This window comes from Alkalibacillus filiformis (assembly GCF_030814115.1).
In the GTDB taxonomy this organism is placed as follows: Bacteria; Bacillota; Bacilli; order Bacillales; family Alkalibacillaceae; genus Alkalibacillus; species Alkalibacillus filiformis.
This window is the reverse complement of record NZ_JAUSUP010000005.1, coordinates 1-57,671: the sequence shown is the minus strand read 5'-3', so window position 1 is coordinate 57,671 and position 57,671 is coordinate 1. Positions and strand designations below refer to the sequence as shown.

General features: G+C 36.9%; 53 protein-coding genes and 1 riboswitch (1 of these 54 running past the window's edge). Of the genes, 17 read left to right on the top strand and 36 right to left on the bottom strand.

Features of this window, described 5'->3' with window-relative positions; all coding sequences use genetic code 11:
- From trpB to J2R98_RS14530, 4 genes are all read left to right on the top strand, one after another.
- Positions 1-778, top strand: partial view of a tryptophan synthase subunit beta gene (gene trpB, locus J2R98_RS09380; protein ID WP_307068337.1) — the 3' portion only. 413 nt of this gene lie to the left of the window's left edge; 778 of the gene's 1,191 nt are visible here — the last part of the coding sequence; the start codon falls outside the window, past its left edge; its stop codon occupies positions 776-778.
- A gap of 15 nt (positions 779-793) precedes the next feature.
- Positions 794-1,585: a tryptophan synthase subunit alpha gene (trpA, locus tag J2R98_RS09375; protein ID WP_307068335.1), complete on the top strand. Its 792-nt coding sequence runs from the start codon at positions 794-796 to the stop codon at positions 1,583-1,585.
- 18 nt (positions 1,586-1,603) lie between these two features.
- The gene (locus tag J2R98_RS09370; protein ID WP_307068333.1) at positions 1,604-2,344 is read left to right on the top strand and encodes a sulfite exporter TauE/SafE family protein; all 741 of its coding nucleotides are present in this window, start codon (positions 1,604-1,606) and stop codon (positions 2,342-2,344) included.
- 292 nt (positions 2,345-2,636) lie between these two features.
- Entirely contained in the window at positions 2,637-2,720 is an 84-nt protein-coding gene (locus J2R98_RS14530) for a putative holin-like toxin (protein ID WP_370871972.1), read from the top strand.
- Between the two features lie 628 nt (positions 2,721-3,348).
- Here the strand turns inward: J2R98_RS14530 and J2R98_RS09365 are convergent.
- Positions 3,349-3,582 (bottom strand): hypothetical protein, encoded by a 234-nt coding sequence (locus tag J2R98_RS09365; protein ID WP_307068331.1) that lies wholly within the window; start codon positions 3,580-3,582, stop codon positions 3,349-3,351.
- A gap of 252 nt (positions 3,583-3,834) precedes the next feature.
- Here J2R98_RS09365 and J2R98_RS09360 point away from each other — a divergent pair, with 252 nt between their 5' ends.
- Positions 3,835-4,767 carry an ATP-grasp domain-containing protein gene (locus J2R98_RS09360; protein ID WP_307068329.1) on the top strand — a complete coding sequence of 311 codons (933 nt, stop codon included), beginning with the start codon at positions 3,835-3,837 and terminating at the stop codon, positions 4,765-4,767.
- Positions 4,768-4,799: 32 nt separating this feature from the next.
- On the opposite strand, the gene J2R98_RS09355 is transcribed toward J2R98_RS09360, so the two are convergent.
- From J2R98_RS09355 to J2R98_RS09340, 4 genes are all read right to left on the bottom strand, one after another.
- Positions 4,800-6,086 carry an alpha/beta hydrolase gene (locus tag J2R98_RS09355; RefSeq protein ID WP_307068327.1) on the bottom strand — a complete coding sequence of 429 codons (1,287 nt, stop codon included), beginning with the start codon at positions 6,084-6,086 and terminating at the stop codon, positions 4,800-4,802.
- A 34-nt stretch (positions 6,087-6,120) separates the two neighbouring features.
- Positions 6,121-6,612 carry a DUF456 domain-containing protein gene (locus J2R98_RS09350; protein ID WP_307068326.1) on the bottom strand — a complete coding sequence of 164 codons (492 nt, stop codon included), beginning with the start codon at positions 6,610-6,612 and terminating at the stop codon, positions 6,121-6,123.
- A gap of 14 nt (positions 6,613-6,626) precedes the next feature.
- Positions 6,627-7,172 carry a Rossmann-fold NAD(P)-binding domain-containing protein gene (locus J2R98_RS09345; RefSeq protein ID WP_307068324.1) on the bottom strand — a complete coding sequence of 182 codons (546 nt, stop codon included), beginning with the start codon at positions 7,170-7,172 and terminating at the stop codon, positions 6,627-6,629.
- A gap of 604 nt (positions 7,173-7,776) precedes the next feature.
- On the bottom strand, positions 7,777-8,433 hold the full coding sequence (locus J2R98_RS09340) for a DUF3889 domain-containing protein (protein ID WP_307068322.1): 657 nt from the start codon (positions 8,431-8,433) through the stop codon (positions 7,777-7,779).
- 209 nt (positions 8,434-8,642) lie between these two features.
- Between J2R98_RS09340 and htpX the strand changes: the two genes are divergently transcribed.
- Positions 8,643-9,545, top strand: a complete 903-nt coding sequence (htpX, locus tag J2R98_RS09335; RefSeq protein WP_146816435.1) for a protease HtpX — start codon at positions 8,643-8,645, stop codon at positions 9,543-9,545.
- A 34-nt stretch (positions 9,546-9,579) separates the two neighbouring features.
- Here htpX and J2R98_RS09330 read toward each other — a convergent pair whose 3' ends face one another.
- The 10 genes from J2R98_RS09330 to pcp form a co-directional block, all read right to left on the bottom strand.
- Positions 9,580-11,004 carry a hypothetical protein gene (locus tag J2R98_RS09330; RefSeq protein ID WP_307068551.1) on the bottom strand — a complete coding sequence of 475 codons (1,425 nt, stop codon included), beginning with the start codon at positions 11,002-11,004 and terminating at the stop codon, positions 9,580-9,582.
- Positions 11,005-11,232: 228 nt separating this feature from the next.
- Positions 11,233-11,799: an NADPH-dependent FMN reductase gene (locus J2R98_RS09325; protein ID WP_307068320.1), complete on the bottom strand. Its 567-nt coding sequence runs from the start codon at positions 11,797-11,799 to the stop codon at positions 11,233-11,235.
- Between the two features lie 87 nt (positions 11,800-11,886).
- The gene (locus J2R98_RS09320) at positions 11,887-12,372 is read right to left on the bottom strand and encodes a hypothetical protein (protein WP_307068319.1); all 486 of its coding nucleotides are present in this window, start codon (positions 12,370-12,372) and stop codon (positions 11,887-11,889) included.
- Between the two features lie 72 nt (positions 12,373-12,444).
- The gene (locus J2R98_RS09315) at positions 12,445-12,615 is read right to left on the bottom strand and encodes a hypothetical protein (RefSeq protein WP_307068317.1); all 171 of its coding nucleotides are present in this window, start codon (positions 12,613-12,615) and stop codon (positions 12,445-12,447) included.
- A 51-nt stretch (positions 12,616-12,666) separates the two neighbouring features.
- Positions 12,667-13,161, bottom strand: a complete 495-nt coding sequence (locus J2R98_RS09310) for a YwgA family protein (RefSeq protein ID WP_307068314.1) — start codon at positions 13,159-13,161, stop codon at positions 12,667-12,669.
- Between the two features lie 12 nt (positions 13,162-13,173).
- Positions 13,174-14,472, bottom strand: a complete 1,299-nt coding sequence (locus J2R98_RS09305) for an HD domain-containing protein (RefSeq protein WP_307068312.1) — start codon at positions 14,470-14,472, stop codon at positions 13,174-13,176.
- Between the two features lie 97 nt (positions 14,473-14,569).
- The gene (locus tag J2R98_RS09300) at positions 14,570-15,475 is read right to left on the bottom strand and encodes a 5-oxoprolinase subunit C family protein (RefSeq protein ID WP_307068310.1); all 906 of its coding nucleotides are present in this window, start codon (positions 15,473-15,475) and stop codon (positions 14,570-14,572) included.
- 33 nt (positions 15,476-15,508) lie between these two features.
- Complete coding sequence (locus J2R98_RS09295; protein WP_307068308.1) at positions 15,509-16,267, bottom strand: LamB/YcsF family protein; 759 nt, start codon at positions 16,265-16,267, stop codon at positions 15,509-15,511.
- Positions 16,257-16,988 carry a 5-oxoprolinase subunit PxpB gene (pxpB, locus tag J2R98_RS09290; protein ID WP_307068306.1) on the bottom strand — a complete coding sequence of 244 codons (732 nt, stop codon included), beginning with the start codon at positions 16,986-16,988 and terminating at the stop codon, positions 16,257-16,259. The genes J2R98_RS09295 and pxpB overlap by 11 nt, the downstream gene beginning before the upstream one ends.
- Positions 16,989-17,603, bottom strand: a complete 615-nt coding sequence (gene pcp / locus J2R98_RS09285; RefSeq protein ID WP_307068304.1) for a pyroglutamyl-peptidase I — start codon at positions 17,601-17,603, stop codon at positions 16,989-16,991.
- 145 nt (positions 17,604-17,748) lie between these two features.
- Between pcp and J2R98_RS09280 the strand changes: the two genes are divergently transcribed.
- The 5 genes from J2R98_RS09280 (at position 17,749) to J2R98_RS09260 (ending at position 21,715) form a co-directional block, all read left to right on the top strand.
- A complete protein-coding gene (locus tag J2R98_RS09280) occupies positions 17,749-18,582 on the top strand; it encodes a lipoate--protein ligase family protein (protein ID WP_307068302.1) in 834 nt (277 codons plus the stop codon).
- 80 nt (positions 18,583-18,662) lie between these two features.
- On the top strand, positions 18,663-19,406 hold the full coding sequence (gene hemQ, locus J2R98_RS09275) for a hydrogen peroxide-dependent heme synthase (protein WP_307068300.1): 744 nt from the start codon (positions 18,663-18,665) through the stop codon (positions 19,404-19,406).
- Positions 19,407-19,612: 206 nt separating this feature from the next.
- Positions 19,613-20,035: a cell wall hydrolase gene (locus J2R98_RS09270; protein ID WP_307068297.1), complete on the top strand. Its 423-nt coding sequence runs from the start codon at positions 19,613-19,615 to the stop codon at positions 20,033-20,035.
- A gap of 49 nt (positions 20,036-20,084) precedes the next feature.
- Positions 20,085-20,903 carry a spore coat protein GerQ gene (gene gerQ, locus J2R98_RS14560; protein WP_442319955.1) on the top strand — a complete coding sequence of 273 codons (819 nt, stop codon included), beginning with the start codon at positions 20,085-20,087 and terminating at the stop codon, positions 20,901-20,903.
- A gap of 296 nt (positions 20,904-21,199) precedes the next feature.
- On the top strand, positions 21,200-21,715 hold the full coding sequence (locus J2R98_RS09260) for a sigma-70 family RNA polymerase sigma factor (RefSeq protein WP_307068295.1): 516 nt from the start codon (positions 21,200-21,202) through the stop codon (positions 21,713-21,715).
- Positions 21,716-22,129: 414 nt separating this feature from the next.
- Here J2R98_RS09260 and J2R98_RS09255 read toward each other — a convergent pair whose 3' ends face one another.
- The 3 genes from J2R98_RS09255 to J2R98_RS09245 all read right to left on the bottom strand — a co-directional run bounded on the left by J2R98_RS09255 (position 22,130) and on the right by J2R98_RS09245 (position 26,718).
- Positions 22,130-22,297 carry a hypothetical protein gene (locus J2R98_RS09255; RefSeq protein WP_307068291.1) on the bottom strand — a complete coding sequence of 56 codons (168 nt, stop codon included), beginning with the start codon at positions 22,295-22,297 and terminating at the stop codon, positions 22,130-22,132.
- A 152-nt stretch (positions 22,298-22,449) separates the two neighbouring features.
- On the bottom strand, positions 22,450-25,542 hold the full coding sequence (locus J2R98_RS09250) for an AAA family ATPase (RefSeq protein WP_307068289.1): 3,093 nt from the start codon (positions 25,540-25,542) through the stop codon (positions 22,450-22,452).
- 24 nt (positions 25,543-25,566) lie between these two features.
- On the bottom strand, positions 25,567-26,718 hold the full coding sequence (locus J2R98_RS09245; protein WP_307068287.1) for an exonuclease SbcCD subunit D: 1,152 nt from the start codon (positions 26,716-26,718) through the stop codon (positions 25,567-25,569).
- 557 nt (positions 26,719-27,275) lie between these two features.
- On the opposite strand from J2R98_RS09245, the gene J2R98_RS09240 reads away from it, so the two are divergent.
- Positions 27,276-27,398, top strand: a complete 123-nt coding sequence (locus J2R98_RS09240; protein WP_017184847.1) for a hypothetical protein — start codon at positions 27,276-27,278, stop codon at positions 27,396-27,398.
- 111 nt (positions 27,399-27,509) lie between these two features.
- Here J2R98_RS09240 and J2R98_RS09235 read toward each other — a convergent pair whose 3' ends face one another.
- Complete coding sequence (locus tag J2R98_RS09235; protein ID WP_307068285.1) at positions 27,510-28,151, bottom strand: esterase/lipase family protein; 642 nt, start codon at positions 28,149-28,151, stop codon at positions 27,510-27,512.
- A 289-nt stretch (positions 28,152-28,440) separates the two neighbouring features.
- Between J2R98_RS09235 and J2R98_RS09230 the strand changes: the two genes are divergently transcribed.
- On the top strand, positions 28,441-28,947 hold the full coding sequence (locus tag J2R98_RS09230) for a GNAT family N-acetyltransferase (RefSeq protein WP_307068283.1): 507 nt from the start codon (positions 28,441-28,443) through the stop codon (positions 28,945-28,947).
- 106 nt (positions 28,948-29,053) lie between these two features.
- On the opposite strand, the gene J2R98_RS09225 is transcribed toward J2R98_RS09230, so the two are convergent.
- The 4 genes from J2R98_RS09225 to J2R98_RS09210 all read right to left on the bottom strand — a co-directional run bounded on the left by J2R98_RS09225 (position 29,054) and on the right by J2R98_RS09210 (position 33,383).
- Entirely contained in the window at positions 29,054-29,722 is a 669-nt protein-coding gene (locus tag J2R98_RS09225; protein ID WP_307068281.1) for an SIMPL domain-containing protein, read from the bottom strand.
- A 117-nt stretch (positions 29,723-29,839) separates the two neighbouring features.
- Positions 29,840-30,562, bottom strand: coding sequence for a YwaF family protein (locus tag J2R98_RS09220; RefSeq protein ID WP_307068279.1), 723 nt, complete (start codon positions 30,560-30,562; stop codon positions 29,840-29,842).
- A gap of 28 nt (positions 30,563-30,590) precedes the next feature.
- Positions 30,591-32,393 carry a S9 family peptidase gene (locus J2R98_RS09215; protein ID WP_307068277.1) on the bottom strand — a complete coding sequence of 601 codons (1,803 nt, stop codon included), beginning with the start codon at positions 32,391-32,393 and terminating at the stop codon, positions 30,591-30,593.
- 204 nt (positions 32,394-32,597) lie between these two features.
- Positions 32,598-33,383 (bottom strand): class II aldolase/adducin family protein, encoded by a 786-nt coding sequence (locus tag J2R98_RS09210; RefSeq protein WP_307068276.1) that lies wholly within the window; start codon positions 33,381-33,383, stop codon positions 32,598-32,600.
- Between the two features lie 395 nt (positions 33,384-33,778).
- Between J2R98_RS09210 and J2R98_RS09205 the strand changes: the two genes are divergently transcribed.
- Together J2R98_RS09205 and J2R98_RS09200 are read left to right on the top strand one after the other, a co-directional pair.
- On the top strand, positions 33,779-34,072 hold the full coding sequence (locus J2R98_RS09205; RefSeq protein WP_307068274.1) for a hypothetical protein: 294 nt from the start codon (positions 33,779-33,781) through the stop codon (positions 34,070-34,072).
- Entirely contained in the window at positions 34,072-34,398 is a 327-nt protein-coding gene (locus J2R98_RS09200) for a CHY zinc finger protein (protein ID WP_307068272.1), read from the top strand. The genes J2R98_RS09205 and J2R98_RS09200 overlap by 1 nt, the downstream gene beginning before the upstream one ends.
- A gap of 2 nt (positions 34,399-34,400) precedes the next feature.
- Here J2R98_RS09200 and J2R98_RS09195 read toward each other — a convergent pair whose 3' ends face one another.
- Positions 34,401-34,640 (bottom strand): hypothetical protein, encoded by a 240-nt coding sequence (locus J2R98_RS09195; protein WP_307068270.1) that lies wholly within the window; start codon positions 34,638-34,640, stop codon positions 34,401-34,403.
- 182 nt (positions 34,641-34,822) lie between these two features.
- Between J2R98_RS09195 and J2R98_RS09190 the strand changes: the two genes are divergently transcribed.
- Together J2R98_RS09190 and J2R98_RS09185 are read left to right on the top strand one after the other, a co-directional pair.
- Positions 34,823-35,458 (top strand): restriction endonuclease, encoded by a 636-nt coding sequence (locus tag J2R98_RS09190; protein WP_307068268.1) that lies wholly within the window; start codon positions 34,823-34,825, stop codon positions 35,456-35,458.
- 214 nt (positions 35,459-35,672) lie between these two features.
- Positions 35,673-36,110 (top strand): RDD family protein, encoded by a 438-nt coding sequence (locus J2R98_RS09185; RefSeq protein ID WP_307068266.1) that lies wholly within the window; start codon positions 35,673-35,675, stop codon positions 36,108-36,110.
- A 34-nt stretch (positions 36,111-36,144) separates the two neighbouring features.
- Here J2R98_RS09185 and J2R98_RS09180 read toward each other — a convergent pair whose 3' ends face one another.
- From J2R98_RS09180 to J2R98_RS09125, 12 genes are all read right to left on the bottom strand, one after another.
- Positions 36,145-36,747 (bottom strand): class I SAM-dependent methyltransferase, encoded by a 603-nt coding sequence (locus J2R98_RS09180; RefSeq protein WP_307068264.1) that lies wholly within the window; start codon positions 36,745-36,747, stop codon positions 36,145-36,147.
- Positions 36,748-36,796: 49 nt separating this feature from the next.
- Complete coding sequence (locus J2R98_RS09175; protein WP_307068262.1) at positions 36,797-37,660, bottom strand: DUF2628 domain-containing protein; 864 nt, start codon at positions 37,658-37,660, stop codon at positions 36,797-36,799.
- A gap of 166 nt (positions 37,661-37,826) precedes the next feature.
- Positions 37,827-38,396: a phospholipid scramblase-related protein gene (locus tag J2R98_RS09170; protein WP_307068260.1), complete on the bottom strand. Its 570-nt coding sequence runs from the start codon at positions 38,394-38,396 to the stop codon at positions 37,827-37,829.
- A gap of 50 nt (positions 38,397-38,446) precedes the next feature.
- The gene (locus J2R98_RS09165) at positions 38,447-38,845 is read right to left on the bottom strand and encodes an RDD family protein (RefSeq protein WP_307068258.1); all 399 of its coding nucleotides are present in this window, start codon (positions 38,843-38,845) and stop codon (positions 38,447-38,449) included.
- A 436-nt stretch (positions 38,846-39,281) separates the two neighbouring features.
- On the bottom strand, positions 39,282-39,728 hold the full coding sequence (locus tag J2R98_RS09160) for an RDD family protein (RefSeq protein WP_307068256.1): 447 nt from the start codon (positions 39,726-39,728) through the stop codon (positions 39,282-39,284).
- 106 nt (positions 39,729-39,834) lie between these two features.
- A complete protein-coding gene (locus J2R98_RS09155; RefSeq protein ID WP_307068254.1) occupies positions 39,835-40,059 on the bottom strand; it encodes a superinfection immunity protein in 225 nt (74 codons plus the stop codon).
- 24 nt (positions 40,060-40,083) lie between these two features.
- On the bottom strand, positions 40,084-41,217 hold the full coding sequence (locus J2R98_RS09150) for a hypothetical protein (protein WP_307068252.1): 1,134 nt from the start codon (positions 41,215-41,217) through the stop codon (positions 40,084-40,086).
- 27 nt (positions 41,218-41,244) lie between these two features.
- The gene (locus J2R98_RS09145) at positions 41,245-42,153 is read right to left on the bottom strand and encodes a DUF2628 domain-containing protein (RefSeq protein WP_307068251.1); all 909 of its coding nucleotides are present in this window, start codon (positions 42,151-42,153) and stop codon (positions 41,245-41,247) included.
- Positions 42,154-43,346: 1,193 nt separating this feature from the next.
- The gene (locus J2R98_RS09140; protein ID WP_307068249.1) at positions 43,347-44,396 is read right to left on the bottom strand and encodes a YncE family protein; all 1,050 of its coding nucleotides are present in this window, start codon (positions 44,394-44,396) and stop codon (positions 43,347-43,349) included.
- 853 nt (positions 44,397-45,249) lie between these two features.
- A complete protein-coding gene (locus J2R98_RS09135; RefSeq protein WP_307068247.1) occupies positions 45,250-46,128 on the bottom strand; it encodes a hypothetical protein in 879 nt (292 codons plus the stop codon).
- A gap of 261 nt (positions 46,129-46,389) precedes the next feature.
- Positions 46,390-54,984 carry an alpha/beta fold hydrolase gene (locus tag J2R98_RS09130; protein ID WP_307068246.1) on the bottom strand — a complete coding sequence of 2,865 codons (8,595 nt, stop codon included), beginning with the start codon at positions 54,982-54,984 and terminating at the stop codon, positions 46,390-46,392.
- A gap of 74 nt (positions 54,985-55,058) precedes the next feature.
- A riboswitch (cyclic di-GMP riboswitch) is annotated at positions 55,059-55,146 on the bottom strand.
- Positions 55,147-55,336: 190 nt separating this feature from the next.
- Positions 55,337-57,499: an ATP-dependent helicase gene (locus J2R98_RS09125; RefSeq protein WP_307068244.1), complete on the bottom strand. Its 2,163-nt coding sequence runs from the start codon at positions 57,497-57,499 to the stop codon at positions 55,337-55,339.
- Positions 57,500-57,671 lie beyond the last annotated feature (172 nt).

Below are 57,671 nucleotides of genomic sequence, written 5' to 3'. Positions count from 1 at the left end.
GGGGACAGAAGATATTAAAAGACAAAAATTAAACGTCTTTCGTATGGAACTACTTGGTGCGAAAGTCGAATCAGTTGACCAAGGGAGCGCAACGTTAAAAGATGCTGTAAATGAAGCTTTACGATATTGGGTAACCAATGTTGAAGATACACATTATATTATGGGCTCTGTCTTAGGCCCTCACCCATTCCCGAAGATGGTACGCGACTTTCAAAGTGTCATTGGAAAAGAAACGAAGCATCAACACTTTGAAGCTGAAGGAACACTACCAAATGCGGTCGTTGCATGTGTTGGCGGAGGCAGTAACGCACTCGGAATGTTTTATCCGTTCGTAGAAGACCATGATGTACAGCTATTTGGTGTTGAAGCTGCTGGAAAAGGAGTTAATACCAATGAACATGCAGCGACGTTAACGAAAGGTTCAGTCGGTATTTTACACGGATCTATGATGTACTTACTTCAAGATGAATTGGGTCAAATTGAAGAAGCAAGTTCCATTTCAGCTGGACTCGATTACCCTGGTGTTGGTCCTGAGCATAGTCACTTAAAAGATACCGAACGTGTTAAATATAGTGCCATTACTGATGATGAAGCATTAAAGGCTTTTCAACTATTATCTCGATCTGAAGGGATTATACCAGCATTAGAAAGCTCTCACGCCGTTGCAGAAGCTATGAAACTAGCAAAAGAAATGAACAAAGATGAAACGATCGTCATCTGCCTGTCAGGTCGTGGCGATAAAGACGTTGAGTCCGTCAAACAATACTTAAACTCGTAAGGAGGAGGTTATTAAATGCAAACTGTCACGTATGGAAAAGACTATCTAAGAGCAACTTTAAATGAAACTATTAATGAAGGAAAGAAAATATTCATTCCGTATATAATGGCTGGAGATGGAGGGTTGAATTCTTTCATCCCTACTTTACAAAAACTAGACGAAGCCGGAGCAACAGCAATTGAAGTCGGCATTCCTTTTTCAGACCCTGTTGCGGATGGGCCAACAATTCAAGAAGCTGGCAAACGAGCACAAGACCTTGGGGTGACCTTGCCTCATATTATTGATATACTCAAAGAAGAACGAACTAAGATTCAATCACCGATCATTTTCATGACTTATATAAACCCTATATATAAATATGGCGTCGACCAATTCATGCTAGATGCAAAAGATGCTGGTATAGATGGACTAATCATCCCTGACTTACCACTTGAACAAACTAGTTTAATTGAAAAGGCTCGCCAACAAGCTAACATAGCTCAAATTCAGCTCGTATCATTGGCCAGTTCTAAAGAGCGTATGGAAAAAATCGCAGCTGCTTCAGAAGGGTTCCTTTACGCTGTAACCGTCAATGGTATTACAGGTGCTAGACAATCGTTTGATGATAGCTTAAGTGACCATTTTCAGTACCTAAAGTCTGTCAGCCCTGTCCCTGTTTTAGCCGGATTTGGAATATCAACACCTGACCACGTTAAACAATTAACTCAATATAGTGATGGTGTAGTCGTAGGCAGTAAGATTATTAACCTATTATACGAAAAGAAATTCGAAGAGATTAAACAATTAATTAAAGCTGCAGATCAGTAACAGAAAGATGTGAACAAAATGCTAGATTTAGTCATCCTATTTTTCGTCGGATTAACAGCAACTATTCTCGGAACATTAGCCGGTGGAGGTGGACTTGTCAGTTTGCCAGCAATGTTAGCACTAGGTGTCCCCGTCCATTCAGCCATTGGTGCTAACAAAGTGACCAATTCGATCAGTTCATTCGTCACCTTCCTAATGGTATTAAGGCATAAAGGTGTGACGATGAAAGAAGGGTTAAAGATCATTCCTGTTAGTTTAGGTGGTGGAGTTGCAGGAGGTGTCATCGCTTCCTCTCTACCACCTGATTTAATGTATCAACTCGCAATCGCACTATTGATCTTCGCATTCCTTTTTTCTTTCATTAGTAAAGGCGACTTTTCTGGAAAGAACCATTTCCGTTTTAAAACTCGAGGAACACCATTGTTATTCGGAATTGGAATGTATGATGGATTGTTTGGGCCTGGCCAAGGCACTTTAATGTTTTACGTATTTTCATACATGAGAATAGCTTACTATCGTGCAGTTGGACTGATGAGAATCGCGACATTCGCTAGTTGTTTTGGAGCGGCCATTAGCTTCATTGCAGCTGGCCATATTATTTGGACGATTACGTTTGCCTTAATTGGCGGTTCATTAATTGGAGCACAAGTCGGGGTACGCTTAGCCGGAAAGTTAAATCCTGATTATGTTAAACCTTTACTTCGCATCGTGACTGCAGCCCTAATTATACACATTATAATTGATCACGTGATTTTGTAGGGCATTTGAACGATTTTTTCAATGCTTTCATAAACAACTCTGTTCAATTTTAAAACAAGTATGAACTTGGACTTATATATACCTTTTAAAATAAACGCATTTGTTGGCAAATCTTATCGAAAATTATAATTTAAACATTATTAAAACCCTCTAGACACACTTGTTTAGAGGGTTTTGTAAGGCCAAAGGATTATCTATTACAAATATACAAAATTTTCTTATAATTTATGTTACAATGAAAGTTGTACAATAGGGTTCTCATGGGTGGTGGCTGGCTCTCTGAAAGAGGGTGATGCTTATGACTGTTTTTGAAACGCTCTTCTTAATGGTCTCTTTCGGATCATTAGTTGCAGCCATTCTGTCAGTTGGAAAGTGAGTAACCACCCATTAGCCTGGTGAGCTTGGGTGATTACCAAACCTGTAGCGAGCCGCTCCCTTTAGAGAGCTATTGTACAAAGCCATTGGTGTTGCCGCACCGATGGCTTCTCCTTTTGTGCGCTTCACTCTCCATTATTGTACATTAAAATACTTTAAATTCAAAGTATTTTAAAACATTACGACACCAGAACACCCTTCAATCAATACATCACCTTAATTATACTATATAACGAACAAATTATTAACAACTTTTTTATTTCAAGACGCACACACCGTTTAGTATATGTTTACAACTTTCTATTTATGAAAGCACTTGCTGAAAAAGTAATTGAGAATAATTCTCATTTAGTCGTTGACTCTCCACCCACTTTAGAGTTTATTATTTTATTCGAAATTGATCATCATCAGCAATTATCAAAAGAACAAGAATCTTGAGCAGAAAGTTTGTGTCATATGAAATTAAAATACTTAGTACCTGTTTAAATTGGTTTGTCCATCATTTCCCTTTTTATCGGAGCGACAAACATAAGTCTAATGGATATAAATCCAAATCCCTGTCACATAATAAAACACTCGCCTTCCCACTTAGACGAGTGTTTATTATGTAAGATAAGTCTTAAACTTAATTAGTAAAAGATTCTCCCTTTTTTCCTCTCTTTTCTTAACCTCCATATACCAAACAGCCAAATAACGGTGCCAACCTGCCATAACAATCGTTCATCGGCTACAAATACCGTATAATTCACAAATTCAATAACCGAATCCCAATCCTTATTTGGATAAACAAAAATTACCGGGATTAAGCCGATAAGAACAGAGAGTATTCCAACCCAAATTAATACTTTAGCAAATGCTTTCAATTTTTATTCCCCCAATTAAAACACCCTGGAGTTTTCTTCTCAAATTACGTATGCCGAATTTTCAGACTTTTGTACCATTGTAGCATAAAACGATTGTTTTGAAAGTAATAATTTGAATTTAATTGAGGATTGATTCTGAAGTTAAACTTTAGTTTTTTTAATGAATTTAAAGATACTTGAAACCTTATCGTTTCCATTTCAACGCATTTACAATATACTAGTAAACAGATAGGAATTAAAGGAGTTGAGTTAATGACACACAAAATATATGTCATACATGAAAATTCTGAGTGGACAGAACCTTTGTTTAAAGCATTAGATCAATTAGAAGTACCATACGAAGATTGGTTTATTCATGAAGGTTCAATCGATTTGACAGAAGAACCTCCCGAAGGAATCTTCTACAATAGAATGAGTGCTTCTTCCCACACGCGTAACCATCGTTATTCACCTGAGCTTGCAACAGCTGTAATAGCTTGGTTAGAACAACATAATCGCACTGTCCTCAATGGAAGTCATGCGTTAGACCTTGAAATTAATAAAGCAAGACAATATACTGCTTTACAAAAAGTTGGCATTCAAACACCTAAAACAATTGTCACTGTTGGGAAACAGCAATTGATTGAAGCAGCTCACAATATGGAGAAGCCATTTATTACGAAGCATAACCGAGCCGGAAAAGGATTAGGAGTACAACTTTTTCATAGTATAGAAGCTTTGGAAAGATACGTTTATAGTCATGATTTTGAAGAGCCTATTGATGGTATTACATTACTTCAACAGTATATTGAGTCACCTGATGCATCGATTACTCGCTGTGAATTTATTGACGGGAAGTTCTTCTATGCTGTTCAAGTTGACACCTCAGAAGGATTCGAGTTATGTCCTGCCGATGCTTGCTCTATTGATGATCAGTTTTGTATGACGACGGAAAATACTCGAGAGAAGTTTCAAATAATAAGCGGATTCGAACATCCTATTATTCAGCAGTACGAAACGTTTTTGAACGATAATAGAATTGATTTTGCTGGCATTGAGTTCATTTATGACTCAGATGGCAACATATTCACTTATGATGTCAATACAAATACGAACTACAACTCAGATGCCGAAAGCAAAGTCAACCTTTATGGTATGCAAGAAATCGCTAATACTCTCAACCGTTACTTAAACAAAGTCTATTAATAGAGTTAAAAAAGTCCCTAAAGCTATGTGCCTTAGGGACTTAAACGTTCAATAAACTGGTTAATCTCCTCAACTAATTCCTCTGATAATGGAATTGACGGATCAGCATAAGATGACATGTCATCAGGACTCGCGGAGTCTTTCAACACATGATTCATACCATCCACAATGACTAAATCATTATTTGGATATGATTCAGCTAAATTCTCCGCATCTTCAACAAACACTTGAGTATCATGCGTGCCTTGCACAATTAATGTTGGGACATTAATTGAAGTAGCTATGTCTGTTGGGTTATAAGTAAACCATGTTGCTAAAAACGGCTGAACGGTTGGCCTAAATAAGCTATACAATTCACTGCTTACTTCTTCAACATATTCACCGTCAACCAAGCTTTCAATAATCATTTCCGCTTCTTCTAGCAAATCACCTGTTAATTGACCTTCCAGTTGGTCATGTAAAACTTCATCCATCGGTCGTCCGGCACCAGCAAGTGAAATTAAACCATCCACATCAAGCTGTAAAGCTGCCAAACTACCAATTAACACTCCTTGACTATGTCCTACCACAATTACTTCATCGTACTGTTCCTTTCCGTCTAACTTTTGTAACCATTTCACTGCATCTTCCACTAGGTCTTCAATGGCTAACTCTTCTTCTGGGATCGTTACTTCACTATTTTCACCCGCACCACGTTTACTATATCTCAAACTTGCTACATTTTGTTCAGCTAAAGTCTCAGCTACCATTTTCAAGCTATCATTTTCCATACCTGGTGCATTACCGTTTCGATCTGTTGGGCCAGAACCAGGAATTATTAATGCAACTGTATTAGTATCTTCTCCTTCTGGCTCTAACAGCTCACCTTGTAACGGCCCGAACTCCGTATCAACAGTCAGCCAATTAATTCCCTCTTGATCATCTTCTTCTGCAAGCAAACCACGTTCAAGCTTAAAATCAAAGGTGTGCCCTTGTTGATTAAAATCACCTTCAAACGTTTCATTCTCAGTTAACTCACCTTCAAACTCAATAAACTGTCCTGGAATATCCATCTCAAAGCTTACCACTTCCTCCTCAACCTCTAAATCAGAAAGTGGATACCGATCAATACCTTGTACAGGAATGCTGATAAAACCAATGATTTCTTCATCTTCCTCTTCTTCAAATGACACTTGAATATTTAACGGAACTTCAGGTACTTCTATAGTACCATGCCAATCACCTAATAAATCTTCTAACACATTCTCTTCTACCTCAGGTTCTTCCCCATTGGAACAACCGACAACAAATAACAACACCGCTAACAAAAATATTTTCACTAGCTACTACCTCACTTAGTCATATAATAGGAACTCAAATAATCACCAATACAAAGAACCAAACAATCATTACGGTTAAGACAACGAACTTTGCAAATGCACCGCCCAAAAACCCTAACAATGAGCCAATTGATGCTTTAAATGCTTCTTCGGTCGTTCGCCTTTGCAACATCTCCACTACGAACACTGCAACAGTAGGAACTATTAAAATGCCGAATGGCGGAATAATAAAAGACCCGACAATGACACCAATAGCAGCTGCCCATTCTCCTCGTTTTGATCCTCCGTACTTTTTAACGAAATAACTATTTGCAATAATATCAGCAACTATGACAATCACAGTTAATACAACCATCGACCACCAAAAAAATGCTGTTAATGGTTCGTTATTAATGGCAAAGTGATAGACCAGAAAACCACCCCAAATGACAAGCGGGGCTGGAATAATCGGAAATATAATACCAGCATAACTTGATAAGAACAGTACTATAACTAAAATCCACCATAAAATATCTACAAAACCCATTTAGTTCACTCACTTTACGGACGTTGGTCCCAAGGCTCTAACTGTCCAATAATATATCGATCTTTTTGTTTGTTAATAGCATCTATTACACCTTTTGAAATTTCTTCATGAGTTAACCACCTTGATCTACTTGAAAGCTCATCGATCATAAACCCAAGTTGAACTTGGCTATAGCGACAATGACTAGGTACTTTTATGCTATCCCGTATTTGTTCAAGGTTAGCGCGACTACCTGTCACATGAAATAAGGACCACTCTTTATTATTGTTCACTGATTTAATTATAACAGATAACGGGTCTTTACCCGCAACATTGTGAACCCATGCAATTACTAAGTCAAATGGCCCGTTTAGTCTTTGTGCTTCTTGTAATTTTGACATAAGTTGTTCTTCATACCTATAATCAGCCAATATAGCGTTAACGTTTGATTGACCTCTTGTCACTTGTTCCATCTTTTCTTCAGTTCGTCCAATGACTGAAACATAACGAGCTTGTTTAGCCACCCACAACGTGGTATCACGCAACATTCCTGTTCCACCTACAACTAATACATGTTTCACTATACCATCCCCTATAACTTTAAATTTCTATTAATCGGTTGCTAATTCCTTCTGATAGTTTTAACTACAAACATAAAAAAAGGCTGAGACAGAACTGATTGTAAAACAAAAGCCCGAACGAAGTCACCTTTTGACTTCGTTCGGGTTTATCTTTTAGCTTCGCTCCATCAAAATGCTACGCTTTCACCCGCAGGGCACAAGTGCAACATCTGCTCAAACTCCCTACGGTCGCTTGTCGCAGTGTTTTCTATGCAGGGGCGGCTGGTGAGCCAAGCTACTACTTCGAGTAACATCCTTGTGCTTTGCACCGAGGAAGCTACTTCGAAGCATAGCTAGTAGACGCAGGTGCATCCCTGGGGTCTCACCCTGGCCTTTGCCATGACGACCTGGACGGTCTAATGTCGGCGTTGGTCACAAATGCAGATTTCTTTAACTTCTGCGCTTTAATTTGCGCCGAGTAACCGCAGGCGCAGGACGTGACCGCTTTTAGCCGACCAGGAGTCTACGCATTTTGATTCCGCTAGGTGACTGCTCAACTAAGCTGAAATGTCAATTGTTCGTGTTTTCATCAAACTCCAACCCTTTTGTCTCAACCTCTTGTCTATTACCCGTTATTATGATCAAACTCAACTTCTTCTAAATCAAATGACATTACGCGATCAGTTTGTGGATTATAAGTCACTGTTCCTCTCACTTTAACGCGTTCATCACCTGATTCTACGATAAACTCATATGTTTCTCGACGTCGGTCATCAGACAACTCTTCTTCACCAATAAATTCATAATCTGTTACATCATACCTTGGATAAGCGACTTGCAATACTTCTAGTAAATATCGTCCAAACATTTCTTCCTCTAACTCTGGTGATGGCTTGATTTCGACATCAATAATACCAAAGTCTAAATCTGCTCCTAACGCTAAGAAAGCTTGACGATGTAAATTTAAACGGTGAGGCGGGTAACCGTCTACAGTATCAACAACTTTCACTAAAATTTCGCGGCCAGTTTCAGGAAACTTCACCTTTAATATTTCACCACATTCATAAGGTGCTTGATTACTAACAGCCGTCGTCATATACTCCAAATCAGACCATGGGATATTACATTTTGTCACTTCCCCACCTTCTGTCCACGTCGATTGACCTTCGACCCAGTCGTTGTTGTCACGTCCAGTGAACGTTTGATTAGACATCGGATCATATACATACGTACACGAACCATCCCTAACAAAATCATTTGTATAAAAATAATATGGGTTCATTTAAATCCTCCTGTATTTGAACATAGTTCTATGTCATATCATATGTTGGTCTATGCTTGGACGGTGACTTGAGACAACATGTGTACGTAAACATTATTTAAATTGTTTAACATGTGAAACTTTTCTCACTCTACAATAGCTACTCATTTTCCACTTGTCATTTTCGTGGTATAATATACGAGGACAAACAAGAAAGGTAGGGGAGTTTAGTGGGTAAAAGAATACTGTTTTTCTTATTAACAAACATTCTCGTTTTAACAACAATTGTCATTGTTTGGTCTGTCATCACATCATACACAAACATTGGGCCGTTATATGATGGTACAGGCAATATCGGAAGTTATGGCGCATTAGCGCTATTCAGTATCATCGTCGGTTTTGCTGGTGCCTTTATTTCCTTAGGTATGTCACGTTGGATGGCTAAGAAAATGATGAAGGTTCACGTATTAGACCCTGATGATAACTTATCAACAGCAGAGCGCCAATTAGTTGAGCGCGTTCACCGTCTATCACGCGCTGCAGGCTTAATGCATATGCCTGAAGTTGGTATTTATCGTTCAAAAGAGGTTAACGCTTTTGCAACAGGACCAAGTAAGAAACGCTCATTAGTCGCTGTTTCAACTGGTCTATTAGAGTCAATGGATGACGATGCAGTTGAAGGTGTATTAGCACACGAAGTGGCTCACGTATCAAATGGTGATATGGTTACGATGACACTACTACAAGGTGTTATTAACACGTTTGTTGTATTCTTATCACGCATCGTAGCAGCTATTGTAGCAAACTTTGTACGTGCAGAAATGCGTATGATTGTTCACTTTGCTGCGATCATCATATTCCAAATTCTATTCTCAATTTTAGGAAGCCTTGTCGTCATGGCGTTCTCACGTTACCGCGAATTCCATGCAGACCGAGGTGGTGCAGATTTAGCTGGTAAAGATAAAATGGCCCATGCACTACGTTCATTACAGAACACTGTTGCTAGCGTTAATGACAACAGCAACGATAGTGCAATCCAAACAATGAAAATTAACAATAAAGGCGGAGTTGCAAGATTATTCTCATCTCACCCAGACTTAGATGAGCGCATTCGCCGTTTAGAGCAAAAATAAACAAAAGGTTGGCTTATTAAAGCCAACCTTTTTATTACCAAATCCATAAAGCAATGAAAGTCGCCAGAATTAAACCTGCCATAACTGGGATAAAGTTTTTCCGAGCTAACTCCATGACAGATACACCACAAAACCCTGCTACAGCAACGAGCGACGACCAAGCCACAAGCGCTCCTCCTCCAGTCCAAATAGATCCTAACTGACCAATTGCAGCTAACGTTGTTGCATCAACTCCACCAGTCGCTAAAGCACCTGATAAGGCACCCGTTAACGGTAAACCTGAGAACCCAGACCCATCTAATCCAGTAATAATACCAACAAGCAAGATACCAAATGCAGTTAAAAAGGTACTTTCAGGAATGGCTGCTTGCCCCGCCTCTACTAACTCGAATAAAAACGCAGGCGGTTGCACATCACCTAAGGACATAATGCTCCCTGAGAATTCACCACTTCCTAAAAAGAAGAACCCTGCAATTGGAATAACTGGACCCATCGCTTTAAAAGCAAACACGAAACCATTTGTAATATGTTCACTTATACGATCTAAAGCCTTTACTTTTCCAAAGGCGAGTGAAGCTAAAGCAAGTAATAATACAGCAACTCCTCCAATTAACGCTGCACCATCGCCTCCTTCAAACCCACCTGTACGTCCACCAGTTATCTTTGTATAAATCATAAAAATCATAACCCCTAACATGGCAAGAGGAACTAAAATAGCGAAAACTTTTCTCCATTTATGATTGGCAAGGGATTCGTTCTTTTTCGAAGTCTCCTGTTGACCTGGTAACTTTTTAAGCTCTTCTTTGTTTAATGGATCAGTTGGTTTTCTAATCTTCTTTCTAAACATTAAATAAGTGATACTAAGAGCCAATGCACCTGAAACGAGAGATAATATCAACGCTTTATCAGCAATTACACTAGCATTTAACCCTGCTGATGAGGCGCTCAAAGTTGGTGCAATTTGCATAATATAGTCTGACGACAATGCCATCCCTTGCCCTGCTAAGGCGACGACCATCGCTGCAGCCATGATCGGTAACCCTGCTCTTACAGCCGCAGGCACTAACAATGCACAAATTAACGGTACTGCTGGTGTTGGCCAAAAGAAGAGTGAGATCACAAATGTTATACCTATTAATACGACAAAAGCAACATGGCCATTCGTCATAAACTTTTGCACTGGTGCGATCATTTGTTGGTCAGCACCTAAATCTTTTAAAGAGTGTAAGAGTGCGACCATAAAAGTTATGATTAAGAAGATGCTAAACAATTCAGTTGCTGCTGTTAAGTTAGCATTAAACACAGACGTAAAGCCTGTTACTAAACTGCCGCTATAAACCCACGCAACTAAGAATGTCCCTATTAATGTCGGTAAAACAACACCTTTACGGAACACCATAGTTAAAATGACAACAAGTGTCACTAAAGCATATAAACCATGTGAAATGGTTAACTCCATCATAATGCCCCCTCCTTTGAGAGCATCATATGTACACTTGCCTATATTGGTTCCACATGTGTATAACTTTTTGATTAAATATTTTCAGTATTATATATACTGTGGATAAGCTAACCTATTCACAAAGTTATTCACTTTTTCTACATTAATTCACATTTAAATACGAAGTTCACCCTTTTTATCCACAAAAAAAGCCGGGCGGAAAAGTTCCACCCGACTATTACTTAATTATGCATGAACTAACTTCGCTTCAACTTGAACGAACAATGCATCTAGTAACTTTTTATAATTTTCAACTTCGACTTCTGGTAAATGAAGGTTACCATTGTCATCTAACATATCATAAATACCACTAATCATGACACGTGGCTGCGCAGGCACTTGAACACCTAAGTGGCTTAATACTTCACGTAAATGAAGCTGTGCTTGAATTGTTCCACTTTGTCCAGGTGTACCACCAATAACACCAGCAACTTTGCCACCAATTGAATTATCTCCAGCTGGCCTAGTCATCCAATCGATTGCATTTTTAAGCGGTCCAGAATATGAACCATTATATTGAGGTGTGGCAAACAGAACAATATCTGCACCTTCAATTTGGTCTTTTAACTTCTGTACACTTTCAGGAACTGGTTTTTCTATATCTTCATTAAATACTGGAACATTTGAATAATCCGCGTATTCATACTCTACATTTTCTGGAAGCATTGTTTTAACTAAGTCTAACAACTTCTTATTAACAGAGTCTTGACGTAAACTACCACTAACACCTACGATTTTTAATTGACGATCCATAACTATGTCACTCCTATATTAAGTCTATTAATTTCATCGTAAATGTTTCATATTATAAGCGCAAACATCTTGCTTGTCCACACAGTTTTACTCACCTATTTTGTAGACTAAAACGATCGCAGTAAAAAAAGAAAGACTCATATACATAAGGAATGTATTAACATTATACAATTGATGATTCATATGACTAGACAAGAATACCGTCGACACAGAATCAATATAATCCCAATCAATATAACCAAACTGATTTTCAAATAAATCGACGATCTGTTGGCGATATGTTTCAATAGATTTCTGCTGATAACTTATCGCAATCCCCCAATGAATTGATACAAAAATCGCCGAAATGATTAACCAATGTCCTAATACATACGGTCGCACCAACTCATACCATAAATAGACTAAGTAAAAAAACAACCCTACTAACAATACGATAAATGGTAAAGCTCGATTAACAGGATCTGCTGGCTGTCCTGGAAGGGTACTCATTGAGCCAACCTGTAAAAACATAGCAAAAACAAGTACTGTTATAATGATTAATAAGGACGTTGGTCGGGCTAACAGCTTCTTCAACTAAATCCCCTCCATCATCAACTGTTACTTATACTTTATGAATAAAAAAGGGGAATTAGACTAAAGCCAAGTTTAAAACCAAGTTGATAATATTAGAAAGATTACAGCCACTAACCCAGCTAAAATAAACCACGAATACATATGTTTTGGCCTTCTAATAATATCAACTATTATGAAGACGATAGCACCTAACAATATAGGGGGAATTAAAAAGAAAGCTAAAAACCAAATAACACTCGCCATATTTAAAAATCCTCCCTACAAAAAAGAAGAGGTTATCACCCCTTCTTCATACTAGTGTTTCATATCACTAATAAAGCGCCATGCTTCTTCAAAATCCGCTTCAGTATAGTTCTGTTGACTTTTAACTGTACGCACCTTGTCTTCAATTTCTTCTTTTGAGAAGTTATCAAAATACAACATGGTCGATACTAACTCTAAAAATTTAGAGCTTTGTTCATCCATTTTTTGAATAACTGAATCCATATTCGGTGTCGTGACCCCAGACTCACTTAGGAAGCCTGCACCACGGTCTGTTAAATGATAACGATACTGATAATAGCCTTTTTCCTTCTCTTTTGCTTCATCTAAAAAGCCTAAGTTACACAACTCTTCAATTCGTGTTGATAATTCTTCAGAATAAGGACCATAAAAATGAAATGAATAACGCTCAGAAAAATCAAAGCCACACTTTTTTAAGATATAAACCATTTTTTGCAGTCTTTTACGACCTACTACTTCTTGTGCTTGTTCAAAAAATGCCATTAGCCTCGCGTGATCCTCTAACATGAACACAACTCCTTACCCTTTCAAAATTTCATATATCCGCTTCTTGATGTCGCTTTCTTCTGGAAGTTGCTCTATTAAATCTTTAGCAAAATATAATTTATGATCTGTTCGTTTCTTACCTGATATCGATTCAACAATATCAGATTGACGTGATAGTTCTTTTAATTCGCCTGTTGGCAATTGTAAGTGAATCGGAAGGCGTTCTTCCTCCTCACCAGGTCGATAGAAATCATAAGGCAAGTCAGATGAAGAATCAACTTCTAAATAATAAGTAGGATCGACTCCTGCCTCTGTAAAACACTCTTTCAAGTCCATCAGTTCTCTATACTGATTACCAGGGTCGAATTCAACGTATTTAAATAAGTCACGATCGACAAATCGACGACACAAATCAGATAAGATTGCATCCTCTTCTTCTTTCCATATGTGGAAATAATAAAATACCACATTCTCATCTAACTTTAAATAGTCCTCTAAGCTCACTTCTTTTAAGAAAAAGCTCTCGAAGTGCATCGGCTTCAGCTTGAACTCATATTCATTCGCTAAATATAATTCTTTCGCTCGGTGTAAAATTTTAGATAAAATGACTTCTGCACTTCTTGTTACCGGATGAAAATAAACTTGCCAATACATTTGATATCGGCTCATAATATAATCTTCTACAGCATGCATACCACTTTCTTTAATAACCATTTGGTCTTCCATAGGGCGCATGACACGTAATATACGCTCCATATCAAAATGGCCATAACTCACTCCAGTGAAGTATGCATCGCGTTGTAAGTAATCCATGCGATCAGCATCAATTTGACTCGAGATGAGACTGACAACTAATTTATTAGAATATGTCTTATGTATAACATCGGCAACATCTTGTGGAAAGTTTTCATCTACACGGCGTAAAATTTCATTAACTTTCGTATCACCTAATATAATTGCTCTCGTGTAATCTTCATGGTCTAAATCAAACACTTTCTCAAACGAATGTGAAAACGGCCCATGCCCTAAATCATGAAGCAATGAAGCACACAAACATAATAAACGTTCATCATCATCCCAAAATGGTTGGTCACGGAAATTCTCAATAATTCTACGTACAATTTCATAAACACCTAAAGAATGGTTGAAACGACTATGTTCTGCACCGTGGAAAGTTAAATACGTCGTGCCCAATTGTTTAATCCGTCTTAGACGCTGAAACTCAGGTGTACCAATCAAGTCCCAAATCACTCGATCACGGACGTGAATATAGCGGTGAACAGGGTCTTTAAACACCTTCTCTTCGTTTAATTTTTCATCACGATATGCCATTTTTCCCGACCTTTCTATCACTCTCTATGTCTTAAAGTTATTATAGCTTTTTTCAACTTTAAATAAAACAGTCATAGCTATTTAAATATGATGAAATTTAATACCTCTTCCATGACTGTTGCAACCACTCCGCTTCTTTAACAGATACTCTTTCGAATTGAACGGTAGCACCTGGAGCCATTTGGGCAAGTTTCCAATGATCAGCAGAAATCACGGTTCCTATAGTAGTATACCCACCAGTTGTTTGACGATCAGCTAACAATATCATGGGCTGTCCATTAGCTGGTACTTGAATGGTTCCATAAGTAACAGCATCCGACACAATATCAGCCGTACTATGATGAACTAAAGGGTCGCCTTCTAACACACATCCCATACGGTCACCTTTTTTAAAGACATAACTAGATTGGTAGAACCTAGTTACTGAAGAAGACGTGAATTCAGATTCCACCTGGCTTGTAATAACCCTCAATGTCACTGTTTTCGTAAGTACAGGGCGCAAATCCCGACGCAAAGCACTTAAAGAAGGCTGAACACCCTCAACCTGACCTACTTTAACAACGTCTCCTTCTACTAACCTACTCCCCATCTCCCCTTTTTCAAAAGTGGATTGACTACCTAGCCACCTCTCTGACTGTATACCGCCGGCGACACAAAGATAAGCCCTCATACCATGGATCGGCCTTTCAAAGATTAGTTGTTGCCCTTGTTGTACTCTGATCGTTTCCCATAAAGGAACAGGTTCATAGTCAATATGCGCTGCTAAATCTCCGCCAGTTATACAAATGACAGTATCGTATTTGAAAGTTAATTCAGTGCCACCAAACGTAACCTCAAGTGCAGCAAAGCCTTCTGAATTATTTAATAATCGGTTTCCCATAATTAACGCATAACGATCCATTGCACCTGATACTGGCACACCTAAATGTTGATAACCAGGTCTTCCTAAATCTTGAACAGATAAAAACAGACCTGGTTTATTGACTTGAATGAGTTGTTTCATTTACATCACCTAACGTATTAATCAAACGTTTGATTAATAATTAATTGCTTGGACATTGACACGTTCAGCTTCTAACATATCGCGTATAGCTTTAGCATGATTATAAGCAGACTGTCCGTCCCCATGAAGACAGAGAGTATCAGCTTGTATTGGAATCTTTTTATTTGAAGTTGTCGTCACTACTCCTTCAAAGATGAATTCATATACTTGCTTCTTAATTGATTCTAGATTAGTAAGCACTGCACCTTCAGATTGACGGGATGTTAAAAGACCCTCTTCTGTATACGTACGATCAGCAAACACTTCAGAAGCGTACGCTAAATCTAGCTGCTTAGCTACTTCAATTAGTTGACTATTAGCCAAACCATACAACACTAAGTCTCGATCAACATCTTTAACGGCTTGAGCGATCGCTAATGCTAGATTTCGGTCTTTAGCCGCTGCATTATACAAAGCGCCATGTGGTTTAACGTGGTGTAATTGAATACCTTCAACCATACAGAACGCTTTGACTGCTCCAACTTGGTAAACAACGAGCTGGTAAACTTCTTCAGCAGGGATCTCCATGTTTCGCCGGCCAAACCCGAGTAAGTCTGGATACCCTGGGTGGGCCCCTATAGCGACATTGGCCTCTTTTGCTCGTTTAATCGCTTGTGGAATGGTTCGATAATCACCAGCATGATAACCACATGCAACATTAGCTGACGTAATGACACTCATTAGCTTCTCATCATCACCTAAAATGTATTGGCCAAAACTCTCTCCTAAATCAGCATTAATATCAATCCTCAAACTTATTCCCCCTTACTTGAACAAAGTCTTCAACACACCCTTTATCTTTAATCCAATCATACTCTGAACGTGACACTGAGAAAAATTTCAACTGATCTCCTATCTCAAACAAAGCAGGTTGTCCTCGTTTAACATTAAACAGTTCAATCGGTGTGTTGCCTATGATGTGCCAACCTCCAGGTGAAGACACTGGGTAAACACCCGTTTGCTTTCCTGCAATGCCTACACTACCTCTTGGTACCTCTGCTCGTGGCGTTTGTAAGCGTGGTGTTTCAAGCTTGTCATTTAACCCACCCAAATAAGGGAATCCTGGTAAAAAGCCAACCATATAAACTAAATAATTAGGTTCACTATGGCGTTTAACTACTTCTTCTGTGGTCATTTTGTGATAATCCGCTAATGATTGTAGATCTGGTGCAAACTCATCTTGATAACAGACAGGTAGATTAATAACCTTTTTTTCACTTAAACTTTCTTCTAATTGAACAGTTTTCAATACATCTTGAATACATTGTTCAACTTCAAAATATGAAACCGTTCGCCAATTATAATAGACAGCAACAGAACGGTATGTGGGAACTAGGTCTGTCACAAATGAAATACGAGCACGTTGTAAACTTTTATAAGTTGCCACCACTTGCTCATGCAAAGACCTTGAAATTTCGGCACCAAACGAAATAATTAGAGCTTGATTTCCTAGTGGGTGTAATGAATAATTCATTCATGTTTCATCCTTTATACAAGCTAAACATACCCGTACCGCTTCATTTAAATCTGTTTGTGACCAACTAGGTACCTTTCCGTGTTCTATTGCTAATTCATGAGATGCTGGTATATGAATAAAGCCAGCTGGGATTCGTTGACCTTGTTGCTCGACAAAGTTTAAAGCTTGGTACATGACATGATTACATAAATACGTCCCGGCAGAATTAGAAATTTCAGCTGGGTAGCCCTTTTCCTTTAATTTACTCACCATTTCACGGACCGGTAACGTACTAAACAGCCCGTCAGAACCCCCTTCAACAATAGGCTCCCCACTTGGGATACGTCCATTATTGTCCGGTTCTCCTCCATCATTACAGTTAATTGCAATTCTTTCAGGCGTTACTTTGGTTCTACCTCCAGCTAAACCAAGTGATACAATTGCGTCTGGTTTCGTTTCATCAATTGCATTGAGCAATTCTTTTCCGCTCGTTGAAAAATCAACTGGCAACACTCTAGTTATAACTTCATACCCATTAATCGAACTACCATCTAGATGCTTAACGACTTCCATCGTTGGGTTTAGTTTAAAATTTAAAAATGGTTCAAATCCTGTTAATAATAACTTTTTCATTCAATCACCTTCAATTTGTCTTAATATTGTTTCTATTTTAGCACTTATGTCGATCAATTTGTAATTCATATATAAAGTGTTTTTTCCATTCTTGCGACGATTTGTTATAATGTAAGACAGCTTATATGAAGAGGAACGATCCAAGATGAACCATAAATTGTTAGACATTAATCAAATAAGGTTTGTAGACCATAGTGACCCTGGCCTATCAAGTATTTCGCAATCCTTCGCAACTGATGACGCGCTTTGCCTATCTGTCAGCCAGTCCAAAGAAACTGTTATGCGTTATTGGGTTCATGAACCAACTATCGTATTAGGTATTCCCGACAGTCGTTTACCATATATACAAGATGGCGTTCATTACTTAGGTGAACAAGGTTATAATGTGATCATTCGTAATTCTGGAGGACTTGCTGTTGCTTTAGATGAAGGGGTGTTAAACATCTCATTAATTTTCCCTGACACGAAGCAAAGTGACATTCATGATGGATACGAAGCCATGGTCGAATTTATAAAATGGTTATTCCAAGATGAAGAACCATTAATCGAAGCTTATGAAATCGAACAATCCTATTGCCCTGGCTCATATGATTTAAGTATCAATGGCAAAAAGTTTGCCGGGATCTCACAACGACGAGTAAAAAATGGATCAGCTGTTCAAATTTATTTATGTGTTGAAGGCGATGGGAGCGAACGTGCAGAACTACTCAAGCAGTTTTACAACAAATCTATAAATGGTGAGCAAACGAAATTTAACTACCCTAACGTTAATCCAGAAGTAATGGCCTCACTAGAACAATTATTAAACAAAAAAATAACCGTTTCACAAATAAAAGAGCAAATATTAAACCGACTAAGTACTGAACAAATTGATGTTATTCACCAACCGTTAAACGATCAAGAGTTAAACTGGTATGAATCAAGGTTGGAGTTAATGGAAAAACGTAACAAAGACATTCCGTTAACAAAACGTTCATAACCATATCTTTTAACCTCTAATGCAGCTTGTGATATATTATTGATGGAAGCAATACAAGAGACTTAAGGAGAGTGACATAAATGCCAGAAGCAGTAGAAACTTTAGATGGTTGGTATATGCTACATGACTTTAGACAAGTCGATTGGACAGCTTGGAAAAAAGCAAGCACAGAAGAACGCGAACAAGCTATTAGTGAACTCAATCACTTAATGGCGTCGTGGCAAGATGTTGAATCAGACAAGCTAGGTAGCTTTGGTTTTTATACAGTTGTCGGTCATAAAGCAGACTTACTATTTTTAAACGTTCGACCAACAATGGAAGAGTTAACAGAGTTAGAAACAGCACTGAATAAAACGAAAATGGCTGAGTTCTTTACACAACCTTATTCTTACGTGTCTGTTGTTGAACTTTCAACTTATATGGCACAAGGGAAAGACCCAGACACAGACCCAGAAATTCAAGCGCGATTAAAGCCTATTTTACCTAAATGGAATCACGTATGCTTCTATCCAATGGACAAGCGTCGTGATGGCGAAGACAACTGGTACATGATGTCTAAAGAAGACCGCGGAAAGTTAATGTATACTCATGGTATGACAGGCCGTAAGTATGCTGGTCATGTTCGTCAAATTATTACAGGAAGCCAAGGTTTAGACGACTGGGAATGGGGCGTAACATTATTTGCCCATGACACATTACAATTTAAGAAATTAATTTATGAAATGCGTTTTGATGAAGTGAGCGCTCGCTTTGCAGAGTTCGGCTCCTTCTATATTGGTCACCGCAAAGAACGTGAAGAATTAGAAAAAGTTATGCATGTTTAATACAAACTTTTTCTATAGCCTTAAGTCACCCGTTGACTTAAGGCTTTTTTTATTCTATTTCCCCGCTCTACGCACAGCATGTCCTACAAAAAATACGACTTTATAACTTGTCCAGACAAATTTCTTCATTTAGGCATTCATCATTTCCCAACTTCTACATATACATGAAATAGTGATGAATATTGTATAAAAGAGGTGGTGGTTAATTGGCACTTATAGCTTATACAGACGCGCAGCTTAGAGAACTCGCCCGCCTCATGCGTGCCGAGGCCGAAGAAGACGGAGAACAAGGTATGCTTTTAGTTGGAAACGTTGGCGTTAATCGAGTCGTAGCAGATTGTTTAGATTTTGAGGATATACGATCCTTGCCAGATATGATTTATCAAGCTCCTGGTGGTTTTGAAGCTATTCAAGAGTCTTATTTTTATCAACGTGCACGCGAAAAGGAAATTCGCCTTGCAAGAAGAGCAGTTCAAGGTGACCGGACTCATCCTGGACGATTCTCGCTATGGTTTTTCAGACCTCCAGGAGATTGTCCACCAGAATGGTTTGGTCAGCCATATGCAGGGCAGTTTGGTGCCCATTGTTTTTATGAGCCGTTTCCGGGAGAGTGCCCTGATATTCACTAAGTTAAGTGTTTTATTAAAAGATTTAAATATTTGAGGGAGGTTGATTTTTTTGGATCAGTCTAATAACAATCAAGAAAGACACCAAAATGAAGCAAACAGATCCAAGTCACCAAAACAGCCAAAAGGGGATGCTCATAAGCAACCCGCTAAGAAACCTTATCACCCTAAGGACTCTAAACAAGGGTGGTACCCAGACAAGAAGCACCCAGGGGATAAGAAAGGCCAACAGCCAAAATATGGTGATAAAATGCCACCTAAGTATGGCCAATCACCAAAAGCACCTGGTATAGGTTTCGACAAGAAAGGGCCCGACTACAAACCAACAGGTAATAAACCATGGGGTGGTCAACAAGGACAAAGCGGTATGCCTCCATATGGTGGTGGAATGCAACAACCGGGCGGTATGCAGCAAGGACCTGGCATGTACCCAGGTGGTATGGGACCTGGTATGCAACAACCAGGTGGCATGGGACCTGGCATGCAACAGCCGGGTGGTATGCAACAACCAGGAGGCATGGGGCCTGGTATGCAACAACCGGGTGGCATGGGACCTGGTCAAGGGATGCCACCGTGGATGCAAAATGGTCCACAACAACCTACGCAGCCGCAACCTGGTATTCCACGTGAACGTTCTTTCATTGAGAATATTTTGCGCCTAAATGAAGGAAAGCAAGCGACATTTTATATGACGTTTGAAAATAATGATGAATGGAACGCCATGATATTTGAAGGAATCGTACGCGAGGCAGGTAAAGACCATATTGTCGTTGAAGATCCTGAAAGCGGTAATTGGTATCTCCTATTAATGATTTACCTCGATTACGTTCAATTTTACGAAGAACTTGAATACGAGTATCCGTTTGCTTAATGGAAACAGCCAACTGTCATTTCAGTTGGCTGTTTTTTTAACACTTTTTCACTTGTTTAATCGATTTTACATATGAGAGTTATTTTCGCCAATTTTACAAATTGAAACACATTTCGCCAAAAACCTATAATTGGGTCAAAAAACAGCTGTTTTTTACATATTCGGTCAATTTTTTTGTAAAAAAATCTCAACTTCCTTGCCAGTTTACATTATTCTAAAAAATGACAAAACAACATAACGATTTTAAATAAATTATATGGGGAGTCTGAGCTGTCTTTTGACTGAGGTACGAAACCATGGACAACCGTTTAACCGACCAACAATTTGAAGACCTTTTAAAACAATATAACAATATGATTCATTACCAAATTCACAAACTTTTTATTAAAGATTATGAAGGTGAGTTTTATCAAGAAGGGGTTACTGCGTTATGGGAAGCTTACCTGAAATACGGTCAAGACCCGACTTTTCCCAAAATGGCTACCATTCACATTCGAAGTCGCTTAATCGATAAGATCCGAAAACATAAACGAGTCCAAGATCGAGAAACGTTTGACAAATATATCGATCACCAAAATCACCAAGTAGTAATTAATAAACAAATCGAGCATTTTGACCCTCACTTTTGGTCGACAGTTCGTCAAAGCTTAAGTGATAAACAATGGCTGTTTATTGAAAAAAGAATACTAAAAGGGTACTCCATAAAAGATATTGCTGACCAGGAACAAACAACAGTCGACGCAGTTAAAGGATGGGGACAAGCCGCAAAGAGAAAGTTACGTTCAGTTTTGAAAGACTATAATATAACTTAGGCAAAAGGATGACTGTCATTTCAGCCTGAAGCACTATTTAAATTCGACCTCCAAACTGTTTAGCATCAATTCATTCTGCTCTAGAATTAAGTTAGAACAAAAACGGAGGCGATTAAATGTTAGAACCTATGATTAAAGAAGCTATTATAAAAGATCTTCAGACAAAATATATTCAAACACCAAAGTATAACTATAAGAAACGAACATATTAATCAAACGTTTGATTAATATGTCTGAAAGGACTGAAACATAGTAATTTAGTTACTTTAATTGACATTATGCAAAAACACCCTTATATTTAAAGTATAAGAAGACGTATACATTTTTTGTTAAAATCATAAAATAAAAAGAGATAGGGTGCGATCAACACCCTACCTCATAAGCAGTATCCGCCCGTACAAGGCGTAGGCTGCACTATCTTGATGAAGATTCCTGACTACCTTGCTTCCGGTATAAGCAAGGTAGTTTCTTTTTGCCACCATTTATGAAAAACATAAATGGTATGACAATGAACTGAGCTTCGAGGGTGACGAATGTTATAGTTATAACTATTAACATAAGCGTCCATATTCGATCGCTCATAGGCATCACCTCCTCTCTCGCCTATGAAAGACGACTTGGAGGCTTGGCCTACTTACCTTGCTTAAACGGATACTGCTCACCCTCATTATATACAAAGGATGAGTTGATTTAAACTAAATAAACGAACATTCATTCGAATTCATACAACAGTCCTAGTTCACGACAAATTCTGTTTCACTATGTCCATCTTTAGTCTTTTTCACTTCTAAAATGGCTGGTATAGCAGCCTTTAATTCCTGGACGTGTGATATAACTCCAATCATTCTCCCCGACTTTTGAAGGTCAATTAACGTGTCTATTGCTTTATTTAACGATTCATCGTCTAATGAACCAAACCCTTCGTCTATGAACATTGTCTCGATTGATACACCACCTTGAAAGCTTTGAATCACATCTGACATACCAAGTGCTAAACAAAGTGATGCATTAAATTTCTCGCCACCAGATAGCGATTTAACGTCGCGAGCCTGTCCTGTATAAGCATCAAAAACATCAAGTCCTAAACCACTTTGACGTCCCCTAGCTTCTTGCCTATTACTTCTAACTAAATAATACTGTCCGTTAGAAAGTCTCCGCAATCGTTCATTTGCCGCTTCAATAATTTGTTCTAAATACTCAATTTGCAAGTATCGTTCAAACGAAAGTTTCTGTTCATTTTGACCACGCACTAAATTATATAGATCTGTTAATTGGTTAAGTTTCTTTTCTTTTTCAGCTGCTGCTTCATGGGTTTGTTCGATTTTCTTCCTCAGATTATTAAGATCTTCTAAATACCCAACATTCACATTGTACTGATTAAACACCTCTTCATAATGTTTTTTAACATTTACAAGCTGTTCTTCCAATACTTCAAGGTCAGGTTTTTCCTTCCCTTCTAACTGCTCTTCTAGATCTTTAATTCGTTCTGATAACACTTGAACCGATTGTCGATACTCATCAATTTCACGCTTTAACGTTTGACGTTCGCTCTCAGCCTTTTTCGATTGCTGGTAGTTATTAAAGTGTTCAAAAGAAGCTTCATCTAATTTCTCTTTGAATATTTCTTCGTAACGTAATCGTTTGCCTTTCAGCTCTTCTAAATGAGTTTTCGTACTTTGGAAACTAGTTTCTATTGTTGTTAAATTCTTATTAGCTTCTTCTAAAGCTTTTTGAGCTTGTTCCCATTGTTGTTGTAACTGATGTAGTTCCGTTTTTGTCGATTCGATTTCAGCCTCGATTTGATTAATGGAACGTAGCTGTTTTGGAATCACTTCTAAATGCTCATAATAAGCTCGTTCTTCTGATTGGTGATTAGCATTTAAATTGTAATAATGGCGTTCATGTTGTTCTTTTTGCTCCTGAACTTGTTTTATTTGCTCTTCTACTGACCGTGTTTCCTCTTTTATTTGATCAAGTTGCTGTTGTTGATCGGTTAATCGTTTAACTTCATTTGCTAGATCAACACCTAAGTCATGAACTTTAGTTAACGTTTGCTCAGGCTGCTTGACCGATTCTCCTGAGATTCGAATTTGATCTTCTGCTTGTTCAATCTCATGCTTTTTAGCTTCTAACTGTCCTTCCACTCGACTGTAATTTGCTTGAGCTTCATCAACTTGTTTTCTTAACGCTTCTAATTGATGTTTACTTGGTGCCTCACTCGTATTCATCTGCTTATTAGGATGCTCTAAACTACCACAAACAGGACAAGCTTCTCCGTCATGTAGCTGATGTGCTAGTATGGCTGCTTGACTTTCAATCCACTGTTGCTCAAGTTGCTCTTGATCCTTTTTCTTAGTTTCAAACACTTCACCATAGTGTTGAAGCTTTTGAACCAAACTCTCCTTAGCATTCAAAAGGTCTATATAGTTTTTAAATAAACGATACTTTTCCCTTTCTTCATGTAACTGTTGTTGTTTCGAATGGAGTGACTGTAATGAACCTTCATATTCATTAATCTGTTTCTGATTTTCATCTTTTTTTACTTGTAACTTCTGCAAGTTCTCCTTAGATTGCTTTAAAGCTTTGTCACTTTGTGATAATTTTTCAGCTAAATACTTTACCTTCTCTTCTCGTTGCTTTAATGACTGAACTTTTGGATATAAATCTTCTAACTGTTGTAATCGAGACTTTGCTTTTTCGCGATCCGTTTCTTTACCTTTTTCCTCATTATAAGTAGTCTCTGCCTTAGTTAACGCTTCTTTTGCCTTAAGCAGTTGCTCTTGTAATTGCTTTTCAAACTGCTGTTTTTGCTCGACTTCGCCTTTAATTTCTTCTAGCTGTCTTTCATATGGTTCAATTTGGCTAGCTTTTTCTGCTAACTCAAGTGATTCTTTCTTTTCCTTGATCGATTTTCCCTGTTGTTCTAATTCAACTAACTGGCTTCTCTTTGTTTGTAATTCATGATCTTTTTCATGAATTGATTTAGCTTCGTGGTACTGGGCGGTTACTTTTTCTTGTTGTTTACTTAACTGCTCTTTTTCATTATTTAATTGTTCAACACGCTTTTGATAAAATGATTTTTCTTCATCCATACCAGCTATTACTTGGTTAACGTTATAAAACTCTTGGTTAACAACTTGAAATAATAAAGACTCTTCACGGTTCGGTAACTTTGCGCTAATTTCATTTATATAATGATTGCGCAAATTTAATTCTTCCTCGCTATCTTTTTGTGCTTGCTCTTTTTTCTGACGAAGGTGTTCATTAAGTTTTTGATAATCTTCTGTTTTAAAAATTCTTCTTAATATTTCTTCTTTATTTTCTGTTTTAGACGTTAATAATTTACGAAATTCCCCTTGCGGAAGCATAACAATTTGTCTAAATTGTTCTTTCGTTAAGCCGACTAATTCTTCTACTCGCTTATTAATCTCTGAAACAATTTGTCGGTCTACACAAGGTTCTTCGTCGTCACCCTTTATTTTGACAAATTCATACTGGTCACCTGTTGCTGTTTTATTACCTTGTTTAACGTGCCCAAGCTGACGTAATATACGATAGACCTCTCCGTTTAACTCAAATAAGAGTTCAACACTTGTATGAACGTCATCATGAGCAAAATCACTCCGTAACATTTGATCACTTTCACGGTCTTCACCACTAGCTGCACCGTATAGCGCAAAGCTAATACCATCAAATATAGTCGTCTTCCCAGCCCCTGTTTTACCTGAAATAACAAAAAGCCGATTGTTTTCTAGTTCTTCAAAATCGATAACTTCTTTATCTTTATATGGACCAAACGCTGTTAACGTAAGTTTTAATGGTTTCATAACACGAGCCCCTTTCTTAATGACTTATGAGCGGTCTTCCTGTAATAAATTCTCAAATACTTCTTCCATAATAGATTCTATTTCTTCTGATGGTGCCTCTCCTTTTACGTCTTCATAAAACGCTTTAAACAATTCTTTGTCTGACAGTTTATGCCTTTCGATTTTGGGCTCGTTTTCCTCTTTGGGTTGATCTGAGCGAACTTGCTTTTCGATATGCAATGCATTTGGAAAAACAGATCTAATTTGCTCCATTGGAAAAAGAATGGTATGTTCATCAAGCAATTTTACAAACACATAGTCTTCATTCACGTCTTGTTTTAATAGGTCTTCTAAATAGCCTTCAACGGTCCTTAAATCTAAACGTGGCTTCAGTAACCTTTTTTCTACTTCGACTTGCCCTTCGCCGTCCATTTCAACAATTAAAAAGCCTTTATTATGATTCTCTTCAGATATAGAATACTTTAATGGTGAGCCTGAATAACGAATCGTTTCATCACCGACATAGTGTGCCTGATGTAAATGTCCTAACGCCGTATAATGAAACGGCTTAAACAGATTAGCATCAACATGTTCAGCTCCACCAATTGATAATGGCCGCTCTGAATCACTCGTGTTGTCCTTCTCTTCACCACGTGGCGTTACAAATAGATGGCCAACAAATACATGGCGAGCATGCTCGTCCATATGTTTCGTCATGTGATTAACTATTTTTTCAGTTGCTTCATGATGAGACCTTACATATTCATCATTAAACTTATTTCTAACGATACTCGGATCACAATATGGGACTAAATGAAAATGTACTTCCCCATGTGCATCGTTAATGACGACAGGATCATAACTAGATGATAGTTCACCAATTATATGTAGTCCGTTGTCTCTCATTATTTGACTACCGAAATTAAGACGACCTGGACTATCATGGTTCCCTGCTACAGCCACTACCGGAATCTTTAAGTCTAGTACAATTTCTGCTAAACAATCATTTAATAAATGAACCGCATCTGTAGGCGGTACTCCACGGTCATATAAATCACCTGCTATAATGACCACATCGGGTTGTTCTTCTTTAATTTCGTTTACAAATTGGTTCAAAATGTATCGTTGGTCTTCCGTCATGTAAACTCCTTGGACAAGCTTACCTAAATGCCAATCAGCAGTATGAAAGATTTTCACGCGCGATCACCCTCTTAATTTATCGTTATTATTATTTTAACATCAATAAATACAAACATACGTTCGTTTAATAATTTTAATTTTACCATTTATTCACATCAATGACTAGCATTAATCTAACACTAACTTTGTCGAAAAAAAACCGTCTATGTACTTGTTGCTGCAGTAAGATGTGAACTTGATCGAAAGCTAATTAAAAGTTGTGAGTGCCAATAAATTCTCCTGGGCGCCAGAATAAGGCTCGCGAGCGCCAAATAATTTGTCTATACCTATTAACAAATGAGACCAAATTCTACACAACAGTGACTATTACTCCACTATATAACACTCACATTCGACAACTTGTCCTATTATTGAATTATTGTTTGTTTTCTGAATATTTTAACAGAATGTCCAACTTTACACTTTGTTTATTGTCAGAAAGTTTTATATAATTAGACACTTTAATCAAAATGTAACTTTTTTAAGTTTTTTAGCGTCAAAATGTTTACAAAGTGGTAAAAGGTGGGTATACTTAAATATGGAAAGATAAGGATTCGCTATAAGGAGGCGATAACATGTTTGATCATCATATGCTTCGTGAAGCGATTGTTACAGATAAAAGAAAGCAATACACACAGCCAAGTAAAAAAGTTGAAAAGCCGTCAAGTTCAATCTTTTCGTTTTTCAAAATATTTTAATCATCGCACTCAAACTAGCGCAACATAGACATAGCAGCTTATAAGATTAATAGTTTGTTAGATATATAAAAGCCATCAACCTTCCCCTTTTGGTTGATGGCTTACTTTTATTCAGTGAATAAACTGTCCGTTTCTAAAAAAATAATCAACATGCTGAAACGTTTCTTCCGAGTGATGAATGCTACGATGTCCGTATGGTAAAACTTTAAAATCCTTCAGTCCTGGATAATAAACCGAATCGACTTCAATATACCCATCGTTATCACCAGGAATAAGTGGATTAAAAGACAATCTGCCTTTATTGCCAGCAATAGCCCCAATTTCAATGCCTGTATCATTTTGAAATTCTACATTATCTAAGTAGTCCGTGCTTAAAGATCTAACTGTGCGAAAAACATTAACATAGCCACGAACTTTACTTGCTAAGTCAGCTAGCTGACTACCTCTATTAGGTGTACCAATTAAAACACATCGGCCTATGTAGTCTAAGTATTTCGTATCGGTTAACAATTTTCGAATTACTAAACCACCTGTGCTATGTCCAACTAAATGTACTTTTTCATCAGGTCCAATACCTGACTGAACGATACCTTCTAACAAGTCTTCTACAAGAGTTACAATCACATCAAACTCATTAAACGTTAATGGCAAATCGGGAGTAAAGCAATCATAACCTTGCTTCTGTAAATAATCAGCCATCGTGTGCATATCTTTATCAGTACGAAAAAAACCGTGAATTAAAATGACCTTCATGCATAACTCCCCCTTTACACTTTATAACTATACTGTACTCATTTGGAAAAGTGATTTTCAAAGAAAACCACTTAAATATAGAAGAAAGTCATAAAATTGTAACGTTTGTATTATAGTAGTATTGCTTCTTTATTAGTACATACCCATTTTTTTAGGAAGAATGACACAAAACGGTGGAACAAGTTAACGAAAATTTCACAAGATGGCTCGTAATGCATGGAATGATTCGCCTAAACGAGACACAATAAGCAAGTCGCCGCAATAAATTTTTATATAAGGAGTCGAAAACATGAACACCATTTTAATCCGAGATGCTAGACGAGAAGAGATCCCGTTAATTAGACAGCAACGTGTAGAAGCTTATGAGCCTTATTCACAAGTTCTAACGGATGAACATTGGCAAGCTTTAAAAGGAACATTGTCATCAGAAAACGATACAAAAGAGGGTGTTGATCTGATCGTTGCTGAATTAGGCGACGAAATCGTAGGGAGTGTCGTCCTTTTCCCTGCTGAAACTGATGCATACGAATGGATCGATGCTTTACAATACCCTGAACTCAGAATGCTTGCCGTCATACCGAAAGGAAGAGGCCACGGAATTGGCAAAGCACTTGTACAAGAGTGTATAAAGCGGACTAAGCAAAGAGGTTACTCTAAAATGGGGCTACACACCGGGGAGTTTATGAAGTCAGCCATTCAGTTGTACGAACAATCCGGCTTCAAACGTGTGCCTGAACATGACTTCCAACCAGCTGATGATGGAGTGAATGTTAGAGCTTATGTTTTAGATTTATAAGATTAAGATCACAAGGCTAAACTTTCCGTATTTAAGAAGCATATATAGATAATAAAACAACGCAGAGAAAAGCTCTCTGCGTTTAACAATATACTAATTTACAGAACTAGGAGTAATAGTGGAACTTCGCAATAAGGTTAGCTTCTACCTCAATCATTCCAGGTTCTATAGGCGTAAGTGTTGGGGATTGCTCGAGGGTCAGAGTATATGGTGTGATTGGGTCACTAAACGCACCTTGTTCGTTAATTTCTATTGGTGTTGGGTCAAGCGTGACTTGCATAGCGCTCGTTAATGACATAGCCTTAAGAACCGCATCTTCCAAAGCTTCTTGTAAAGCTGAACGGTAAACGGCTTGCGGGTCCTTAACTGAAAAAGACAAACCCGAAACTTCATTTACTCCATTTCTAACCGCTTCATCAACAACTTCACCAACTAACCCAATATCATAGATCGTCACTTGAATACTGTTACGCACCTCATAGCCAATAAACTGCTGTTCTCCACCCACATACTGGTACTGAGGGTAGATTGTATAACTTACTGTTCTAATTTGTTCAGTTGATAACCCTATTTCTATAAGCTGATCAATAACTTGATCCATCGTTTTAGCATTTGTGGATTGAGAGGTAGACAACGTTTCACCTCTAGTTACAACCGTTAAGGTTACTTGCGCCACGTCAGGCTCAGTATTAATCACACCTTTTCCTGCCATTCTCAAAACACGGTAACCATTTAAATCATTGGATTGCTCATATGCATATTCTAATTCATACACTTACAAAACCACCTTTCTCATAAGTGCTCACATATCTACATATGACTTCACGCTTACAAGTATGACCGTTTATTACATAAAAAAAGCAGAGCTCTTAAACCCTGCTTTTCTCACTATTTACTGCTTTTGTATTTTATTTTCTGTCCAATACACAAACCCATAAATCAATAAAAATAAACCAATTGCGAGGATCTCAAGCGACAATATATACCACGGATATGGTCCTAAATAATCTAGAAAGGTTGCACTACTAGGTTTCCCATTTAGAAACATGTAATTTGAACCTAAAACATTATTAATATTCCAGACGACAAAAGCAATGATATTAAGGGCTACAAACGCTCTCCACACTGACCTAAAAGTCGGTTTGAATTCCTCGACCCATAGCATGTATAAACAAGCCAAAACGATTGCCATATGAGAGAGAAAGAACTGGAAGAACCGCATATGTGGGTAACCCAAAAATAATTCAGGTGTGATCATCGCAATCAATGCACCTGTCATACTAACGAAAAAAGCAATTTCAAACATGCGATAATCTTTTGTTAGTAACATAGCCGCACATAAATACATCGAAATTGAGCTTAGTTGAAGTGGTAGATTAACCGTAATGTCCCATTCCCCATGGGCAAAGTACCAGATGTGGAACGTGACTTCACCCAAAATTAGAACTCCGACTAAACTATATGTCCAAGCGACCGTACTCTGTTCACGGATCTTCTTACGATTGGAAAACAAATAAATTGCGACAACAAAAGTTAAAAGGAGCATCGCAATATGGGGAAGACCGAATAGTTCAAACGGATACTCCGTTCGTTCAAAGCCGAATAAACCCCACATTTACGATACACTCCTTTCAAAAGTAACGTTACACTTTTTGACTTACGGTTTGATGTTTCTCTAAAAATTGTAACATCGTTTGATAAACGTTTATTTCGTTTTCTTTCTTCGAGAAGCCGTGACCTTCATCATCAAGCACTAAATACTCAACTTCTCTTCCTGCACTTCGAAGCTTGTCGACAATTTGGTCTGATTCTTCTTTAACGACACGCGGATCCTTTGCCCCTTGAATAACGAGCATTGGTTTTTCCATTCCATCTAAATACGTTATTGGAGAGTCCTTCTCAAAACGTTCGCGATCTTCTTCTGGATCCCCTAACCAACGTTTCATAATCGGCTTCCAATGTTCTGGAACTGAGTTAACGAACGTAAATAAGTTCGATACGCCGAAAATATCGACAACTGCTTTGAAATATTCAGGGTGACGACCATGTAAAAGTAGTGCCATGTAGCCGCCATAGCTACCACCAACTAAGAATAGTCGTTCAGGACTTGAAATACCTTGTTCAAACAACCACTCAATAGCGTGAACATTATCAAGACGTGGCCCTTCTCCCCAGTCTTGTTCAACTAATTTAACAAATGACGATCCATAACCTGTACTTCCTCTAAAGTTCGGGCAGAAAATGGTATAACCTCTATTTATCAAACATTGGAACATCGCTCGATAGAACTTACGCTCAGCTGCTTGTGGACCACCGTGTGGCCAGAAAACCGTATGACCATTATCATTCTCAGGTTTGGCACGGAATAGTAAAGCTTCAATTTCCATACCATCATATGATTCGTATGTGACTACTTCTGGGTCAACCATTTCTTCTGGACTAACACCTAACACACGATTAGCCGTAATCTGCTTCCAACCAGACTCATTATATTTAAAAATATTATGCGGAATAACGGCACTACGACCTAATATATAGACGTTACCAGATTTAGCGACTTGAACTTTTTCAATGACATCAACTGGTGCATCGATATTTTCTAGTGTTCCATTTTTTACATCATATCGATATAAATAATCGACAACACCTTTTACTGTCACTAAATAAAACTGTTCTCGCTCTTTGTCATACTTTATGTCTTCAATACTCTCACTCTCAATTTCTAGCACTTTTTCAAACGTTTTATTCGTTAAATCAAACTTCGCTAAATAATTAAATTCACTTTCATAGTTTGTCACAAAATATATTGCTGTATTTCCAACAAATGTCGCGCCACCACTAACGTGAACCTTCTCACGATCTGGTGTTAAGTCAAAGACACCTTCCTCCGTCTTAACAAAGGCTATTGAGTATGTATTCGCTAAGGTTGTTGAGAAAACAAGTGACTTCTCATCCTCAGAAACAGCTGTTAACAAAGTCGGCCCCATTTCACCTTCATGCACTAAGTCATCTTGGCCCGTTTCTAAGTTTCGCACGCGCGTGTTGAGAAAGCTTGGGTTATCTTTAGACGTCACGTAATATAAACGTTCACCATCTTCTGATAAATGTGCATAAAAGTACTTATCTTCTGAATCACCTGTAACTAATGATTGTGGCAATCCACCCTCAGGTGAGACAGCGTAAATTTGATAATTTTCATCACCATCGCGATCAAACCCTGCTAAAACGTAACGTCCTTCTGGGTCAAACTTTAAGAAGTTACTCGATTCATCTTGATGAGCAAACAGGTATGGATATTGATCGGGTAAATTCATCGCCCAAATGTTCATCGTCCCATTCAAGTTCGAACTAAATAACAAACGGTCTTCATTAGGACTTACAGTAAAGTTAGAGATGACATATGAACGAAAAAACTGTTCTACAGTTGGCTTTGGAAATTTAATCAATCGTATTCCCCCTCAGTTATTTTTTGAATATTCATTATTATTATAAACGAAAATTCAGTTAAATTGAAACAGTAGCTCTATAGACCTTGTATATCCGACAAAATATGATTTATTTCCCGAGAAATAACCAATCTTCTTCATAAAATTGATTTTTCTATCCATCAAAAAAGGCGAACTCGATATATCGAGTTCGCCTAGAATAGCTTAATTCAATAATTCAGGCTCTTCTTTAATAATTCGTTGCCAAAGCGGTTGGAAACCTTCCCATCCATCAACCTCACGACCTACTTGACTAGCTGTGTGAGCAGCATCGTCTGAGGCAATCGGATTGACGATTCCAGCCGATTCAGCTAACAGTTGTGACTGACAAGACCTTTCCATCGTAATGAACCAAAAAGCTGCAGTATCAACCGATTGACCAACCGTTAATAAACCGTGACTTCTTAAAATAACAGCCTTGTTACGACCAAGAGCTCTTCCTATACGCACCCCTTCATCTTCATCAAGGGCGACACCTTTATACTCATCAAATATAGAATGATCATTATAAAATGTACAAGCATCTTGTGTTAACGGGTCTAGTAACTTACCACTTACTGACCAAGTCTTACCATAGACTGAATGTGCATGAGCTGAAGCAACTACATCTGGTCGAGCTTCATGTACAGCAGAGTGGATCGCAAACGCCGATTTATGAACTGAATATTTACCTTCTACAACTTCACCAGAACTATTAACTAACACAAGGTCTGAAGCCTTAATGTGATTAAAATGCATACCGTATGGGTTTACCCATAAGTGGTCTGTTAATTCTGGGTCACGATACGTAATATGTCCGGCTACCCCTTCTGAAAATCCAAACTTTCCAAACAACCTAAAGGCAGCAGCCAGCTTTTGTTTATTATGTTGACGCTCTTCTTCGATCGAGTTGAAAACGGGTTGTTCAAGGTAGTCTTTTATACCTTTCCCTACTACTTTTTCGTTTGTCACAATTTGCCTCCTCACGCATTATAATTCTAATTGTACCTTTTCAGCGACATCTTCTGGTACTCAGTCTGTCCATAGGTCCTCATTCCAAAATTTAATTGTAGCTTCTCTAGGCGATGTACGTTCTTTTACTTACCATCAATTTAGACGAGAATTGCCCTATTTGCCTATCCGCTAACAAAACCATGTTCATTCTATTTTATTACACCACATTAAACAAACTAGATAGAGGTCATATTAACTTTAAAAACAGTCAAAAGAATGGTTATTTTAAACCTGACCTAGTATTTAGATTGAATTTCGACAATATTCTTTAAATTTCGATTGATGTGTAACATAAAATACAAGTTTGCATTTAAGATTTATGTTAAATTAATAGATAAGGAAGGTGAGACATCATGGAACTAATTAGTAATGTATGGACTAGTATGATTGTAGTGGGAATTATTTTATTTCTAATTTTAGTTATAGTAGATCGAGTGCGAGGGAAATCGACAAGCCGAGCAACGAGAGAACTGCAAACATCCAGTTTCTTTACCTTTGTTATGCTTGTTACATCTGTGTTAGCGGTTATTGAGATGGGATTTACATACCTTTTCTATATTAGTCTTTTATTCTCCGCAGCTGGTGTTGGAATGATTATGTTGGCAGTCAGAAAGTTAAACAAAGGATCTCATAAGGAGGGGGCTTAATGCTCATCCATGGTAAACATGTGTTTGGAAGTATAGATGAAGAAACGCGATGCAACCATTACAACACCGAAGTCGACCGAATTGCGATTAAATTCAAATGTTGTAATGAATATTTTCCTTGCTATAAGTGTCATGAGGAACATACTAGCCACGCTATCGAGAAATGGGGCAGGGATGAACGAGATAAGAAAGCAATTTTATGTGGTTCATGTGGGGATGAATTAACGATTCGTGAATACATGAACCACGGAACAAATTGCCCAAAATGTAACGCTCAATTTAATATAAACTGCCGTATGCATTACCATCTTTACTTTGAACTATAAAATTAGAAAATGCCTAAAGCTACTAATACAACAACTAAAAACAATAATGCGGATGCCACCATGAAAGAAACCCCATTAAACTTCGATCCGGACTTAAAATTCTCAACACCGATTAATAAGACTAACAAGCCAATTAATGATGTAATGAGTAACGGTGACGTGTTTACTGTATTAGTAAAATAATTTAACACAATTAAAAGGAAAACAGATATTGAAAGCATAAAGTTAACTTTAACTAGCATTTTGAACACCTCTTAATCTCTTATTACCACATACATTCTACTATGTTTTGGGACATTTTAAAAAGGAAATCTTCTCACATTCCCACCATTTATGTTAATTTACGTGTAAGTGTTACACAAAGGGTAGTGGTAAAATGTGTTATTTCATCTCTTTTGGACATAATATTCTTGAGGTGAAAGGTGTGAATAAAAGAAAGAACAAGAAGACAGATCCACTATTAATCGGGATTTTAATAGGTGTATTTGTAGTAGCTTTAACGTTTGACTTACTTAAATGGACATTTAACATCCCAGGTATTGCTTGGGTAGCTACAGCTGGGATACTAGGGTTAATCTACTTTGCTCGTACCTACTTAAATGAGCGTAAGCGGGCACGCATCATTGAATATAGAAGACAGTACTTACAAAAACACGGAGATCTTGAACAGTTAAAACAAATGTCCCCTAGCGAATTTGAACAATATATTAGTGACCTGTTCGTACAAATGGGCTATAACGCCTTTGTGACAGAACCTAATGGAATGCCTTGTGAAGATTTAATTGTTTCTTTTGATGACTTCTTTGCAACTGTCGTTTGCCGAAATGGCGAAAGTATAACTGTTACACCTGAAGAAATTAAAAAATGTGAATCATCACTTGAAAAATCAAATGCATCGATTGCCTTCTTCATTACGACAGGCGATTTCGAAGAACAGATACACTCACAATCAGTCAAATTAATTAATGGGCAAGACTTAATGAAACTAATTAATGAGGTAACAGCCGAGACAAAAGGTGGACAATTGTATCAACCTCTTAAGCTTTTGCACATCCAATAAAATTTAATATTGTTTTGACTCGTTCAAAGTTTAAAATATGTTATACAAGTGTTAAAGTTGGAATGGTTGTTATTAGATTGAGCGAGTCATTTTCTTTTGTATTTCCATATGTTCTAGATGAATGACAGAGAAATAACAAGAATAGTATAATAACAAACAGATACATAAACTCTCAATCTATTAAGTTACATCTTTAAGTAAAGGTGGTTTTCATATGCAACAACTAGATTCACCAGCAGGATTTTGGATTAGATTAATTGCTTTATTAGTCGATGGAATTGTATTAATGATTACAGTTGGGATCATGACTTCAATCGTGTACGGGCAGTTTTTCATGGAAAGAGAAACAATCTTCGAGTTTATCGAGCCAATTTACTTCGTCATACTTCCAATTCTATGGACCGGTTATACATTAGGGAAACGTGCTATGGGAATTAGAATCGCTAAAATTGATGGGACTAAGCTTGGGTTAGGCGCCATGCTTTTGCGTGAGATTGTCGGTGGACTAATCTATGTCTTAACGTTCGGAATAGGTGTCATTGTCAGCATTTTCATGGTTGTATTCCGAGAAGATAAGCGTTCAATTCATGATTTAATCGCTAAAACATACGTTACTTATAATGAACCGTATGAATTAAATCAATACAATTAATAAATTCCCGCTTTAATAAGCGGGAATTTGTTTTTTAAACTTTTTGAATGATGACTTGAATGACATGGCTAAGACCATAATGACGATCTCCTTCATATCTTTCAGCTTCACCATAGAAATAATGGAGACATTTATACGGTTCGATCCAGTCTAATACTTCTTTAGGATGATACAATAACTCTTCTGACTTCGGACCACCTGATTGGTAAGGAAGTTGATCATGTGAATATACCTCAAACATGATGTAACCACCTGGTTTGACTGAATCAATCATATTTTGAATAAAAAACGATTGATTTTGTCTTGGCACATGTCCAAACACCATAACAGCCGCGTCATATAAATTCGGCTCCACAGTCTCCTTAATTAGGTCTTTTTGATTCGTTTTAACATCAACTTGTCTTTCTTTAGCTAATTCTTTCGTTTTTTCTAAACCAACCTCTGATTGATCGTAAGTCGACACATCATATCCATTTTCAGCTAAATAAACAGCATTTCTCCCTTCACCTTCAGCAAAACAAACTACTTTAGCTCCGTCAGGGATTACACCGCTATAAGCTTTAACAAACTCGTTCGGTTCTTTACCATAAATAAACTTCTTTTCTGAGAAGTTTTCGTTCCACATTTCCTTTGACATTTAACCTTCACCACCTATGAATTCAAAAGCTCTCGCAACGATTATTGTATTACTTAAATAAGTTATTTAACAAATTCCATGCTTCATCACCCGTCATCAAATAGCCATCCACTAACACTTCTGACATTACTGCTTGATAAGCGTGAGGATTGACTTCAAACACGAGCGTGACTTCATATATCTCATCTCTTTGTAGTAACGTTCCGGTATAGACAACTTCTTCTGTTACTCCTTCAAGATCGTTCGTATTCCACTGACCAAACATAAATTGCTCATCAAACACTTCACCAATCGTGCGCCCATCACCTTCAATCGTAGAGCGACTAACAATGTCTACTGTTGAATAGTAACTTCTAGGCTCTATCCCAACAGGTTGTGCTTCTTCGACTCTGTTTTCAATTGCATCAACAACGATTAACAACGCCATACTGAAAACCGCTAAAGCTAACAACGCTAAAACACTAGATATGAAGGACGTCTGCCCTGTCTTTTCTGCTCCGGTCACTTGTGCTTCCCTTGAAACTGGTGTGTAAGCTAGAATTTTAACGTTGCGATAGACATGAACCATATAAAACTGATTCCCTAATGCACCAATAATTAAATGGGCGGCTAAAACGGTTCCTCCAACGGCTAATAAAAACCAGTCTGCAGAATGTTCGTGCAACTGCCGATAAACTAATACGCCGACTATAACAGCTTTGAGAAATGCAAAAGCTAATGCATGACGGTTCATTTTCCGATAAGCTAACCACATGACACCAAATGAAAACGCAGCAAAATTCCACGACAATTTCGACTGCTTTCTGTTCATATCTGTGAAACTTTTTATATAATACCAATATTTCTTACCTATATAATCTTCAACAAGCTCCTCATCCATACGGAAAACTCTTGGCCCTGTTTGTGAATTCAATTCTTTCTCTCCATTCAGCTTTCTGACTTCATACAATATTTTATTAAAAGCCAAAAACAAACATGACAATGGAGGTTAGCAAACACGGTCATAAAACAAAAAACGTCTTAAGTCATATATGTGACTTAAGACGTTCAGTTATTTCACTAATCTCTTACACTATCGACTAATTAAAGTGAATAAAATCTATTAAAATGATAGCTCCTAGTAATATCTTTTTATTTTCTACTGACAACTCACGATCTATTTTCATACCGAAGAAGTTATCACTTTTAACTAACCGTTTAATATTATCAGGCCATTTCTTTTCAATAACCCCTACTTCTTCCCGACTCATATTTTCAATATTAAAGGAACGAGCCCAAACAATACTAGAGGACAATTCAAAGCATGGTTCTTGATCCTTATCCCTTACGATATACCTATTTTCTATAAACGATTTTTCTATACTACCTAATAAACCATAATCATCGTGAATATCTAACTTATGGTTAGTTAGCCTAAATGGTTTCTGTAGTCTTATATATTCTCTATTACCTTGGAATACAACCATTTCAAAAGAACGCCTTACTGAAGAAAGTAACCTAGTTGAGAGCCCTTTACTTCTTTCTTCGATTCTTAAAATCTGCTCACCTTCACCATTTTTTACAAGATACTCATTTAATCGAGCAAAGCCACTAAGCTCTACTTTATTCAATTTATCTACTAAAATTAATTGTTCATTTTCTAAAGCCATTTCCTCTCTCCTTCTCGATACAAAACAACAGTAACTTCTTCTGAACGTTTCTACTGCACTTTTTTAACTTCAGTTTTCGAGATAAACTCACCCAACCTCTTTCTGAAGAGAATGATCGGTATAACACCCCAGCCAGCAACATAATCAATTGGACGAAATATATTCCTTATGACTAATTGCTTAGTTGATATTTCAGTCGATCCAGTCCTTGAATCGACAACTTGAAGTTTCATAACTCTTTTCCCAATTGTTTGGGAAGTTTTATTTTCTAGATATAGTCCATACAAAATATAAATAATGAAAATTAAAGCAATCGTATAAAAGCTTTGCCAAGCTGAATTAACTTGGTTTGTTAAATGTCCACTGATCATGACAATTGTTATTATTACCAAGGTAAGAATCACATGATCAATAATTCCTCCTGTTAACCTTCTTAGGATAAAAGACATGTTAACCATCCTTTAAATATAAGTAAGTTTAAAATTCGCACCGTCTATTGGAATAAGTTTACATCGGTTTAAGTGTTATATGCTGTCATATTATTGTTCTTTACCTGGTCATATGACGAGCCTTCTATATATCTATATTTAAATCTAACTACATACCTACTAAACACCTAAGAAAGGAGTAGATACAAAAAGGTATATTACAATGACCCAACAAATGAAAATTAATGTACTAAGCACTAATAAAAGTGGGTTTGATCCTTTTTTATAAGCAATGATCAGTAGTATTAACTGTATGGGCACTGAAATCCAAACTAAAACTCCGATTGCAGACTTAAAAAGAAATGGTAATGGTGGATAGTTGAATATGGTTAATAACCTTAGTATCATAAAGGGTAATAAGCCGAAAAATATTGATAGGAGTGCATAACTATTTTTCTTAAAATACCTTTTCACTATCTCTCCCACCTTTAAGTGATTTTATTCTATCTATCTTTCTTACTTCAGTTTTCGAGATAAACTCACCCAACCTCTTTCTGAAGAGAATAATCGGTATAACACCCCATCCAGCAACATAATCAATTGGACGAAATAAATTCCTTATGACTAATTGCTTAGTTGATATTTCAGTCGATCCAGTCCTTGAATCGACAACTTGAAGTTTCATAACTCTTTTCCCAATTGTTTGGGAAGTTTTATTTTCTAAATATAACCCATACAAGAAATAAAGAATAACAATTAAAACTACTAACGTATAAAAGCTCGGCCACGCTAAATTAACTTGATCTGTTAAATGCTCACTGATTATGACAATTGGTAATATTACCAAGGTAAGAATCACATGATCAATGATTCCTCCTGTTAACCTTCTTAAAATAATAGACATGTTAACCATCCTTAATCATCTTCTTTATATCCAAACTCAATATTATGATTAGAACGTAAACGCAATAACTGAAGCCAAACGAAAAGACCTCGCCTAATGACGAGCCTTACATTCTTTTTGGCTTTACTGCATTATACATCTTGTCTTGCGGATCGTCCTTTAACGCTAAGTAGAGCGCTACAAACCACCCAACGACATTCCAGCTTAAAAAAGCATTAATACAAAATATCATGACGCGGTTATGCTTGTTTCTCTTAATCGCTATATAAGATGGGATGAAATGAATTGCAATAAAAAAAGCCAATCCTAATAAACCAATCATTGTATCCATAAGATCTCTCCCCAATTCTATAATCTATCTTTCAAGCCCTACATTAGGGTTCAACAACAACTCTCTAGGTAAAATATTCTCTAATTGATACTGATTTGTAATTTCTAGATCATGGTTCATAACCAATAAATAATATCCCTCATCAAAATATCGGAAGATAACATAAAGGTTATCGTCTATCACTTCTATATCTATTGTTACGATATCTTCCTCTAAAGAAACCATATTATAATCATCCGTTACAATATCATAAGATGCTACATATTTGTCATCTTCCTCATAGCTCAAATCTTCCTTCAACATATAAACACTATTTTGATTTGCAGCTATTTGGGTTATTTCCGTATCTTCCATCCTAGTAAGCTTGTGCACTGATGTATCGTTAATTTGCGTCAGGAAATATCTATCGTTCTGAACAATAGCGGCTAATAACCCATGTTCTTCCGTTAAAGTCATATCAACTAGGCGAGTATTTGTTTCTTGTATCATCTCTTCGATCGTAAACCGATTTAAATCAATTTCATAAATTGTCGTATCACCATCACGATTCTCACAAGATACATAGGCTTGTTCATTCAATCCAGTTAAGCTTTGACAATCCCCGTTCAACTCTTGCCTAATTATAATTTTTTCAGTATCAAGGTCGAAAATGGCTATTTCATTACCAGAGTATGATATCGATAAAACTACATTTTGATAGGTATGAAAGGTACCAAGACCTGGATAAAAATCATGTTCTTCCGAAACCCTATACTTCTGATCCTCACCATCTTCGTTGATCTCAATGAAACCGAAGAAGTGAGCAACTGGATAAAATTTTGGTTCTAAAGCATAACTCATAATGATTGAATTTCTCTCTGAGTTAATTTGCGCAGCCATCGTATTACCTCTAGTCTCTAGTTGGAAGCTTTCTGTTTTTTCACTTTCATCAAACCCATGTACTCCCCGCATACCGCTTATAATTAATGAGTTTAAGTTCATTTCCTCTTTATATTCAAACTCACTTTTATGAATAGAATACTGGACGTAAAACATAATGACTAAAGTCAATATCAATAGGATTGTTATGATCGAGATGAGTACGATTTTTACTTTTTTGTTTTTAAGTATTTCTAACAAAATAAGCCATAGTAAGTTTTTATTATTATTTCCTCCCATTAACCCACCTTCTAAAGATATATAAAATTAATTAAAGATTTCAAAAAACATATGTTCAGTTTCTTCTTGGGATAACGGAGTACCATCAAGCGAAATCTGGTAGTACCATACTTCATACGTTTCGGTATTAACATCAAATATAATTTCCACTTCATCAATATGATCTTCTTGGTTCCAACCAGTACCAGTATATACAACTTCCATCCATTCATCTTCAAAAGGGTAAGATTCCCATTCACTTTGATCAAACTGATCATCTAAGGCGCGTTCTATAGGTGTTGTATCCGTTTCTGAAACGGTTGTAACTTGAACAATTTCGATAGCCGACATGTTTTCAAAGTCATAACTGCCATAAACATTCTCTGCAATATAATGAACGGATGTGTTGGCGATGATGAGAATAATATGTGCAACGACGATTGCCCAAATAGAGGTTCTTCCCTTAGTCCTCACGGTTTTAAACTGTTCCTTTTCATCATCTATATTACGAGTTATTAATGCAATATCTTTATCAACTTTCTTCATGTAGAGATAATTACCAAACATACCCAACAAAACTCTATATAGTATAACAATGCTAAGTAAAATATAAATCATAAGATCTTCTGAAAAACCTAAATAAATCAATTGAATAAATATTAGTGAAATAACTAGCAAGCTAATATAATACCCTGCAGCTAAACCATACATTTTACGAAATGCTAACCAATATATATCAAGGAAAAACGAAGCAAAATTCCAAGATAACTTGGTATCTTTTTGCTTAAATTTACTGAATTTACTCTTATAGTACTCATCGTTACGACCGATGTAATCTGATGTTAATTCGTCGTGCTTCTTTTCCAACTCTTCCTCTATTGAACGACGGTCATAAACCTTTGTGTCTTCCTCTACTTGAGTTGTATCATCATGATTTGAACTATTATTTTGATCCACCTTACTTCCTCATTCCTTTCTATACTTTAATAATCACCCACAACATGAACTAAAGGTTCTGGTCACTAATACTCATCTCTACAAAACAATATTTCGACACATTACTACAAATTTCCTCTTTAATAAGAAAATTTTTCTTATTTTTATTGTATCTTTGTTAGGTTGGTTAAGAAGATTTGTTATTAGAGTTATAGTTTATTGAGATGAGGAAGTTCAACTGTTCGGCAGGGGTTCTACAAAAAAGAACCTTGAATGGCATATAGCCAAACAAGGTATCTCACTACTTTCAATATTTTAAACCTATTAAAAAAAGATAGATGATAATTAAAACCAATAACAAATTATATATACTTATCACAAAACTAATAATTAATAATAGGATATTTTCTTTTGATTTCACCGCTTTAACTAAACAAAATATGTGAACAATATATAATATTACACTTAGCTCAACCGGCCTGTAAAAGGGCTCAGTTGTTAGTATCATTGATTTATACCAAAAGTAAATTGATAGAATTGATAATAATAATGAGCAGCTTGCGTAGAGGCAACTGCGATTTAAAACCTTTTCTTTTATCATAATGAGTTACCGCCTTTACTAACGATTTTGGAAACACCAACCCGGTATGATATGATCTGCAAGCCTGCTATTTCTATCTTGGTCATTAATTACTAATACCTATAGAAATTAATACTAATATGACTACTAAACAAGGGAGGTTTAATATACTAACAATAGTGTTAAAACCTAATAATATTAAGTTATTACGATATTTTATTGCTTTAATCAATAAAATTATATGTGCTAAATGAAATATAAAGATCTATTAATAAAAACCTAAAGACATAAGCGATAAAATTATAAGCATGTTAAATAGAAATAACAATAAAGCTATAAATAACAATACTTTATTTGACCTACGTCTAAAACCTAAAATAAGTAAAATTGTGCAAAGGAACTGATACCCACACTAAAGTATCTAACAAGATGTCAATGAAGGTTGGAACAGGTAATTGATAATTAAATCTGACTAATAACCTAAGGGTCAAGAAGGGTAATACACCAAATAAAATTGAAAGCAAAATGATCTTATTGTGTTTCACAAAAAGCATGAAACCAATCCAAGCTTATTATATTATAGATAGGTTACAAGGATTAAACCTCGGCAGACCTTTTGAAGTTATACCATTTTCTATTTCGGTAAATAAATTAGCCCTCTATAAGACATTAAATCAGGCACTATATTTGTTAAGTCATGAGTATTCGTATGTTGTAAATGTTTATTAAACATTAATAAATATCTCTGCATATTATCGCGATTGAAGACAAGAACATATATGTCATCTTGATTAGCTAGTAAATCTAATGCATTTTCTCCTTCTGATAGATTTGTAACTTGATAATCATCATGTTTAATATCATACAATCCTACATAATCGATATTATTATTTAACTTGTTTTTCAGGAGATAAACGTGATTTTGATGTACTGTGATTGTTTTCAACCGTGCTTCATCCACTCTATCGATACGCTTTAGAATATACATTTGGTCGTCTACTCTAGCTAGTGTATACGTATCATATTGCTCCATCGCTACAAGTAATCCATGATTTTCAGAATACGCAAGATCAGACACAATGATATTATCCATTTGAATTTGTTCTTCGAACGCCATCTTTTCTAGATCCATTTTATAAATAGTTGTATCAATTATATCTCGATCATCTGGATTGAACTTCCCACATGCTATATAAGCGATCTCGTCTTTTCCCGTTATATTCAAATGATGACAGCGTTCTTCTAAATGCAATGTGTCAATAAAGTTATTGGTTTCTAGATTATATATTCCCACTTTATCTTGAGAGCTCGGTATGGTTAAGATTAAATCACCGTATGAATAAAAGTGGTCTCCTGGAGCGAAATCAAACTCTCTCGAAATCCTGTATATAGAATCTTCACCCTGCTCATTAACCTCGATAAAACCAATGAAGTGAGCATCACCATGAAACTTTGCATCTAAACCGTAATTACTAATAAGGGAACGTCTTTCATGGTTAATTTGAGAACTTGTTGGATACCCTCTTGTCTCTATAAAAAACTCTCGTTCAAACGACTCAATATTAAGACCTAGTATTAACGTAGATCCCCCGATTATTAAAGAGTTGAGGTTTATGCCCTCTTTGTGTTTAAATTCACTATTATCATCTGTTTTATTGGTGATAGGCAAATTTATTGTTATCAAAAATAAGGCAATCACTACCAAGATTATTATCACGGGTTTATTAATAGTAAGCCCTCCTTACTTTAGAAATTATTTACACCAATTCTTTTTGCTCAACATCATTTGTTACACTTATTTCTCGATGAATTTCAGCTCATGTACTAGAGGTGCTTGGGTACGTATCCTTTTAGAGGAATCCTCCGATCGTCGCATCATAAAACCTCGACTGCATGTTAATAGGACCTGCACCTTGTAATAACTCAATTCGACAAGTCTCGAGCGAATTCCTCCACCATGATTTTTTCAGTGGGAACAAAGAACCTCCACAAAAAGAAACCTTGAAAGGCATTATAGCCAATCAAGGTCAATAAATATTTATTTCACCAAAAACCCCAAGAGGCTATGGAAACTATAATAAATATATTAAATAAAGCAAGTAATGTACCAAGAGCTAAAAATATCCAGTGGGAATTATTTTTATAACCTAGTAAAAGTAAGACAATCTGTATAATAATCGATCCAAAAAATATAGAGTTAATTACGTAGGCATAGGGATCACTTACTTCAAATTTAATCGCGACTAAACTTTTTATAATGATATAAGGTAATGTACCTACTAGTATAGAAATTAATACATAACGACTCTCTTTCAGTATTGCTAACACCAGCATCTTCCCTCTCCAAATTCTATTAATTAAACGAGTTAACATGCTCGACAGAAATCTCTATTATTTATATCAAAGCTTGGTGGACTTAAAATCTGATTAATTCTATCATTTACATAATTAGGATTATGCAACTAAGTCTATTTTCCAGATTTGCTATATTACCATCGAAAAATTTTTTATATCTTTCACCTGATCTTAATAGGTAATTATTGAACTACATCATAAACAAGAATTTCATTTTCTGCTGATTGAACAAAAATTTGTCTAGCTTCTTCTGCCCAATACACATTATTAAATAATGGACGTGGTATTTCCATAGATATAATGCTGCTCCCTTCACTCACATTATGAACCTCTAATAAACTTCGATCACCCATAAAGCCAGATAGGTATAGTTGACGTTCAACAATCACAAAACTATCATCATCCAACCACTTCCACAAGTAGGGGTCAGCTTCTGAATGAGAAGACTCATAAAGCCTTTTTTCAATTGGATCTAAATTATGAACAACAGGGCCATTAGAATACCCCCCTACTTTGGTACGGCCCGGACTAACTGTCATAATTTGATTGAAATCACCAACTTCATAAAAATTCTCCTTCTCTAAATCAAAGTAAAGCAGAGTATTATTATCCTTCATATAAACGTAATTATCGACTTGCTCGTACCAGGGATTTGGTGAATTCCAATCTGAGGAGATTGTTATGTCTAAATTATTCACACTTCTGTTATTACGCATTTTGAATAAGGAAAACCCTGCCCCCTCTTGATAACTAGCTATAAGTAAAGGAAAGCCACTTTCATCCCATGAAACTATTGATTTAGGTTTCTGGTACTCAGGGAATCTAATGCGTTCGTTTATCTCACCTGAATCAAGACTGAAAACAAGCAACTCATTTCTATCAACAACAGTAATAATATCCTCATTAGGACTTATCTGTGTAGATCCTCCTCCCACACCCTGGAGTTCATCTATCTTATTATTTTTCAAATCATACGTGTACAAAGCTTCAGAACTTCGGTAAAGAAAACGGTTGTTATCCTGAAACCATATGACTTCACCTACGAAATTATGTGAAGCCACCTCAAACTCTCCTACTTGTTCATTACTAGATGTTTTCCTAACTAATATGTTGTATAATCCATTCTGTTTTTGTTCAGAAGTTACAAAATATTCACCATTAAAGGAGGGTTGAAGGAGATGCTCCCCATCTTTTGAAGAATACTGAAACTTAAGTACCTCCTTACCTTGGTCCTGATTTATAAGCCAGGCTATATAACCAATAAAGAGTGTAGTTATCAAAATCATTATAATTACTTTATAATTAATTGTGCACCCTCCTTGTTATTCCCATAAACTATCTAAAATAAAATCAATAGTTTGATTATGATTTACTGATATACTGTGTTTGTTACCAATACCTTCATACTCTACTACACTGTAATCAAATTGATTAGAAGGCAATACTTCACTTAATCCTAATTGGCTATCTTTACTTACTATTCCATCAGAATTTATAATTATATCTTGACATCGAGATATAAATTTAATATCCATACAATATTCATGGGTTTGTATCGTCGCAACAGAAAAAACACTAGTATCAGTTGGAAAATTATCGCCCACTCTTTGAATGACATCTGAATTTGGCTTTAGATCTTCAATTCCAGGGGTTCCGTAATCAGTAGGGTCTACCATTGCCCCATAAGCAATAACGTTTCCTTTAATAGGTGTATTTATAGTAATTAGGTTATCTATATTAGTGTTAGTATTCTGTGTATATTCTATCGATGTTAATCCACCCATACTATGCCCAACTAACGAAATAGAATCAGCATTGTACTCTGAAAGAACAATATCTACTGCAGACTCTAGAGCAGACTCTTGCGTTGATACACTCTCTGAATCAGGGCTAAACTCTAATGAAATCAAGGGGCTACCTACACCTTCCTCAGGTGAATCATAAGTAAGTGCCATATCATCATTAATATTTCTTGCATAAATTGTTCCAGCATCGTACCCGACACCTTCATCCTCAAACCTCTGTATTACAGAACCCCTACCTTCATGGTTGTTTGACCAAACATTTGAACTCCCAGTCCATCCATGAATAAATAATACAGGCTCAGTATAAGTTTCTGAATTTACCGATGTTGAAAAATAGTCTTTAAAATATTTATTTATATTCGACCTATTAACGAGATAACCAAGATTTGCCCTTTGCCGTTTGACATTATAGATGAATTGTTGAACAATATTTTGGTAGTCAATAGCCTCGTGTTGGAGGAATTCCTCAGTCAAAGCGTCTGTGTTTGATTCAATTGCAAAGGATACAACCTCCACATCATCAGGTAACCAGCCATAGCTTAATAGTTCTTCTAAATTTTCCTCCATCAATTCCTCAGCTGTTATGGTACTTGTGAGTTCTGTTCGACTAATCTGGTCAAATACTTCAGGGAACTCAGATCCTATATATTCGCCTGTACCTTCTTCATCAAATCGGCCTACAAGAATAGCTGTATAGAACCATTGGTCATAAACAACCTCATCCCAATTAATGACTTTTTCAGTTCTCTTTACTTCTTCATGATAGTTTTCCGTCCAAGTTGTAGACGTATGACTTTCAAATTCATAACGCCATTGCTCCATATAACCATTATTCTCAACCTGATCATTGAAGTTCCTTTTGTTTAAGACTTCTTCCGGCACTCTTCCTGTCGGATCCCAGTAGTTCATAGGGTCGTTCATCACGTACGCATAACGGTTTTGGGATAGCGGGTTGTCTAATGTGCCGGGATACGTATCCTCTTGGAGGAAGCGTCCGATCTTCGCATCATAGAATCTGGCCTGCATATCGATAAGACCTGCATCTTGGTCGTAGTGATGGCCCGTATAACTATTCGTATTGTACGGTGCAGTTAATCCGGTCACAACACCACCAAATGCATCGTAACGATAGCGTTCAATGATGTCACCGTGGCGGTCTGTGAGTTCGCTGACTGATGACATGCCATCGTATTGGTGATACAGCATTCCGCCTGTTGTCTTTAAGCTTGGGTCATGTCCTGGGATGCTTCTTCCATGATACCCAAACATTTTCTGTGAGACAACTCGATTATTAGGTCCTGTGTAATATTCCGCATAAGGTGAGCCGGATGGGCTATACTCCTTATGAACGACGTGTGATGTACCTTCATAGAAGTAATGGCTTTCGACGACTTCTTTCTTCTGTTTACCTTCTCCACGTTTATGAAGTCCCCAAGCGTTGCCTCGCCCTGGATGTTCGTCAAAGTTAGGGCCTTTACCTTGTCCAGGGTGACCATCAAAGTTCGGTCCATTTCCTTGACCTGGATGATTCGTAAATGGATCGTGACCTTGATTTGGTGCAGGTAAAGTATCGTTATGCGTTGGCTCTAGTGAACGCCACATGCCACTTTCTCGCGTTACTTTACGATCTAACGCATCATAGCCGTAACTGACATAGCTTTCATCGTCGAACATAACTGCACGTAGACGATTAGCGGCATCATACGTGTAATCTCTCTCCTCATCAGGTCCTTCCTCACGAATCATATTACCATTATCATCATATTCAAAGTTGTATTCGCCTGCTTGCGTTAATTGGTTATTGTCATTATACTCATACTCTGTTAATTCACCGTCAACTTCTTCTGTTATCCTGTTTCCAACAGAATCATAAGTATAGCTGACATGCTCTGCAGGTGCTCTATGGTAATTTGGCTCATTAAATGTCTCGACTGTTTCTTCTTCTGTTGCTTCTACTAATTGAATAGTAAATAAATTAAAGAACCAATTGAACACATCTTGAACAGTGTTTCCAATTCCTTTGAAGAAGTTCGATATAGCTTGAACCGATCGACTAAATACACCTTGTGATTCTTCATCTTCTGACGCTAACTCATCAGCTTGATTTTGTGGTTCGCTTTGGTCTTGTTCTTCTGATTGGTCATTCGTTTGTTCATTAGATGGTTCATCAATCTCATAAAAGTCATTTATAAATGAGCTAAATTCATTAGTATGAAAATCATCTAAAGGTGTGCTAAAGAAGTTCACCTGTTCGTCTTCAGTTTGAACTACTGTGTCACCATTAGTGTCAGCTTCGCTTGAAGAGTAGTCGTCTTCATTGTTAGTTAAATCTACTCGAGATTCTGACGATGAACTTACTTCTTCATCGGATTCTGACTGCACTGATTCATCATTATATAAATCTGTCTCTCTCTCAGTTGACTGATTATCATCTGATTGTTGTTCATCCTCATCTTCTTCATTTCGGTTATGCTTTCTTTGCTCAGGAAAATAAGGTTCTGTTGTTAAGTTCTTTAACTTCTCAACAGGGTAATGAACATCCGTCAGACGGTTTAACTCATCGTACTCATATGATGTAACTGCACCGTCTTCCTCTATTTGTTTCGTTCTTTTACCAGCATCATCATACTCATAAGTAAATGATGAAATAACAGCATCTTCCATTAAATTCTCAACAGTTTCTAGATAACCATCTTCTGTATAGCTTTGGTTAATCGTATTCCCGTTTGCTAAGTTTTGCTGTTCTAAACGTCCAAGAGCATCGTATTCAAATGTATTTCTATGCTCATCTGGATCCGTCATACTTGTCATTAAGTTTCTTGAATCATATTCATAACTAATCGTACGATCTTCACTGTTAGTCATTTCAAGCACATTACCAACAGCATCATATGTGAAGTCTAGTGTCTTCTCCACTGTTTCATTTTGTTGATGAGTTATACGCCCTAATTCGTCATATTCAAAAATATCTTCTGAATCAGGTGAACTCATTGCAGTTAACCTTCCAGCATAATCATACTCGTAATTTTGTTTATCGCCGTCTAAATCAATTTGTTCAACTTGTCCTCTTTCCGTATACGAATATTCAATCTCTTGGTCATTACGGTTAACTTCTTTAGATAATTGACCCACTTCATCATACTCATACTCATGAGCATTGCCTAATCCATCTATTTCTTTAGTGACACGATGGTTTAAGTCGTACTCCCATTGACGAGTGTTCTCATTGGCATCAATTTGCTCAATTAAATTACCAGTCTCATCATAGTTGTACTGTGTCACGCCATCTAAAGCATCAGTGACTTCAACTAATTGATTCATGTCATTGTATTGAAAATCAGTTGTATGACCTAGTGGATCTGTTTCACTAACAAGGTTACCGACTGGGTCATATTCATATTCCCATTCAGAACCACTTGGCACCTGCTCTTGTACGAGTCGTGATAATGCATCATATTCATACGTTGTTGTTTCACCTAAAGCATTAGCCTCTTCAACTAAATTACCAACTGCATCATAATCAAAGACTAATTCATACCCTTCAGGATCAATATGTCTTTCTAACTGGTTGTTAGCATTGTATACATATTGTTGTTCATGATCTAGTGGGTCTGTTTCTTTGATTAAGTTTCCATTTTCATCATAAGTGTAAGAATATGTCCCTTCTAATGGGTCTTCAATACTTGTCACCCAACCTTGTGGGTTATATTCATACTCCCAAGTAGCGCCATCCTCATCAGTCTGTTCTGTCATGTTTCCTAATAAATCGTAATCAAATGTTGTAACATAGTTTAGTTCATCGATTTCTTTAACGACATTGCCGACTGAATCATACTCCATTTTTCGCTCGTGACCTAATGGGTTCGTCACAGTTGTCATACGACTTAATTCATCATATGCGTATTGCCATTTACCCCCTTCAGGACCTTCTTCACTTAAAACATTACCGAGTTCATCGTAAGTAAATTGAGTTTCTCCTTCTCGTGCATCGACAATCGATTGAATTCGGTTATTTTCATCGTATTGATATGATGTTACATGGCCTAACGAATCGATTTCTTCTACTAAATTACCAACAGCATCATACTTAAACTCACTCTCGTTACCGTTTGCATCGATGAAAGCTGTTAAGTTATTTAAGGCGTCATAATTATATTTGTATTCGTTTCCTAATGGGTCAACTTCTTGTACCATTCGCCCATTGGCATCATAATCAAAAGATGTCGTATAACCACGTGCATCCGTCACCTCATCAACATGACCTAACACATCATATTTAATTGTTTCAGTGTTACCCATTGGATCTGTAACGGTGTTTATGCCGTTCTCATCATCATACTCTAAAGTAGTTGTATAACCTCTGAAGTCTGTTTCACTAGTCGTACGTCCTAATGGGTCATAACTATATAAGGCCTCATTTCCTAGAACATCTTCATAGCGCGTGATATTACCAAGTTCATCGTATTCAAATGACTCTACTTCTCCATTCGGGTCCTTCACCTCAACAATTCGGTTTAATGCATCATATTCATACTCAGTCGTAGCTCCATTTGGACTCTCAACTACATTAGGTCGACCTAAAGTATCGTAATCATACTTTGTTTCATGACCTAATGGGTCTGTTATGACTTCTAAAAGACCTGTATCCGAGTAATCGTAATTCGTTTCATTGCCTGCTGGGTCAATTACCTTCTCAACTAGGTTAAGATTATTGTACTCCCAGCTACGCTCATTACCTTCAGGGTCCTTCTCATATGTTAAACGTCCAGCAGCATCATAAGCATACTGAGTACGTTCTCCATTAGCATCGACCTCTTCTACTAAGCGACCAAGCTCATCATACTTAAAGGACCATTCACCATTATTTGGATCGACAATTTGACTCACTTGTCCACTATGGTGATAGTCATATTTCGTCACATGACCTAATGGATCTGTCTCTTGCTTAATGCGACCTACACCATCATATTGTCGAGTCGTTTCATGACCTTTAGCATCAACAATTGACGATTCTCTTCCCATCGCGTCATAACCAAAAGAAGTAATAGCCCCTCGAGCATCTTCAATTTCAGCTAATTGTCCATACTCGTTATAACTATAATCTGTCGTTAAACCTAATTCGTTTGTTACTGTATCCATTCGACCTAACTGATCATACGTATAAACAGTCGTGTTCCCTGCTAGATCTGTCTCCTCTTCAAGTTGATCTAAATTATTATATGACCATGTCGCTGATTCACCTAGTTCATTAGTTCTTTCAACTAAACGACCTCGTTCATCATATTCAAACGTTGTCTCATAGCCTTTAGGATCAACAATCGATGTTAACTGGTTATCTTCATCATATTGATAAAGTGTCTCTTGATCATCTGGAGCACGGTAAATGACTTCATTTGTTTCTTCATCATAACTCCATTGATGTGTAAGCGCTGCCTCATCAGTAAAATCTGTTAATCTATTAAATGAATCATATTCGAACTCTACTGACCTATTATCAGTCCCTATTCGTTCTTCAATACGATTTAAATCATCATAGTGGTAGACTGTTGTTTCACCTTTAGGGTTAAGCTCTTCGATTAACCTACCTGCATCATCATAATCATACTCAAACACATCTCCTAATGGGTCGGTTAACTTAACCATTCTTCCTTGATGATCATACTGATACGAAGTTGTTTCATCTTCACCGTTAGTTTTCGATGTTAGTAGCCCAACTTCATCGTAACCATATCGCTCAATTGAGCCATCAGCTAAAGTTTTCTTAACTAGTCTTTGATTATTATCATATTCGTAAGTGGTAGTCGTACCATTTGGGTGTTTAACTACTTCTAACTCACCTAAATGGTTGTAAATATAATCTGTTACATTACCATCGTGGTCAGTCCACGTGTCTTGTCTACCTGCATCATCATAAGTCCATTCATTGACCCTTCCAATTGGGTCAATTGCCTCAGTTCGATTTCCTTCATTGTCATAATCAAAGGACATCGTACGACCATGTTGATCTTTGACTTCTTTTAAGTTGCCTCGGTTATCATAATCATAATAAAATTCCTTCTCAGTTGTGCCTGACTTAATGATAGCTTCTGTCACACCAAAAGGACCATAATCATAATCAGCTGTCTCATTTGGCCTTTCAACTTTCGTCACTCTCCCTAAATCATCTCTTTCAAATGACGTGACTTCATCATTCGGATTAGTAACAGTCTTAACATTACCTAAATTGTCGTAGGTGTAAGCTGTTTTACCCGATGAATCAGTAATGTATTCAACTTGACCCTTGCCGTTATAAGAAAATGTTGTCTCACGATCAATGGGGTCTGAAATGTGTTCAATTTTACCGTCATTATCATATACATAAGACGTTTTGACACCGTCACCTTCATCTCTCGTTAAAAGGTTGCCTCGATCGTCATACGTATACTTAATTGTTTGACCATTAGGCAAGTGCTCTTCTTCTAACCTTCCAAAGTCATCATATACATACGTCTCAACTTCTTCATAAGGATCAATGACTTTTTCAACCAAGCCTTGATCGTTATAAACCATTTCAGTGACATTGCCATCACCATCTTTAATGTGCGTTAGCTGACCTTGATCATCGTAATCGAACTCAACTTCAACACCTGTCGCATCTATTCTTCTTTCTAAATTACCATCATCGTCATACTCAAAGATTGTTTCTCCACCTAATGGGTCAACGATTCTTTCTGGTTGTTGCCATACATCATGGTATTCGTAAACCGTTGTTCCTCCAGCTAGATTTGTTTCTTCTTCTCTATTTCCATCATCATCATACTTATATTCAATAGTTCCTTGATTACTTTTAATCTGTGTTAAATTACCATCTTCATATTGATATTCTGTTACTTCGTCTAATGGATTTATGACTTTTGTGACATTTTCTTCGTTATGTTCATAAATCCATGTATTGTTATCAGCATCTACTACAGTCGTTTGATTACCACTATAGCTAATTTGGTAAACGACCTCACCGTACATGCTTACAGTCGATACTTTACCATCTGAGTTGTATGATAAATCGATTGTTCGGCCATCTTCTGTAATCGAGCTAATTTGATTGTTAGAGTTATAAGAATAATAAATAGCAGTTCCGTCTGCTCGATTAACTTCATCCAACCTTTGTTCGCTATCGTAGCCAAAATCTACAACTCTACCAAAAGGGTCTTCAATTGATTTCAAAGTACTACCTTGCCACTCAAAAGAAATGACCCTACCGGTTGTATCTGTAATTTCATCAATATTACCATTACTATCATAGCTGTAGTTAAATGTATTACCATAACGGTCTTCATAACGCGTCATTTTCCCTGCAGCAGGGTCTTGGTCCTCGCGCCAAGGTGCATAATAACCGTTGTAAGTAATGTTTGAGTCATCAGGATTTGTTACAACGTATTCTGTTTGACTAATACGTTCTAACGAAGATTCTGATTCAGACTCTTCAAAATAACCTTTATGTAATTCATAGTTGATTAATTCGTCACCATCATAACTTGTTACGTATGCATCTTCATCTTCTTCAACAAAGTCATATGAATGAACACTGCCATCAATTCGTGTCTCTGCCATATCATATTCTGCGAAAATTTGAAGTTGTGATTCTATGTTAGCAGTCCATCCATAACCTAAATGTCCAGTATCTTCAGCAGCATCATGATAGGTACGCTCGAACATGTAATCAAGACCAATACCAGGAAGCTGTAAATCTGTAGATGATTGCTTTACAGTACCTGTGACCAAATCAACAGGGTTTTCATTTTCTGGTGTTGATACATTTTCATTTGCATTAGAACTGTCTCTTTGGTTTGGTGCAACTAATGGCTCCATATTACCTTGAGCCGCTGGTGGTAGTGAAGGCTGTGAGTGTTGTGAAACTCTTGGAGCAGGAATTGGATCCTGTTCTGTCTCCGGTGCGAAATCCATAATCGAGTTAGGATTCATTAAATCCGGAGAGACATCACCTTCTTCTCCTTGAACAATTTGATTACCGCCAGTAGTTAGTGGCGATACAGGGAAACTGCTAAATACTAATAAAATAATTAATAAAACAATTAGAACTTTTTTAGCAGTCCCTTTTACCTTCTTAAACACAAAAAACCATCCTCTCAAACATAATAAAAGCACCCCAAATCAAACAGACTTGGAGTGCATACTTAACTATTGCTAAGTGCAACCCAGCCATCGTAGCAACCTCTTGCCTTTAGACCTGTGGTTTTGCGTCCTCATTTTTCAATGAGTTTGCCCATAAAAGCTTATTTTCTTGGATATTTTTTCTTATGGTGGTCGAAACAACCCAAATGTTATAAGACTAAAAACCTAAAGTCAACAGTTGTTGTGATAATTTTTGATAAATTACAACAATTCAGTCTAAAAGTATTAGGTATTTAGTTCTAGTTTGAATATAAATAAAAAAGCCACTAACATAGTCAGTGACTTTATATATTTATACTCTTTGGTCTAATACTTCTATCAACCCGAACTCTACACAAGTTTTTAAAGCTAACTCTTTTATGTCACCTTCAAACTGAACCATAATGTAATCACTCATGTGATCAACAACCTCACCCTCACCAAACACACGGTGCTTGACTTTCAAACCAACTGAAATCTCTTCCTCTGATTGAATAGCGTTAGGGTTATGCTGTTTTTTCTTCACTTCAGGCTTTTGCTTCTTTTTAGATGGATTGACTATACGATCAACATCAAAGTAAAACTTAGATGGTTGAACTTTAGCATTGAATTTCTTCCCATAGGTTAATAACTCTAACCTTGTCTCAGCCCTAGTCATCCCAACATAAAAAAGGCGTACAGCTTCCTCCATTGGTTCTTTGTCACTTTCTTTGTAAGCTTCAATATCTGACCGGGCAGGAATGACACCTTGAATCAAATCGACCATGAATACAGCAGGAAACTCAAGTCCCTTTGCACTATGAAATGTCGATAAAGTAACCGCATTTTGGTGTTTATTAAACTTTGATTGTTTCATTAACGTCTCCAAATGCTGAAGTCGTTTCGCAAAACTAACCATATCGTCTACTTTTTCAGCAATGACTTCGAGTAAGTTTAACGTTTCCAATAGCCCCTCTTCATTAAACCCTAAACGTTTACACATATCTTTAATGACTCTTTCATAGCCAAGTTCTTTACGTATTTGACGAATGACTTCTTTAGACGAATGCTCATGCATTTTTTGATAAATCGACTGATAATATTTGAATTTCTTTACTTGAAAGTCCTTTAACTGACCATAAGAAATTAATAAATCAAAAACGGACCGATCTTTAGGTCCTCTTCTCGCTTGATCAACTTGATACTTCGATAGATAGCCGTGAAACTTAGAAAAGACTTTTTCAAAAATATCCATTCGAGTCGGGTCATACGCTAAACGCATAAAGTTTAATATATCTTGTACAACCCAGTGATTGAAGAAACGATGATCTGAATCTTTCATATAAAAAGGGATCCCCGCTTCATTTAATGCATCAGCAAGAACAATTGATGAGCTATTATTACGGTACAACAGAGCAATATTTTGATAACCTTTGGCCTTTTTTAACTCCTCTATGACGTACTCAATTTGCTCATGATCTGAATGAAACGACTTTAACTGGACTTGCTCATGGGTTGAGTTTTCTGTAAACATGTTTTTGTCATAACGGTTTTTATTCTGTTTAATAAACCGGTTCGCTGTTTGTACAATTTCTTGAGATGAACGGTAATTTTGTTCCATCTTTAATATTTGTGCATTTGGATATACTTTCTGAAAATCTAATAAGTACTTTGGCTCAGCTGCACGCCACGTATAAATCGACTGGTCATCGTCAGCTACGACACACAAGTTTTGATGGTTGCTAACTAACTTTTCGATAATTGAGTGTTGTACCATCGACGTATCTTGACTTTCATCAGTTAGGACATAGTCAAATTGGTTTTGATACTTTGATAGAAGTTCATAGTCATTTTCGAAAGCTTCATGAGCGATCGTTAACATATCATCATAGTCGACTAACAAATGAAAAGAAGTCTGTTGTTTGAACGATTCGTATTGTCTTAAAATTTCATACGCATTCGTCACATCACATTCAACCTCTTGCCATTGTTCTTCAGGTAATAACTTATTTTTCACTAGACTAATATAAGTTGACAACTCCTCTAATTGATCATCTGTAATAGACTCTTCATTTAGCTGAGCGTATAAATCACGAAGCACCATTCGCTTATGGTACTGCGGTCTATCCACTTCTCCTTCAATTAATTCATAAGTAACGCGTTGTTTACGCAAATACTCACGCACAACTTGAAATGCCAAACTATGAATGGTTGAAAAATCCACTGAATCTAAGTTCGGAAAAAAGGCTTGGTATCGCTCTTTCATATCAGCTGCTGATGCGCGGCTAAAGGTTACAGCTTTAATCCTTGTTGGGTCGACTCCCTTTTCTTCGATTAAATAACCGATGCGCATAATGATTGTCGTTGTTTTACCAGATCCAGGTGAAGCTAACAGAAGTAAAGGCCCTTCTGTTGTCAGAACGGCCTTTTGTTGAACGTCATTCAACGCGATCCCAAGTTCATGCTGTTTTCTATGTAAAAATGGATGTAAACTCATGATAGAACCCCTTCTCATACAACTCTTCTATTATTCTAGCATGATTATGATGGTGAGCGCTGATAAATTATAGCTCACGGCTAGGCCCCCTTAAACTGGACACAAAACAATTCACCTAGCTGTGACTCAAAATTGCTCAATTTTTTATCATTTCCCTCCATATTATAGTGGT

Excerpts from the sequence above, each read along its gene's own strand:
- trpA (WP_307068335.1), top strand. The coding sequence starts at position 794 with ATGCAAACTGTCACGTATGGAAAAGACTATCTAAGAGCAACTTTAAAT.
- J2R98_RS09330 (WP_307068551.1), bottom strand. The coding sequence starts at position 11,004 with ATGGAGTTAACCATTTCACATGGTTTATATGCTTTAGTGACACTTGTT.
- J2R98_RS09160 (WP_307068256.1), bottom strand. The coding sequence starts at position 39,728 with ATGTCTATTATTTTAAGAAGGTTAACAGGAGGAATCATTGATCATGTG.
- J2R98_RS09220 (WP_307068279.1), bottom strand. The coding sequence starts at position 30,562 with ATGTGGGGTTTATTCGGCTTTGAACGAACGGAGTATCCGTTTGAACTA.
- J2R98_RS09260 (WP_307068295.1), top strand. The coding sequence starts at position 21,200 with ATGGACAACCGTTTAACCGACCAACAATTTGAAGACCTTTTAAAACAA.
- pcp (WP_307068304.1), bottom strand. The coding sequence starts at position 17,603 with ATGAAAAAGTTATTATTAACAGGATTTGAACCATTTTTAAATTTTAAA.
- J2R98_RS09300 (WP_307068310.1), bottom strand. The coding sequence starts at position 15,475 with ATGAAACAACTCATTCAAGTCAATAAACCAGGTCTGTTTTTATCTGTT.
- J2R98_RS14530 (WP_370871972.1), top strand. The coding sequence starts at position 2,637 with ATGCTTATGACTGTTTTTGAAACGCTCTTCTTAATGGTCTCTTTCGGA.
- J2R98_RS09150 (WP_307068252.1), bottom strand. The coding sequence starts at position 41,217 with ATGGGAGGAAATAATAATAAAAACTTACTATGGCTTATTTTGTTAGAA.
- J2R98_RS09370 (WP_307068333.1), top strand. The coding sequence starts at position 1,604 with ATGCTAGATTTAGTCATCCTATTTTTCGTCGGATTAACAGCAACTATT.
- J2R98_RS09350 (WP_307068326.1), bottom strand. The coding sequence starts at position 6,612 with ATGGGTTTTGTAGATATTTTATGGTGGATTTTAGTTATAGTACTGTTC.
- J2R98_RS09235 (WP_307068285.1), bottom strand. The coding sequence starts at position 28,151 with ATGAAGGTCATTTTAATTCACGGTTTTTTTCGTACTGATAAAGATATG.
- J2R98_RS09125 (WP_307068244.1), bottom strand. The coding sequence starts at position 57,499 with ATGAGTTTACATCCATTTTTACATAGAAAACAGCATGAACTTGGGATC.
- J2R98_RS09180 (WP_307068264.1), bottom strand. The coding sequence starts at position 36,747 with ATGTCAAAGGAAATGTGGAACGAAAACTTCTCAGAAAAGAAGTTTATT.
- J2R98_RS09305 (WP_307068312.1), bottom strand. The coding sequence starts at position 14,472 with ATGGCATATCGTGATGAAAAATTAAACGAAGAGAAGGTGTTTAAAGAC.
- pxpB (WP_307068306.1), bottom strand. The coding sequence starts at position 16,988 with ATGAATTATTCATTACACCCACTAGGAAATCAAGCTCTAATTATTTCG.
- J2R98_RS09315 (WP_307068317.1), bottom strand. The coding sequence starts at position 12,615 with ATGGCGAGTGTTATTTGGTTTTTAGCTTTCTTTTTAATTCCCCCTATA.
- J2R98_RS09155 (WP_307068254.1), bottom strand. The coding sequence starts at position 40,059 with ATGGATACAATGATTGGTTTATTAGGATTGGCTTTTTTTATTGCAATT.
- J2R98_RS09280 (WP_307068302.1), top strand. The coding sequence starts at position 17,749 with ATGAACCATAAATTGTTAGACATTAATCAAATAAGGTTTGTAGACCAT.
- J2R98_RS09170 (WP_307068260.1), bottom strand. The coding sequence starts at position 38,396 with ATGGCTTTAGAAAATGAACAATTAATTTTAGTAGATAAATTGAATAAA.
- J2R98_RS09185 (WP_307068266.1), top strand. The coding sequence starts at position 35,673 with ATGCAACAACTAGATTCACCAGCAGGATTTTGGATTAGATTAATTGCT.
- J2R98_RS09340 (WP_307068322.1), bottom strand. The coding sequence starts at position 8,433 with ATGAACCCATATTATTTTTATACAAATGATTTTGTTAGGGATGGTTCG.
- J2R98_RS09195 (WP_307068270.1), bottom strand. The coding sequence starts at position 34,640 with ATGCTAGTTAAAGTTAACTTTATGCTTTCAATATCTGTTTTCCTTTTA.
- J2R98_RS09205 (WP_307068274.1), top strand. The coding sequence starts at position 33,779 with ATGGAACTAATTAGTAATGTATGGACTAGTATGATTGTAGTGGGAATT.
- J2R98_RS09255 (WP_307068291.1), bottom strand. The coding sequence starts at position 22,297 with ATGAGCGATCGAATATGGACGCTTATGTTAATAGTTATAACTATAACA.
- J2R98_RS09325 (WP_307068320.1), bottom strand. The coding sequence starts at position 11,799 with ATGGATCGTCAATTAAAAATCGTAGGTGTTAGTGGTAGTTTACGTCAA.
- J2R98_RS09250 (WP_307068289.1), bottom strand. The coding sequence starts at position 25,542 with ATGAAACCATTAAAACTTACGTTAACAGCGTTTGGTCCATATAAAGAT.
- J2R98_RS09230 (WP_307068283.1), top strand. The coding sequence starts at position 28,441 with ATGAACACCATTTTAATCCGAGATGCTAGACGAGAAGAGATCCCGTTA.
- J2R98_RS09240 (WP_017184847.1), top strand. The coding sequence starts at position 27,276 with ATGTTTGATCATCATATGCTTCGTGAAGCGATTGTTACAGATAAAAGA.
- J2R98_RS09165 (WP_307068258.1), bottom strand. The coding sequence starts at position 38,845 with ATGTCTTTTATCCTAAGAAGGTTAACAGGAGGAATTATTGATCATGTG.
- J2R98_RS09200 (WP_307068272.1), top strand. The coding sequence starts at position 34,072 with ATGCTCATCCATGGTAAACATGTGTTTGGAAGTATAGATGAAGAAACG.
- J2R98_RS09360 (WP_307068329.1), top strand. The coding sequence starts at position 3,835 with ATGACACACAAAATATATGTCATACATGAAAATTCTGAGTGGACAGAA.
- hemQ (WP_307068300.1), top strand. The coding sequence starts at position 18,663 with ATGCCAGAAGCAGTAGAAACTTTAGATGGTTGGTATATGCTACATGAC.
- J2R98_RS09310 (WP_307068314.1), bottom strand. The coding sequence starts at position 13,161 with ATGTTAGAGGATCACGCGAGGCTAATGGCATTTTTTGAACAAGCACAA.